General features: G+C 56.0%; 38 protein-coding genes and 1 pseudogene (2 of these 39 cut by a window edge). 22 read left to right on the forward strand and 17 right to left on the reverse strand.

All coding sequences use genetic code 11. The annotated features are described in order from the left end of the window. Window positions 1-18: the start of a dicarboxylate/amino acid:cation symporter gene (locus tag HDF10_RS08035; RefSeq protein WP_183812264.1), read on the reverse strand. The gene continues 1,353 nt to the left of window position 1, outside the view; 18 of the gene's 1,371 nt are visible here — the first part of the coding sequence; the start codon lies at window positions 16-18; its stop codon lies beyond the left edge, outside the window. Between the two features lie 69 nt (window positions 19-87). Beyond that, window positions 88-3,426 carry a TonB-dependent receptor gene (locus HDF10_RS08040; RefSeq protein WP_183812266.1) on the reverse strand — a complete coding sequence of 1,113 codons (3,339 nt, stop codon included), beginning with the start codon at window positions 3,424-3,426 and terminating at the stop codon, window positions 88-90. A gap of 159 nt (window positions 3,427-3,585) precedes the next feature. Between HDF10_RS08040 and HDF10_RS08045 the strand changes: the two genes are divergently transcribed. Further along, window positions 3,586-5,502, forward strand: coding sequence for a tetratricopeptide repeat protein (locus HDF10_RS08045; RefSeq protein WP_183812267.1), 1,917 nt, complete (start codon window positions 3,586-3,588; stop codon window positions 5,500-5,502). A gap of 436 nt (window positions 5,503-5,938) precedes the next feature. Here the strand turns inward: HDF10_RS08045 and HDF10_RS08050 are convergent, their stop codons facing one another. Next, window positions 5,939-6,304: a rhodanese-like domain-containing protein gene (locus tag HDF10_RS08050; protein WP_311732697.1), complete on the reverse strand. Its 366-nt coding sequence runs from the start codon at window positions 6,302-6,304 to the stop codon at window positions 5,939-5,941. Window positions 6,305-6,424: 120 nt separating this feature from the next. Here HDF10_RS08050 and HDF10_RS08055 point away from each other — a divergent pair, with 120 nt between their 5' ends. After that, complete coding sequence (locus tag HDF10_RS08055) at window positions 6,425-6,772, forward strand: PadR family transcriptional regulator (RefSeq protein WP_183812271.1); 348 nt, start codon at window positions 6,425-6,427, stop codon at window positions 6,770-6,772. Beyond that, window positions 6,709-9,492 carry an ABC transporter permease gene (locus tag HDF10_RS08060; protein WP_260177719.1) on the forward strand — a complete coding sequence of 928 codons (2,784 nt, stop codon included), beginning with the start codon at window positions 6,709-6,711 and terminating at the stop codon, window positions 9,490-9,492. Before HDF10_RS08055 ends, HDF10_RS08060 begins: the two co-directional genes overlap by 64 nt. A 564-nt stretch (window positions 9,493-10,056) precedes the next feature. Here the strand turns inward: HDF10_RS08060 and HDF10_RS08065 are convergent. From HDF10_RS08065 to HDF10_RS08075, 3 genes are all read right to left on the reverse strand, one after another. Further along, the gene (locus tag HDF10_RS08065; RefSeq protein ID WP_183812273.1) at window positions 10,057-13,488 is read right to left on the reverse strand and encodes a TonB-dependent receptor; all 3,432 of its coding nucleotides are present in this window, start codon (window positions 13,486-13,488) and stop codon (window positions 10,057-10,059) included. An 807-nt stretch (window positions 13,489-14,295) separates the two neighbouring features. After that, a complete protein-coding gene (locus HDF10_RS08070; protein ID WP_183812274.1) occupies window positions 14,296-15,888 on the reverse strand; it encodes a FecR family protein in 1,593 nt (530 codons plus the stop codon). 190 nt (window positions 15,889-16,078) lie between these two features. Further along, entirely contained in the window at window positions 16,079-18,295 is a 2,217-nt protein-coding gene (locus HDF10_RS08075) for a winged helix-turn-helix domain-containing protein (RefSeq protein WP_183812276.1), read from the reverse strand. A 138-nt stretch (window positions 18,296-18,433) separates the two neighbouring features. Between HDF10_RS08075 and HDF10_RS08080 the strand changes: the two genes are divergently transcribed. The 6 genes from HDF10_RS08080 to HDF10_RS08105 all read left to right on the forward strand — a co-directional run bounded on the left by HDF10_RS08080 (window position 18,434) and on the right by HDF10_RS08105 (window position 29,696). Next, entirely contained in the window at window positions 18,434-22,024 is a 3,591-nt protein-coding gene (locus tag HDF10_RS08080) for a TonB-dependent receptor (RefSeq protein WP_183812277.1), read from the forward strand. Between the two features lie 107 nt (window positions 22,025-22,131). Next, the gene (locus HDF10_RS08085) at window positions 22,132-23,949 is read left to right on the forward strand and encodes an alpha-amylase family glycosyl hydrolase (protein WP_183812278.1); all 1,818 of its coding nucleotides are present in this window, start codon (window positions 22,132-22,134) and stop codon (window positions 23,947-23,949) included. A gap of 132 nt (window positions 23,950-24,081) precedes the next feature. Next, window positions 24,082-25,953 carry an alpha-amylase family glycosyl hydrolase gene (locus HDF10_RS08090; RefSeq protein ID WP_406706004.1) on the forward strand — a complete coding sequence of 624 codons (1,872 nt, stop codon included), beginning with the start codon at window positions 24,082-24,084 and terminating at the stop codon, window positions 25,951-25,953. A gap of 390 nt (window positions 25,954-26,343) precedes the next feature. Further along, window positions 26,344-27,129, forward strand: a complete 786-nt coding sequence (locus HDF10_RS08095; protein ID WP_183812280.1) for a succinate dehydrogenase — start codon at window positions 26,344-26,346, stop codon at window positions 27,127-27,129. Then, window positions 27,130-28,944 (forward strand): fumarate reductase/succinate dehydrogenase flavoprotein subunit, encoded by a 1,815-nt coding sequence (locus HDF10_RS08100; protein WP_183812281.1) that lies wholly within the window; start codon window positions 27,130-27,132, stop codon window positions 28,942-28,944. A 14-nt stretch (window positions 28,945-28,958) separates the two neighbouring features. Beyond that, window positions 28,959-29,696 carry a succinate dehydrogenase/fumarate reductase iron-sulfur subunit gene (locus tag HDF10_RS08105; protein ID WP_183812282.1) on the forward strand — a complete coding sequence of 246 codons (738 nt, stop codon included), beginning with the start codon at window positions 28,959-28,961 and terminating at the stop codon, window positions 29,694-29,696. 35 nt (window positions 29,697-29,731) lie between these two features. Here the strand turns inward: HDF10_RS08105 and HDF10_RS08110 are convergent, their stop codons facing one another. After that, window positions 29,732-30,247: a hypothetical protein gene (locus HDF10_RS08110; protein ID WP_183812284.1), complete on the reverse strand. Its 516-nt coding sequence runs from the start codon at window positions 30,245-30,247 to the stop codon at window positions 29,732-29,734. A gap of 815 nt (window positions 30,248-31,062) precedes the next feature. Between HDF10_RS08110 and HDF10_RS08115 the strand changes: the two genes are divergently transcribed. The 3 genes and pseudogenes from HDF10_RS08115 to HDF10_RS20885 all read left to right on the forward strand — a co-directional run bounded on the left by HDF10_RS08115 (window position 31,063) and on the right by HDF10_RS20885 (window position 32,846). Continuing rightward, window positions 31,063-31,935, forward strand: coding sequence for a hypothetical protein (locus HDF10_RS08115; RefSeq protein ID WP_183812286.1), 873 nt, complete (start codon window positions 31,063-31,065; stop codon window positions 31,933-31,935). Between the two features lie 364 nt (window positions 31,936-32,299). After that, a pseudogene (locus tag HDF10_RS08120) lies at window positions 32,300-32,743 on the forward strand (hypothetical protein). Continuing rightward, on the forward strand, window positions 32,658-32,846 hold the full coding sequence (locus HDF10_RS20885) for a hypothetical protein (RefSeq protein ID WP_406706006.1): 189 nt from the start codon (window positions 32,658-32,660) through the stop codon (window positions 32,844-32,846). The pseudogene HDF10_RS08120 and the gene HDF10_RS20885 overlap by 86 nt, the downstream one beginning before the upstream one ends. Before the next feature lie 128 nt (window positions 32,847-32,974). Here HDF10_RS20885 and HDF10_RS20555 read toward each other — a convergent pair whose 3' ends face one another. After that, a complete protein-coding gene (locus tag HDF10_RS20555; protein ID WP_221271542.1) occupies window positions 32,975-33,808 on the reverse strand; it encodes a Fic family protein in 834 nt (277 codons plus the stop codon). A 1,184-nt stretch (window positions 33,809-34,992) separates the two neighbouring features. Here HDF10_RS20555 and HDF10_RS08130 point away from each other — a divergent pair. The 8 genes from HDF10_RS08130 (at window position 34,993) to HDF10_RS08165 (ending at window position 46,520) form a co-directional block, all read left to right on the forward strand. After that, window positions 34,993-35,283, forward strand: coding sequence for a TetR/AcrR family transcriptional regulator (locus tag HDF10_RS08130; RefSeq protein WP_183812291.1), 291 nt, complete (start codon window positions 34,993-34,995; stop codon window positions 35,281-35,283). 446 nt (window positions 35,284-35,729) lie between these two features. Then, on the forward strand, window positions 35,730-36,827 hold the full coding sequence (locus HDF10_RS08135) for a GntR family transcriptional regulator (RefSeq protein WP_183812293.1): 1,098 nt from the start codon (window positions 35,730-35,732) through the stop codon (window positions 36,825-36,827). Between the two features lie 333 nt (window positions 36,828-37,160). Beyond that, window positions 37,161-40,727: a TonB-dependent receptor gene (locus HDF10_RS08140; protein WP_183812295.1), complete on the forward strand. Its 3,567-nt coding sequence runs from the start codon at window positions 37,161-37,163 to the stop codon at window positions 40,725-40,727. Window positions 40,728-41,036: 309 nt separating this feature from the next. After that, window positions 41,037-41,906, forward strand: coding sequence for an alpha/beta hydrolase (locus tag HDF10_RS08145; RefSeq protein WP_260177722.1), 870 nt, complete (start codon window positions 41,037-41,039; stop codon window positions 41,904-41,906). A 239-nt stretch (window positions 41,907-42,145) separates the two neighbouring features. Beyond that, window positions 42,146-43,372, forward strand: coding sequence for an SGNH/GDSL hydrolase family protein (locus tag HDF10_RS08150; protein WP_183812299.1), 1,227 nt, complete (start codon window positions 42,146-42,148; stop codon window positions 43,370-43,372). 185 nt (window positions 43,373-43,557) lie between these two features. After that, window positions 43,558-44,601, forward strand: coding sequence for an alpha/beta hydrolase-fold protein (locus HDF10_RS08155; RefSeq protein ID WP_183812300.1), 1,044 nt, complete (start codon window positions 43,558-43,560; stop codon window positions 44,599-44,601). Continuing rightward, window positions 44,598-45,530: a carbohydrate kinase family protein gene (locus tag HDF10_RS08160; protein WP_183812302.1), complete on the forward strand. Its 933-nt coding sequence runs from the start codon at window positions 44,598-44,600 to the stop codon at window positions 45,528-45,530. The genes HDF10_RS08155 and HDF10_RS08160 overlap by 4 nt, the downstream gene beginning before the upstream one ends. Before the next feature lie 105 nt (window positions 45,531-45,635). Continuing rightward, window positions 45,636-46,520 carry a sugar phosphate isomerase/epimerase family protein gene (locus HDF10_RS08165; RefSeq protein WP_183812304.1) on the forward strand — a complete coding sequence of 295 codons (885 nt, stop codon included), beginning with the start codon at window positions 45,636-45,638 and terminating at the stop codon, window positions 46,518-46,520. A 160-nt stretch (window positions 46,521-46,680) separates the two neighbouring features. Here the strand turns inward: HDF10_RS08165 and HDF10_RS08170 are convergent, their stop codons facing one another. The 8 genes from HDF10_RS08170 to HDF10_RS08205 form a co-directional block, all read right to left on the reverse strand. Beyond that, window positions 46,681-47,067 carry a DMT family transporter gene (locus tag HDF10_RS08170; protein WP_260177724.1) on the reverse strand — a complete coding sequence of 129 codons (387 nt, stop codon included), beginning with the start codon at window positions 47,065-47,067 and terminating at the stop codon, window positions 46,681-46,683. Between the two features lie 17 nt (window positions 47,068-47,084). Continuing rightward, on the reverse strand, window positions 47,085-47,471 hold the full coding sequence (locus HDF10_RS08175; RefSeq protein ID WP_311732699.1) for an ArsB/NhaD family transporter: 387 nt from the start codon (window positions 47,469-47,471) through the stop codon (window positions 47,085-47,087). A 204-nt stretch (window positions 47,472-47,675) separates the two neighbouring features. Continuing rightward, window positions 47,676-48,275 (reverse strand): FtsX-like permease family protein, encoded by a 600-nt coding sequence (locus HDF10_RS08180; protein WP_183812306.1) that lies wholly within the window; start codon window positions 48,273-48,275, stop codon window positions 47,676-47,678. Window positions 48,276-48,313: 38 nt separating this feature from the next. Continuing rightward, window positions 48,314-48,643 (reverse strand): ABC transporter permease, encoded by a 330-nt coding sequence (locus HDF10_RS08185; RefSeq protein ID WP_406705943.1) that lies wholly within the window; start codon window positions 48,641-48,643, stop codon window positions 48,314-48,316. 45 nt (window positions 48,644-48,688) lie between these two features. Then, window positions 48,689-49,021 (reverse strand): hypothetical protein, encoded by a 333-nt coding sequence (locus tag HDF10_RS08190; RefSeq protein WP_183812309.1) that lies wholly within the window; start codon window positions 49,019-49,021, stop codon window positions 48,689-48,691. 32 nt (window positions 49,022-49,053) lie between these two features. After that, the gene (locus HDF10_RS08195; RefSeq protein ID WP_311732712.1) at window positions 49,054-49,752 is read right to left on the reverse strand and encodes an ABC transporter permease; all 699 of its coding nucleotides are present in this window, start codon (window positions 49,750-49,752) and stop codon (window positions 49,054-49,056) included. A gap of 50 nt (window positions 49,753-49,802) precedes the next feature. Beyond that, on the reverse strand, window positions 49,803-50,870 hold the full coding sequence (locus tag HDF10_RS08200; protein ID WP_183812311.1) for a PstS family phosphate ABC transporter substrate-binding protein: 1,068 nt from the start codon (window positions 50,868-50,870) through the stop codon (window positions 49,803-49,805). Between the two features lie 49 nt (window positions 50,871-50,919). Next, complete coding sequence (locus tag HDF10_RS08205; protein WP_183812312.1) at window positions 50,920-54,135, reverse strand: TonB-dependent receptor; 3,216 nt, start codon at window positions 54,133-54,135, stop codon at window positions 50,920-50,922. 277 nt (window positions 54,136-54,412) lie between these two features. On the opposite strand from HDF10_RS08205, the gene HDF10_RS08210 reads away from it, so the two are divergent. Both HDF10_RS08210 and HDF10_RS08215 read left to right on the forward strand, forming a co-directional pair. Continuing rightward, entirely contained in the window at window positions 54,413-55,447 is a 1,035-nt protein-coding gene (locus tag HDF10_RS08210) for a PstS family phosphate ABC transporter substrate-binding protein (RefSeq protein WP_183812313.1), read from the forward strand. Next, window positions 55,444-56,508 carry a PstS family phosphate ABC transporter substrate-binding protein gene (locus HDF10_RS08215; RefSeq protein ID WP_183812315.1) on the forward strand — a complete coding sequence of 355 codons (1,065 nt, stop codon included), beginning with the start codon at window positions 55,444-55,446 and terminating at the stop codon, window positions 56,506-56,508. The genes HDF10_RS08210 and HDF10_RS08215 overlap by 4 nt, the downstream gene beginning before the upstream one ends. A gap of 142 nt (window positions 56,509-56,650) precedes the next feature. Here the strand turns inward: HDF10_RS08215 and HDF10_RS08220 are convergent, their stop codons facing one another. Beyond that, a protein-coding gene (locus HDF10_RS08220; protein WP_183812316.1) for an aldehyde dehydrogenase family protein crosses the window boundary here: on the reverse strand, window positions 56,651-57,671 show its 3' portion. 374 nt of this gene lie beyond the right edge of the window; 1,021 of the gene's 1,395 nt are visible here — the last part of the coding sequence; the start codon falls outside the window, past its right edge; it ends in the stop codon at window positions 56,651-56,653.

Consider the following 57,671-nt stretch of genomic DNA (forward strand, 5'->3'; position numbering starts at 1 on the left):
AGCGATCTCTGTTCTCATGGTCAGTTCCTTGGGGCCATGTTCCAGGCCTGTGTGCTGCTCGGGATGCAGGCGAGAGGTTTGGACAGATCAAAAGGTCAGCTTGACCGCTAACTGGATTTGCCTGGAGGTAAGGGTTGTCTGGTCGATGAGACCGGCGGAGGGAACGCCGTTTCCTGACCCATCGTAGATTTGGAAGTGGTCGGTGGGCGCTGCGAAGTCGGCGTGGTTCATGAGGTTGAAGATCTCGGCGCGAAGCTGGAGGTTGGCGCCTTTGCCGAACCTCTCGATGGGCGTGTTCTTGTAGAGAGAGAAGTCGAAGTTGATGCTTCTGGGGCCGGTAAGCTCGTTTCTTCCGGCGTTCCCCATGCGATTGACGGGGTCGGGGAAGGCAAAGCATTTGAGATTGATGAACCCGTTTGGATCTCCAGTGGTGAGACTTTTGCCGCAGCCTTTGATTCGGTCGGGAAAGTCGAAGGGGATGGCGGCGTTGGTTCCGAGGGGATCTCCGCCGATGGTGACGCTGAAGGGAGCTCCGCTGGCTGCGCTGAAGATGCCGCCGGTCTGCCAGCCGTTAATGGCCCATCCGGCGATGCCATGCCGCGATTGGTCTCCGGGGAGGTTCCAGATCGCGTTGATGGTGAGGTTCTGGCCGACGTTTGTGTCGCAGGGGCCGCGATGGGTGGCGGGCGCGATGTATAGGTCGACATTGAGTGAGTTTCTGTACTGATCGGAGGCAGCCGAGCCGGAGCTGGTATCGATGCAGCGGGACCAGGTATAGGAGAGCTGGCCCTGGAGGCCATGCCAGGGAGACTGAGTGATCTGGGTCTCCAGCCCGTGGAAGGAGGAGCTACCGTTCCAGCGTGCATCGAGGGTTTGGCCTACGAGAGGATCGACGACGATTCCGCTGCCGATGGGAGTAGGCCAGTAAAAGCTCTTTCCGTCCGGAGTGGTGGGGAGGACGATGTTGGCGTCGTCGGTCTGGTACCAGTTATGGACACCGCGGGAGCCGACGTAGCCGACGAGCAAGGTGGTGTCTTTGGCGATGGCGCGCTGGACGTTGAGATTCCACATCATAATGTAGTTGCGCGGCGGATTGTACTGAAGGACATAGAAGTTGCGGTTCGCGGGGTTGTTGGCGACGATCTGGTAGGCGGTGGTGGGAAATGCTCCAGCGGGAAGGACGCCGGTGCTGGCGTCCTGGGCAAAGGGGTAGGCCGCGTCAACGCCGCTGCCCATTTCGACGATGTAAGGAAGCACGTCGTAGATGCCGAAGGCTCCGCGGATAGAGGTGTTGCCATCGTGGAAGGGATCCCAGGCGAAGCCTACCTTGGGCTGAAAGTTTTTGAAGGTTGGGTTCTTGATGTAGGGGTTGCCGAGGTAGGGAGTGTCGCCTTGCAGGATGCGAAGGTTGGAGAGCTTGCCATTGATCTCGTAGGGGACAGAGGCAGTCTCATAGCGGAGGCCAAGATTGAGGGTGAGGTTTGGGGTCAGACGGAGGTCGTCCTGTACGTAGGCGCCGAAGATGGTCTGCCGCAAATTGCGCGGAGTGAGGGTAGAGGGCAGTGTGGTGATAAAAGACTGTGGCTGATTGGTGATGAAGTCATCGAGAGAGGGGAAGGAGAAGTTGCCTCCGGGAGCATCGGAGCTTTCCTGATTGTCCTGGATGCGCTCAATGCTGACGCCGAAGGTGACGTTATTCTTGCCGGCGGTGTGGGAGACGTCGTCATAGCCCTGGAAGGAGTTCCATCGGAAGAGCAGCGGGCTGGCGGCGCTGACGCCTCCGGTGAAGGTAGTGAGGCCGGGGACCTGGACGATTCCAGCGCTGTCTCCGGGTTGAAAGCCGAACTGCGGATCGGCCGCGGCGGGCTTGATGGCGGAAGCGGCGTAAGGGGAACCGGCGTTGTCACGGCTGAAGCCAGCGTGGAAGGTGTTTACTGTGGTGGAGGAGAGGATGTGGGTCTCGAGGATGGAGACCGCCTGGCGAACGGTTTTACTGAGGGTGAGGACGTTGTTGAAGGCATCCGGCTGCTGGCTTGGTGAGTTGTCATACATGTAGACGACGGCGGCGCTGTCCTTCTGAGAAAAGGTGCGGTCGACTTTGATAGTGAAGTAGTTCTCGCTGGTGACCTGATAGGCAGGGAAGGTGTAGGTACCGGTGTCTCCCTGGGTAGTCCCGGTGTTCGGTAAGGGGATAAAGGCGTTCAAGAAGGTGACGATGGCGGGGTCGGGGGTTACCTGCATGGTGGAGGCGCAGGGGTTTGAGCCGTCGGCTGAGGGGACGCAGAGGGTTCCGACGCGAGCAGCTGGAGAGGGGACGGTGTCGATGTAGGAGACGCCCAGATTCTGGCGGACGCCTTCATAGTCGCCGAAGATGAAGGTCTTCTCCTTTTGAATGGGTCCACCGAAGGAGGCTCCGAACTGGTTGCGGCTGAAGTCCGGCTTCTGGACGGGATCGAAGTAGTTGCGGGCGTCGAGGGCGGCGTTGCGGGCGAACTCGTAGGCGCTTCCATGGAAAGCGTTAGCTCCCGAGCGAGTGACGGCGCTGATGACTCCAGCCGCAGTACGGCCATACTGCGCCGTGGGATTCGTAGTGACGACGGTGAACTCCTGCAGTGCGTCCACTCCGATGTTCCCTCCGAGCACACTTCCGGGACCGGCGTTGGAGTAGTCGTTGATGTTGATTCCGTCAAGGAGGTAGCTGTTCTGCTGGGGACGCCCGCCGGCGATGCTGAGTTGACCGCCGAGTCCTCGCTTCATGCGGTCGGGCGCGCTGACGGGAGGCTGGGTCTGGATGACGGTCACGCCCGGTGAGAGGGAGGCAAGGTCGGTCCAAGAGCGGCCATTGAGGGGAAGCTCACGCATCTCGTGGCCGCTGACGGCGTTGCTAAGCTGCGAGCTGGTTACGTCAACCGAGGCTGGGCTCTCTGTTACGACAACCTCCTGTGTGATACTGCCGACCTTGAGCGCGAAGTTGATGAGGGAGGCTTCCCCGACAGTCAGAACGACACCCTTGCGTGTTTCTCCGGCGAATCCCGGGGCGGAGACTTTGATGATGTAGTTGCCGGGAGTCAGAGCGGGCGCGTTGTAGTTGCCGTCATCGTTGGCGGTGATGGTTCGGCTGATTCGGGTGTCGACGTTGGTGATGACGACCTGAGCTTTGGGAATCTTGGCTCCGGTGGCGTCCTCGACAGTTCCGGAGAGGTTTGCGCGGCTGGTCTGTGCGTAGGAAGTGCCGACCGCGAACGCGAGAAGCAGAGCCAACAGGAAGAACGCTCCAGAGCGCGTGGCGAGTCTACGGATTACCGGTCTCTTCAGCAGGCGTGGAAGCAGTCCGTAAATCAACTCGGGGACATCAATGGCGACTGGGACTTGGTTGAAGGGGCTGATCTTCACCGGCTCGTTGGGGCGATGGGCTGCGTCATGCATGGCCGCTCCTCTTTTACGTCTCGACTTGCGTAGTTCGCTGTGCCTATAATCTCGGGCCTACGAAGAACTCCCGTGATGAGGTACCTGTCACCGTAGATTGAGAGCCGATGAAAGTCTTTTGAGAAGTGCGAAAAAAAGATAAAGGAATTATTAAGCTCGATGTCCCATACGGTCAGCCACTTATACGAATTTGGAAACTTCAGCCTGGACCCGGTTCAGAGGCTCCTTCTTCGCCAGGGCAGACCTGTTTCTGTAACTCCGAAGGCGTTTGACCTGCTTGTGCTGATGGTGGAGAACAATGGTCAGCTGCTGGTGAAAGAAAAACTGATGGACGCTCTGTGGCCGAGAGTGTCGGTCGAGGAGGGTAATCTGGCGGTCACAGTCTCGCATCTGAGGAAGATTCTGGGCGACGATCGCGGGAAGCATGTCTATATTGAGACCGTCTCGAAGCAGGGGTATCGGTTTGTGGCCCAGGTGGTGGAGGGGCCCGAGGCTCCGCTGGAATCCATCCACTTGCACCCAAAACACATGGAGGAGGAGCCGGTGGTGATTGCGCCGGTTGAATATACGGCTTTGGCAAGGCTGGGGGCTGGGTGGAAGTGGATGGCCGGTCCGGCCATCGCGCTCGCCGGTCTATTGGCTATCGCCGGCTGGTGGCTGGCAAGCAGGCATGTGGCTACCGCTTCGGCAAATGGCCGTCCGATCAAGTCACTGGCGGTACTGCCCTTTGCGACGATGGGGAGCGCGGGTTCTGATGAGTATCTGGGTCTGGGAACGGCCGACGCGCTGATCACGAGACTGTCGAATACAGGGAAGATTCTGGTCCGGCCAACAAGTGCGATCGAGAAGTACAGGAACAGCTCGATCAGCGTGCAGGGCGCAGGAAAGGAGCAGCAGGTAGACGCGATCATCAATGGGAGGATTCAGCGCGAGGGGAATCGCGTGCGTATGACGGTCCAGATGGTGAGGGTAGCAGATGGAGCGCAGTTGTGGGCACAGGCGTTCGATGAGGAGTTCACCAATATCTTCAGCCTGGAGGATGAGGTGTCGGAGCGAGTCGCACATTCCATTCGTCTGCAGCTGAACAACAAGGAAGAGAAGAGGTTTACGAAGAGGCCCACGGAGAACCAGGAGGCTTACAGCGCGTTCGTTAAGGGCAGGTACTACTGGAACAAGCGGACGAATGAAGGGATGATGAAAGGGCTGGAGTTCTTCCGCGAGGCGATACGGATGGATCCGAACTTCGCTGAAGCGTATGAAGGAGTGGCCGACTCTTATGCCGCGCTGGGACTGTATGCGGCGATTCCTCCTCAAGAGGCGTTTCCGGCGGCACGGGATGCAGCGAACAAGGCTCTCCAGATGAATGAAGACCTGGCCGACGCGCATGCGACTCTAGGATTGATTGACTTCTATTTCGACTGGAATGGCCCCGCAGCGCAGAACGAGTTTCAGCGCGCCTTCGATGTAAATCCCAACTATGCGATGGCGCACTCGTGGAATGCTGAAAACCTGGCGGCGATGGGGCGCTTTCCGGAGGCGCTGGAGGAGGCACGGCGCGCGGTGGAGGAGGACCCCCTGTCGTTGAGTGTGAACAGCAACGCGGGATGGACGTTCTGCCTGGCCGGTCATTATGAAGAGGCTATCCAGACCCTGAACAAGGCGATCGACATCGACCCGAGCTTTCCGCGTACTCACTTTCGCCTCGGCGATGTTTACGAAACAAGGGGTTTGTACGACCAGGCAATCACAGAGTTCACCCATGCCGTGCAACTCTCGGGAGGTGACGTCTACTACACCGCAGGCCTGGGGCATGCCTACGCGATGGCCGGTAGGACTAGCGATGCGCACCAGATTCTCGTCTCTCTACTGAATAAATCCGCTCACCAATACGTTCCCGCGTTTGCGGTGGCGATGGTCTACGCCGGACTGAAGGAGGATGGTCAGGCTCTGAATTGGCTGGAAAAGACCTCCGCTGACCATTCCACGTCCATGGCATACGTGAAGGTGGACCCTACGTTAAATGGGCTGCGTTCCGACCCGAGATTTGACGAGCTCTTGCAGCGCGTGAAGTTTTAGACCTGGCAGTTGCTTGGACCGAGGACATTGCGTTGGTACGTCTCGGCGAGTTCCTTCGTAACCCGCCGCGAACTCGAGCTGATTTGTTGATTCATCAACACGGCGGGAACTCCGGCTGAAGCAGAAGGACGTAGCAAATGGTCTATTCGATCTGGATTTTTGTGGTGCTGGCACTTTATCCCTGTATGCATGGTTTAGCGGTCTTAAGGATCGGCACTGCAGTTGGTAGCAAGCTTACCTATAGGCACTTCGACGAGTGCAAAGGCTAACTACATATCGCATAGTACGTATTTTACTTCTTCCGATCGGATACCTGCTTGTTCCAATGAAAATTCTTGATCTACGCCGAGATCGCTAAGTTGACCTGGCTATTCGTGTCAGTGGCCATGCGAACAAAGTTCAGAAACTGAGCATGCCGCTCATTGGCAGGACCGGCCTAGGAAGCGTTGCTTGGCGGCACAATCGGCAGACTCGTTGCGTGCCATGCATGAAATCCACCAACCATGTCCGTCGCGCGCCAGAGTCCTAGATCCTGCAGAGCGGCAGCCGCGAGGCTTGAGGTGTAGCCTTCGGAACAGAACACGATCACCTGAATGTCATGATCGGTCGCGACCGGCAGCCGCGCGCCGGAGGCCGGGTCGAATCGCCACTCGAGCACGTTACGTTCGACAACTAACGCGCCCGCAATACTGCCCTCGATCGCGCGCTGACCCTCGGGACGAATATCGACGAGTGTCGCCTCAGTTGTGGCCACCGCATCGTATGCCTGCGGGTTGCTGTTTTCCGCCTCGGCATGCGCCACTCCGGCGGTTTCCCGACAGCTCTTCTGGATTTGTCGTCGAATAGAAGCCCAAAATGTCCTGTTGCTTTCCAAAAGGAAGTGTGGCATTATTCCTTTTGGAAACCTAAAGGTCAACTCACCATGAAGGAAAAGCCCGACGTCTTGCAAGGTACGCTCGCGCTGATGGTCCTCAAGACACTCGATGTCCTGGGACCGCAGCACGGCTGGGGAATTGCCCGGCGCATCGAGCAGATAAGCGGAGACCTTCTGGCTGTCAACCAGGGCACGCTTTATCCCTTGCTGCTCAAGCTCGAGCATGAAGGCTCGATTGCGTCCGAGTGGGGCGCATCGGAAAACAACCGCCGCGCGCGCTTCTATCGGCTTACCGGGACCGGCCGCAAGCAACTCCAGGCGGAGACCCGCGAATGGGAGCAAACCGCGGCGATCATCGCGCGCTTTTTCAAAGTCAAGGCGGAGGATTTAACTTGACATTCCTGCGACGCTTCTTCATACGCCTTTCGCATCTCGCCACAGGGTGGAGTGCCGACCAACGCCTGCAGGATGAAATCGCCGAACATCTAGCGTTCCAGACAGAGGAGAATCTGCGCGCCGGAATGTCGCCCGCCGAGGCGCGGCGGCAGGCCACGCTCAAGCTCGGCGCGGCTCAGGCGATTCGCGAACACCACCACGCCGAGCACAGCATTCCGCTTATCGAGAATCTGCTCTTCGACCTGCGGTATGCGGTTCGCATGCTTCTGAGATCTCCTGGATTCTCTTTCATTGCGATCGCCACAATGGCGCTGGGCATCGGAGCCACCACCGCGATCTATAGCGTCATCGACGCCACGCTGCTGCACCCTTTGCCGTACCCAAGCCCCGCCCAGTTGGTGCGCGTTGTGGACGACCTTCCCGGCGTAGGCGCGCAGGGCGTCGGCATCTCCGTCCCTGAGTGGAGAGACCTCGAGAGTTCCGGAATATTCCAGTCCGCGGCGATAACAGGCACTGGCGCAAACGTGAACCTCACCGGCAGTGCGCAGCCCCTGCGTCTCAGCTTCAAGCAAGTTACGCCGAATTACTTCGCGGTGCTCGGTGTAGCCGCGCAGTTGGGCCGCACATTCGATCCGCACGATGCCACTCCCGGCTACAACCTGGAGGTCGTGATCAGCGACGGGCTGTGGAGGAGGGAGTTCGGAGCCGACGCGCACATTCTCGGCAAAGCTCTGCGCCTCGACAACGACCTGTATCACGTCGTGGGCGTTATGCCGCGCGGTTTTCGCGATCAGGGCTCAACCAGCGACGAGCAGAATGTGGAACTGTGGCTGGGAGCCGGCTTTGCCGGTGTGCCGTTTCCGCCCCCGCAGCGCGATTCGCGTCTGCGGAGTCGAGCGGTCCTCGCGCGCCTGAGGCCCGGTCTCTCGGTTGCGGCCGCGCAGGGGCGCCTCGATGCGCTGGTTGCATCGCTGAAAAAGCAATATCCTGCGGAGTATCCGGCACAGACCGCATGGACCGTGCGCCTGATTCCGCTCAGCGAAAGCGTGGTCGGCAGCGTTCGTCAATCTCTCATTCTGCTGTTCGGTGCGGTAGGATTGGTCCTCCTGATCAGTTGCGTCAACGTCGCCAATCTCCTGCTCGCCAGGGCTAGTTTGCGAGGTCGTGAGATCGCGGTCCGTCAGGCTCTGGGAGCGCAGAGAACGCGCCTCATCCGCCAGTTCCTCGCCGAAAGTCTGCTGCTCTTCCTGCTTGGCGGAATCGCTGGTATCGGCATTCTCTTCGGCACCGGGCATTTCCTGCTGCGGCTTATTCCGGAGAGCCTCCCGCACCTGAACGACATATCGATCAACTGGGGCGTGCTGGCGTTCGCTCTCGCCGTCTCTGTCGCAGCCGGAACCGTCTTTGGGCTTGCTCCCGCGTGGCTCATGAGCCGCTTTGATTTGATCGGTACTCTTCGGCAGGAAGGACGCGGCTCCAGCGGCTCACGGGAACGCTCGCGCGCCCGCCAGATACTGGTCACCAGTGAATTGGCGCTCTCGCTCGTGCTCATGGTCGCCTCAGGCCTTCTGCTGCGCAGTTTTTGGGACTTGTTCCAGGTGCAGCCCGGTTTCAATCCTGACCGCGTCATGGCCATTCAAACCTGGCTGCCTGGGCCCAACGATCCCACGATGGACCCCTATCGAACCGCCACGCAGGAAGCGGTCTTGCTGCGCGAGATTCTTCGCCGCAGCCGAACTCTGCCGGGCGTAGAAGAAGCGGCCATCGGCGACGAGGCCGCTCTTCCCCTGGGCCACAGCCAGCCCACCAGGCTGCCATTGATCCGCGAAGGCATCGAGACGATGGACAATCAGGCTCCTGTGATCGATAGTCCCATCGTTTCGCCCGAATACTTCCACCTGTTGGGCATGCCGCTGTTGCGCGGACGCCTTTTCCACGACCAGGACCTTGAGGATACGCCTCAGGTTGCGGTCATCAATCAGGCCGCGGCTCGCACCTACTGGCCAAACCAGGACCCGCTTGGCAAACGCGTCCGTTTGCACTTGGATACCCGCGGGCTGGTGAGCTCTGCCAAGCCAGCCTGGACCACGATCGTCGGCGTGATTGCGGATGCCCGTACGGAATCGTTGGCGGACGCAGTAATTCCGCAGATCTACCGCAGCTTATACCAGCGCCCTTCCAAAGACCTGGCCATTTTCCTTCGTGGACAACTCGATCCCGGCGCCATCTCCGCACAAGTGCGTGAGCAGATCCAATCCGTCGACCCGGGACTTCCCGTCTTCCATGCAGAGACCCTGGATGAAGTCCTCTCGGACTCGCTTTCCGTTAGGCGATTCTCGATGGAAATTGTCGCGTTCTTCGCGGCCACTGCCTTGCTGTTGGCCGGGCTTGGAATCTACGGGACTATTTCCTATGTTGTGAATGAACAAAGACGTGAGATCGCCGTTCGCCTCGCGCTGGGGGCTCAAAGAGGCAATATCCTCAAGATGGTCCTGCGCAGGGGCGTCGGTCTGGCCGCCGCTGGCGCCGGGCTGGGTGTGGCCGGTGCGCTCATCGTCTCTCATCTCATGGCCGGTCTGCTCTACGGCGTGTCGCCTACCGATCTGACCACGTTCGCTGGCGTCACCCTTGTACTTACCACTCTCGCGCTTGCCGCCAGCTATATCCCGGCGCTGCGCGCCATGCGCCTCGATCCAATCACGACTCTCCACTCCGAATGACTTCTTGGCACTGCTCGAAACTTGTCTTCGCAAGTTGTGGCCATCCCAATCACCCCCCTCGGGATGCTGATGAATTCATCCCACTCCGGGTTCCAGAGGATATGTCCCAAAAACGCCGTTCACTCCACTGTGCGAGTTCCAATAATTCCGATCCGTTTGAGACCGCGAGTTTCGATGGCCCGGCTACTTCCGCGATCATATCAACGACGGGAAGCGGGGATATGGCCTTGAAGTCGTCGATACAGTAATGCGGCTCGGTAATTGGCTGACGGCAGATCAGGGTAAAAAGCTCCTAACCGTCCCTTCCACGAAACCGTCCGGGACAAACGGGATTACGCGATTCTGTCGCTTCTCCTCGGCTGTGGCCTTCGCAGAGCAGACCCAAACCTTGTGCTGCGATGTCTGTGAGTCGGATGCTATGCGCCGGCACTGGATCTCGTGATTTAAACGATATGGCGAAATGTTGAACACTTCTGACCGTGAAAACCTTACCAGACGACCTCATGTATCAGCATCGTCACTGACAATCTGAATTCGTCACCAGTGTCGTTGTTGGGTTTGGGCCTAGAAGAGGATCTTCAAGGCGAATTCAACATTGAGAGGCTCGCCCGGCCCGATGGTGGGGTTGCCGAGATAGGGTCCAAGCGTGGAGCCGATTGCCCCGACCTGACCAGTCGATGGAAAACCTACCGGTGCCAGATTTGTGGTGTTGAACAGATTGTAGATATTTGCCTTGAACTGAGCTCTTACTCTTTCGGTGATCGCTGTCGTCTTGATGACAGAGAGGTCGACCGCCTTATAGCCGGGATTGTAGTTCTGTCCGCGGCGTGTTGGGGAGTAGGTTGCGGGCGCGGGGTCAACAAAGGCATCGGGATTGAACCATTGAACCGAGCCGTCGACGATGGCGTGGGAGACGCCGGCGGTGGGATTAGCAATCACCTGTACCGCCCGGTCCGCAAACTCCCCGTTTCCGCTGACATTCGAACTAGCAGTGACGGTGTAAGGTGTGCCGCCGTGGAAGGAGAATCCGGAGTTCAACTCCCAGCCGTGAGTAAGCCGCTCTGGCCCGCGGAAGGTTGGGATTGCGTAGTTGAAGTACCCTGTGAAGGTGTTGCGAACGTCGAAGTCGGAGTTTCCGTACTCTCCTTTTTCATTGGTGGGGTCTTGCGGGACATAAGGCAGAGCGCCTGTCTCATAGTCGAGCGAATGCGACCAGGTGTAGGCCAACTGCGCGGTTAGACCGTGCCATCCCTGGAGGCGCAGGCTTGACTGAAGCGAGTGATAGATGGAGCCAAGGTTGCTGCGAGCTTCGTCGATCACGCCGAATGCTGGAAACTGGACATTGTAGGGGCGGGTAAGTTGCTGGGGATTGACACTGCAAGAACCTCCGGGAAGGACATCGGGGGGTGGGCAAGGGTTATAGGCACTTCCCAGAGCGGCGGCGTTGATGTCGAACAAGCCCATAAGATGAGTTCCCTTTGAGCCAACGTAACCTATCTGTGCAATGACTGAGTTTGTGAGGCTGCGCTGAATATTCAGATCAAATATCTGCACATTGGCGGGCTTGAAGTTCTTGTCAAAGGTGGAGATGCTGATGCTACCCGGCGCAGCATCGGCAAGGATGCTTGAGGGATTGAAAGCAGGAAAGATGTCAACTCCTGACTGAACCACCTGGTTGAGACCCTGTGCGTTCACGACTTGATCACTGCCTGCTGGATTCTGGCCTGGCCCGAAGACGGCGATGTTCTGCGCGCCGTTATTCTGCAAGATCGATTTCATATAGACGGAGTCGTAGTAAAAGCCGTAGCCACCGTGAAGAACGGTTCTGCCGGTGCTATCCAGTTGATAGGCAAACCCGAGTCGCGGGCTTAAACCGCTCCAGAATTTGGGATAGACGTTTGCCACGTCCTGCCCTGCGACGGAAAGACCGGTTGCGCTCGATGGGTCGAAGATCGAGAGGTTGGGGTAGTCAGAGTGCACAGGACCTTCATAGTCGTAGCGCAAACCGTAGTTGAAGTTGAAGCGTTTTGTGATTTGCCAGGCATCCTGACCGTAGAGGGCAAACGTGTTCACGAAAACCTGACGCTTCGGATTGCCCTGAACGATGCTCGAAGACGTTGGATTCAAGCATCCCGCCAGAAAGTCTGCAAGGAAAAGGACGTTGGATGACGTGTTCAGATTATCTCCGGGAGCTACTCCAAGGTTCGTTGTAGCTAATGCAGAGCACGGTGTCTGCGCCACTCCCTCGACAAAGTTTGTCGCGTAGTTCCATGGGCCCTGAGAGCCGTCGAAGTAGATGGTTCCGCGCTGCCCGGTCTGATAGAAGTCGTCAACCTGAGCTTGGCGGATCTCACCGCCGAAATGGAGCTGATGCGCCCCTTTGGTCCAGGTTAAATCGTCGTCAAGGTGGCCGGTGATGTCATTCCTTCCCGAAGGCGCAGTGACACCGGTCGGATCGAATCCGGTGTTGCCAGCGGAAAGGCCATTACTGCTGCTGGTAGGACCGATGACCAGGTGGGGGGAGCCCGGCAGAGCCGGATCGGTGACACCTGTGTTGAGGCCGAGGCCGATAGGATCGAACCCTGTATCGGCATCGCCAAACACCTGGTTGAAATAGCTGACTCCCGCAGAGAGCTGATTGGCCATCGAAGTGGTAATAATGCGGTTGTAGATCAAAGAGTAGTTTTGAACGTGGATGGGTGCGTTCTCGAAGTACGGTGTCAGGTCGGAGGAGGTTGGCGCGGTCTGCGTGCCTTGACCCACGTACCACCTGGCGGAGAGATGATCTTTGTCGGAGAGCTTGTAATCCAACTTGATTACGCCGTTGAAACTATGCCCGGTAAGATTGCCTGAGGCCTGGTAGTTTTCCGGATTGGCAGGTCCGGTGAGTGCAGCGGCTGGCCAGAGACCCCGGAGTGTGCCGCTTCCATTCAGCAAATTTGCCGACACGGTGTTGTGGGGTACGCCGTAATAATCGAGGAGCGCATAGGCAGCGCTCTGATAGGCAGCTGATGGTTCGGTGGCGTGATTTTCAGCGCCGATCAAAAAGTTCTGATGTTCACCGGACAGGAAGAAGAAGAACTTGTCCCTGAGAATCGGGCCGCCAACTGAGAAGCCGTAGTTTTGATTCCGCGATGCAGCCTTGTTGGTTAAGAAGGGATTCTGCCGCTCAAAGAACTCGTTATGGTTGAAGTAGTAGGCCGTGCCATGAAGCTGGTTGGTGCCGGATTTGATGGTGAGGTTTGCTGTTCCGCCCGGATTGCGCCCAAGCTCGGTCGCTCCCGTGGTGACAAAGGAGAAGTTTTCAATGGCATCGATGGGGAAGATCACGCCCGCTATCGCAGAGACTCCGCCCTGGTTGACTGCGGGAATGTTCCACCAAAGATCATTGTTGTCCGTGCCTTCGATCTGCCAATTTACCGCGTTGGACCTGGTTCCGTTCACACTGGCATAAAGCGCGCCGCCGCCAGTGGACAGTCCAGCAAATCCTGTGGTTTGAGCGAGCATTTGCGTGAAGTCGCGCCCGCTATTGGGCAGATTCTGCACAACCGTTTCCGGAAGAACTGTAGCCTGCACATCCGTCTCAGTATCGAGCGCCAATGCGGCAGCTGTCACCTCCACCGTCTGGCCAGTTGTAGAGAGGGTCAGCTTCGCGGAGAGGGTGTAACTCGGGCCGGCAACGACCTGCACCTTGTCGTACTTCGTGGTCGCGAAACCGGCAGAACTGATGGTGACGGTGTAGCTGCCCAAAGGCAGATTCGAAAAGTTGAATTCGCCCGAGCTTGAGGACACGGTGTTGTAGGTAAGACTCGTAGCTGTGTCTACGGCAGACACAGCTGCACCGACGACGGCCGCGTCGGTGGTGTCGGTGACGGTGCCGCTAATGCCACCGCGGTAGATCTGGGCGTTGAGCGAAGGCAGGGATGTGATGGTGAGGGAGATGAGGGCGAGGCTGTAGAGAACAGCCTGCAGGAGACGCGTTCCTAGTCGTTTCATATGACCTCCAAAGGAAAGCAAAGGATTCGCTGGTCGTCTTGAAGGCTTCTTATACTGAACGAAAAGATGCCAGCTTCGTGGCGGTAGGCTGCGGTGCTTCAATGTATTCCAAAAACCGAACGGCTAGTAGAAGTGTTGCGCATCAAAGTAAAAGAAGGACAAACGATAAACGTCCTCTACAAACAATGCAACATTATTCTGGAAGTACCTCGGAGGGGTTGAGATATCAGGTTGGCATACACGTCCCACGCAGACGTACCAAGGCCAATCACGAACATCAACAGCATCGATAGACCCCAGCGCATTTTGGCGTGCTCTTGCAGATAGAGCACGCCCCTTATTCTCGCTGAATCATGGGCAAACCGGAACTAATCCCGACCGTTGCCAACAGGGCAATGCACTCATCGAACTTAGGTTAGAAGCCGATATGCAGATCAGTCCTCCTAAACGCCCCCGCGTCACTTGACCGAATAGTCGGCATTTCGGACAATAGCCGGTTTTGCGTTCACTTGCCGGAGACATAGATCCATTTGCATGGCTCGACGAGCGCATTGGCCTGAAGTCGTTAGTTGTGGATTGAAAAAAAGACTTTGGTGAATGCAGCGAAAGTGTTTCTCATAGCAAATAGGCCGCAGATTCCATATAGCGGGCTCCCCGCCTCGTCATGAGCGAATATCCAGGTCCTGCCAGGAACAACCCGTATTACAAAATAGCTGCCAGAAAGCGCCCTGCTTGATTGATAACAAAATTTGTTACAAGTACAGGTACACGCACTCCTGCATGCGATAGGGGATGGACAATAGGATTCTACTTCGGACTAGATCCGCCGTGGCCGCCGCCACCCGAAGAACCGCCGCTCACCGATGGAGCGGCCACGCTATGAGAAGCGACCGAAGACGTCGAAGATCCCCCATAAGATCCGGTTCGCAATGCCGAAGCATTCGATGTATTCGGATTCTGAATCGGAGTTCCCGCCCGCAATATAACCGGTCCGCTGTTCCCACTGTGACCCGACGCCATAAACCCTGTGGAGGGCGGGGCGACATAGACCTGCATATTTGCCGATCCATGCTGCTCCACATGTGTCGAAATCTTGTTCAGGCTTCCCAGCGACCCCCTCGGTACGCCTAACCCCGCCGAGTTCTTCTGAAATACAAAGTTCCCCGGCTTATCTTCCTTTGAGAAGACCATCGGCGTATTGTTCGCAAGCACCAGCGAACCCGCCCCACCGGTTGGCGCCCGCGGTGAGGTAGCCCGCAGCGGTGAGTGCACCGAACTTACACCCGATGGTGTACCCGGCCCGCCCACGCTCGCAACATTATTCAACCCGTTCCAGGTGCCACCCGGCTGCCAGCCCCATCCATATCCCGGGAAGAACGACCACGTGCCCGAGTGATACGGAAGCCATCCCCACGGATACGGCGACACCCACGAGTAGCCCGCGCCCGGATACAGCGCCCACACGCCATTGCAGTACGGATTCCATCCTGTGCCCACCAGATACGGCTGCCAGAAAGATCCAAACGCTCCGCCGTTGACGAAGTTCCCGTAGTAGTTCAAATCGCTCAAGCCATACGTAGAGCCCCCAGCCACCATCGCATTCGCCTGCGAGTAGCGCGCATGGTAATCGTTCGCTTCCTTATCCCACGCGTCGTAGGGCTCCTCTTCAATCTTTTTCGTTACAGCCACCTGCTCACCACCCAGCGTCAGCGACTCCTTCTTTGTTACCAGCGTCGTATTCGCACCGTTCTTCACCTCCGCGCTTCCGCTGAAGACCGAGACCACCGTCTTTCCGACCTCCACCGTCATCCGCATATGCGTCGAAGGAGAAACCGTCATTGTCTGATCTCCCGCTCGCAGCACGAACTCGTTGCCCTTCGTGCTCTGCAAGTTCACATACACCATGCCCCTCACCACATGTATGGTCGAGGCCTTCGCTCCAGAGCTACGCAGGGCCAGCAGCGGAAACTCCACCAGTGAGTTTGGCGCAACGCGTAGTGTACTGTTGTCCTCAAATTCCACCTCAGCGTACCCTTCGGCGGTACGAAGCTTCTCGCCTTCGATGATCGGCATGTTCGGCATCGTCGCTTCAAAGCCGTTACCCGTCTTACGATCCAGTGAAAGCGTGCCCTTTACATCACTTAGCCGCACAATCCTCACGTGTGAATCGCCCGGCCGCGCCCCATTGTCGACGGGAACGCTGGCCGCCGCCGGAGTACCGGCCACCGGGCCATTAGCCGCTTGCACGTCAGCCGTCGCCACATGAGCGGCCGATGCAGAATCCAGATCTAAAGGGTTACTTTGCTCCCCGGCCGCTCCACTCTGTGCTCCCGCAGCCGCAACTCCCGCCACCGAAAACGCCATCGCCAGAAACACTCCGTATCCGAATCGGATCTTCATCACCGGCCTCCCAAAACCAAAAGCAGTTGCAACCTCGGGGTGCCCGCCAGTATACGTCCGCCGCTATTGCAATGGCTCATCAAAACCCAAATAGTCTGACCTTTTTAATCTCGATGCTTAAAAGGGAATCGGCAGGGTACTCCTGGCTACAGGCGAACACAGCGTCTCTTGGTCCCACAGAGACCAAATGCTATTGGCTGTCGAGATTGACCGTGTAGAGATTTCCTGTTCCGGTTCTTGATCGCACAATAGGGACGTTGTCGATCGTGAGGCCACAGAAAAAGTAGTCTTCCGTGTCACCTCCGCTGAAGTCGGAAAGATTCGCAATTTGTTCAAGCCGGCCATCAGAGATTGAGGCTCGGTAGATGGGCTGCATGTCCGCGGAAGAGGCATGAAAGAAGATGGCCTTGCTGTCCGAGGCCCATACCGGGTCGGCAACGGTAGTGTCTGCTAACGTGCGCCAACTACGTGTTGCTACGTCGAAGAGCAGGAGCCTGCGCTGGTCCAGTGAGATCGCGGCGATATATCGTCCATCGGGAGACCATCGCGGACTGAAGAGCCCTTCAGAGTTTGGAAGTTGTGTTTGTTTGTGAGTTCGAAGATCAAGGATCTGCAAAGCTCTGGGACCGTCTTCCTTGCCCATGATGTCGGGTATCCGCCCAAAAACGATCGACTGCCCATCGTCGGACCACGATGGGTCGGCGGCGTTCCGGTTCTCGTGAAGAGGTTGCTCTAGAGTTCCACCATCTGCAGCGACCGTGTAGATCTGCCACGCCTTACCGGGTTCGCGCGCCATCAAAGCGAGTTTTTTTCCGTCGGGCGACCAGTGTGCATGGAACACCTGCAGCGAGTCCGGTGTGACCTGGATGAGCTCAGTGCCGTCGGACTTCGCCCTCCACTGGCGTCCTTGAAGGTCAGTCCAGGTAACCCATTGGCGATCACGTGAGTATTCGATCCTGTTGGCGTCGGACAAGAAGCCGGGGGCGGGCACGAACTCTCGCCGTCCCGCATCATAACGCTGCAGCAAAGACTGCGTTTCAACGCCTTGAAAATAGATCTGGTGCCCAATGCGCGACGTGACAGGACCAGCAAAACTCAACGGACCATTCGTCACGCGCACAGGATTCACGATCTTACTTCCGTCAAGCCGCCACAGATCACTGCTGCCCCCTCTATCAGATTGGAAGACGAAGTATTTACCGTCGCCGGTCCAGATCCCACAGCATTCAGAAGAGGGCTTTGTCCAATTACTCAGGATAGGCCGCAATGACCGGCCGTCCCTACTGGTCTCCCACAGACCAAGTGTGTGGTCCACCGGATCCATTAGGGTAAATCGGAGGATATTTCCATCGGGTGACCAGCGCAGCCAGAAGGCTCGACCTGGGAGTGTGGCAAAAGGTGTAGACGTCCCATCCTCCAGTCTGCTGATGAACAATCGATTCCCCGCCGCATACAGAACTCTTTTACCGTCGGGCATCCAGGTTGCATCGTGCGCTATGACATTGGCCAGTCGCAGCGCGGTGCCCCCACCCGTCGAAAATGTCCATAGCGGTTGCTCAGATTCAGGAGACAGGTGGTTGCGTAGGAGCAGCGTTGAGCCATCGGGCGACAGGTCCCCAAGAGTAGGGGAAGAGATCTCGCTTGGCAGCGGGAGCTTTTGAACCACACCCGTACGTACGTCTACCTGTGCCAGGACTGATCTGCCGCCGGAGATTACGGGGATAAATATTCTTAGTCCATCCGTGGCTGATGCTGGCAAACTCTCAGTTGCCGGAGTACCCGGAGCAATCCAGTCAGTCCGCGTAAGCCGTTCGATCCGTGGCAGCGGGCCGGGGCGCCTGGAGCTAGCATAAAAAAACCCGATACTTGCCAGAAGAGCCGCCAGGCAGGCCGCTGCCACCCAGACTCCACTCTTCGGCGAAGGCAGAGCCGCACCCTGAACTGGCAAGTCTTGATGCGTAGAAGTTGATTCCGCGTCGGCAGTCGTGGGCACTCCCGGAACAGCATGCGTATCGGCAGAATCCGACACGTAGCCTTCGCCAGAGGTGCTTGTTTCAAGTACTGCAGTCCGAATTGCGACTGGCGCAATAAATCTATACCCGCGTTTGGCCAGTGTCTCCACAAACCGGGGATTGTCCGCTGTGTCGCCCAGTGCGTCCCTGATCTTATTGATAGCTGTGCCGATGGAATGATCGAAATCGACGACGGTGTCGGGGCCCCACACTCGTTGCTGAAGTTCGTCCCGGCTGACGACCTCACCCGCCCGTTCGATAAGACAGGTAAGTACTCGAAATGGCTGGCTTTGCAGCTTGACCCTGCGACCTGCCTTCCAAAGCTCTCCCGTTTGCAGATCGGCCTCAAATACCCCAAAACTGACCTTCGAGACTGTATCGCTGTGAGACGGCATCAACGTGACCCTGAAGCCCAAGTCTAGCATGTAGCGCAGATGAGGTCTGTTTTGGCTGTTGACCGCACGAATTCAATCGCCTAAGAATCAATAACTTACCAGTTGACGAAAAGATGGCTCATAAAAGACGTCCGGGCGATGGCATTGATCGATAGCGAACCGACAATGTTCTACCCGCAACGTGAACAGTTCGAAGAGCTATTGCAGTTGAGTTGTCTTTCAGGAGGCTTCACCGTGAATACACATCCCTCTCGTCACCCGTCTCTCGTCAAAAATCTGTTGGTATCTATAGTCTGCTTACTCCTGGTCTCAGGCTTGAGCTTACGAGCGCAGACCGACACCGGCCGCGTCACCGGGATCGTGACGGATCCAACCGGCGCCGTGGTGCCTGACACCACCGTGAAGCTCACCAACACAGACACCGGAGCGACTCAGACTCTTACGGCCGGCAGCGACGGCAACTTCACCTTTTCCGCAGTGCTTCGAGGCAACTACAAAGTGGAAGCCAGCCATGCCGGCTTTCAGAGTGTGAATCAGTCCTTCGTGCTTCAGGTCTCTCAGGTCCAGACGGTCGAGTTCAAGATGCCCGTTGGCGCCTCGAGCGAGACAGTCGAGGTCAATGACGCGGCACCGGTGGTAGACCTCTCGACTTCTTCCACCGGCTCGGTCATCGAAGGCAAGCAGGTTACTGACCTGCCGCTCAATGGCCGCAACTTCACAACACTCGCGAACCTCATCCCCGGCGTCACCCGTGGAGCGTTCAACTCAGACGCGAGCGGCCGAAATGGCAACGTCGAAACGTTCCGTTACTCCGACTCAGGCGGCGGTGCGCTTGCGGTGAACGGACTTCGTCAGCAGTCCAACAACTTCATCCTCGATGGCGTCGATAACAATGAATCCCTCGTCAACTCCATCGTATTCTTCACGCCTCCCGAGGCGATTCAAGAGTTCCGCGTTACGACCTCGGTCGCTCCTGCCGAATTTGGCCGCGCCGGCGGAGCCATACTGCAAAACTCCGTAAAGTCAGGAACCAATAGCATCCACGGTTCGGCGTTTGGATACTTCCGCGACCAAATCTTCGATGCCAACTCTCTTTATTTCAATCCTGGCAACCCTGCTCCCGCATTCCAGCGGAAACAGTTCGGCGGCGCGGTCGGTGGTCCGCTTTGGAAAGACAAGATCTTTCTCTTCGGTGACTACCAGGCACTGCGTCAGAAGCAGCCAAAGGACACCGGCTTTTACACCGTGCCGACTCCGCTTATGCGTCAAGGGAACTTCTCCGAGCTTCTTGGTCAGAACGTGACCAGCAATCCCGGATCTTTCACATCGGCTACCGGCTGCCCAGCGCTTCCCGCGGGTACCGTACCTGTCGTTGGGGCGATCTATGATCCGACCACGTGCCAGCCATTCGCCGGCAACATTATTCCTACGGATCGCCTCAATTCAGCAGGAGTTAACTATCTGAATGCCTTTGATACACCCACCCGAGCGGGCGTCCTGAACAACTACTTTGCTGTGAGGAAGGCCATCACGAACTTTAACGACTTCGACGTCCGTCTTGACTACCGTGTCACACAAAAGGACTCGGTCTTCGTACGCTACAGCTACGGTCAGGACAACCTGGACGTCAATAGTCTCTTTACGAAGCTGCCGGCAGGATTTGCCTCGGGTGGAAACGTAAATCACCCACGAGGCGGAGCGGCGGGTTACACCCGCATCTTCACGTCCAACCTCGTCAACGAGTTCCGCTTCGGCTATATCCGCCCTGAGTTCGCGTATGTAAACCCCGACCAGGGCACACCGATCTCTGCCAATCTGGGCATCGTCAATGCCAATCGCAACTCGCTCCTGGGAGGCGGCGCTCTGATCGGCGGAAGCAACAACCAGATCGAGTACACCGGCGACGGCGGGCCGTACTCTGTCCCTGAAAAGACATTTCAGTTCCTTGACAGCGTTAGCTACACTCACGGAAAACACACCATGAAAGCTGGCGCGAATATCATTCGTCGTGAAGTCGACTTCTTCCAGGGAAATGATTCAAAGGGCTACTTTGTCCTTGGCGGCGTTAACTATCCTTCGACCGGGCGCTTCACCGGCTACGAGACTTCAGAGATACTTGCGGGCTTCTCAGACTACGAGATTGGAGCGTCAAGCACCTTCTTCAAGACGTTCAACTATGAGACGGGCTACTTCGTACAGGACGACTGGAAAGTAACTCGCCGCCTGACTCTCAACCTTGGTATCCGCTACGATCTCTACACCTATCCCTACGAGCAGAACAACAATCAGGCGAACTACGACTTCTCGACCGGTACCTTCCGGGTCGCCGGGGTCAATGGAAACTCGCGCGCGCTTATCAACACCGACAAGAACAACTTCGCGCCTCGCATCGGCTTCGCCTATGACCTCTACGGAAATGGAAAGACTTCACTCCGCGGCGGCTATGGCATCTTCTACTTCCTCGACCGGGGAGGCGTGGGCAACCAGCTGTCCAACCAGCCAGGTTTTAACGGTGTCAACCAATACACCGCCATCAATGGCTACCGCATTACGTTCACTGGCCAAAGCCCCACCATCCCGAACAATGCCGCCACCGCCACCGCTGCTCTTCCCATACCTGCATTTGGTCCCGGGGCGATCAACTCCATCAACCTCGCTAACGCGACTGTCATCTCTGTGCCAGTGAACAATCAGAATGGCGCAGTCACGCAGTACAACCTGCAGGTTCAACAACAACTCGACCACGCAACTTCGTTGAATATCGCCTATGTTGGCAATAAGTCGGATCACCTGATGACCTGGTTCAATGCCAACTCCCCTGTTCTCGACGGCACGACCCACGGCCTCTATCCAAACCGCGGAACGATCACGGAGGGTCTCGCGGGCGGCTCCTCCAAGTATGACGGCCTGCAGATCTATCTCAACCGCAGTGTCGGGTCGAGCCTGCTCGCGACCGTCGCGTACACCTGGTCGCATTCGCGCGACAATTCAAACGGAGCCTTCAGCTCAGGAAATGGCGCAAGTTCAAGCGGACGTCTCTTCATTACCCCGGCCGGTCCCGACTTGAGGGCCAACTACGGCAACTCCGATCAGGACCAGCGAAATGTCTTTGTCGCCAGCGCCGTCTACTCGCTTCCCGTCGGCCGCGGCAAAATGTTTGGTGCAAACATGAATCATGGCCTGGACGAGGTTCTCGGAGGATGGCAGCTCAACACCATCGTCACACTCGACAGCGGCACACCGATCGACTTCAGCACCACAGGAAGTCCCGGAACGATCGACAACCGGCCGGACCTCATCAGCTTCAGCAAAGTGAAGCGTCAGCTCGTGGGCGGGTCAAACAACTCCAATAACCGCACGTTCTTTACCGGCGTCTTTGGCCTTCCTCCCATCAACTCCTCCGGAATCTTCACGCGTCCGGGGACTCTGCAACGCAATGCCTTCTCCGGCCCAGGCTACAAAACGGTGGACCTTGGAATCTTCAAGGGATTCCACATTACCGAACGGGTCAACGCTGAGTTCCGCGCTCAAGCCTACAACCTGTTCAACACACCGCAGTTCGGAAACCCGGACACCAACCTCCACGACGGGGCCAACATCCCCGGATCGAACACCATCTTTACCACCGGTGCTAACGTCAGTGGAGCAGACAACGGGTTTGGGAGCATTAACAGCATTCGCCTCAACACCGAACGCCAGTTAGAGCTCGCGGCCCACATCAACTTCTAACCTGCTTCCATCGAAAGCGGCACCACTGAGCGCGTCTCTTTCGTGCCGCTTCTCTTCATCAAATTCAATCTTCGCGTCGTCGCGTTTTTTTTGAGGATCTGTTCCCAATGCGCCGCCTTCTTCTCGTCTTCGCGTGCTCCATCTCCGCGTTCGCGCAGTCTCCTCGAATCGACAAAGTAGATCCTCCGAACTGGTGGGCTGCGATGCCTGCCCCCATGCTCCTCGCAAAAGGGGAGAACCTGAACGACGCACGTTTCACCTTGAGCGATGCTGCCTTACACATTAGAAAAACGGTCATCTCCTACAACGGCCACTACGCTCAACTCTGGCTGACGGCGTCGCCTGCTCGAACGGAAACCATCCGACTCACAGCGCGAACATCAAAGGGCGAAACCACAGTCGCCTATACATTCGCACGCCGCCGAAACCCCTCCGACGGCTTCGCCGGGTTCTCCTCCAAAGACGTGATGTATCTCGTCATGATCGATCGATTCGCTGACGGCGACCCATCCAATGATGGACCTGATCACAGCGCCCAACTCGCCAATCCCCGCGGTTGGCATGGCGGAGATCTTCGCGGCATCACTCAGCATCTCGACTACCTTCAGCAGCTCGGTATCACCACCATCTGGATCACGCCCGTCTATCAAAATCACGGCAGCCAGAGCTATCACGGCTATGGAGCAACCGACATGTACGCCGTGGACGAACACTTCGGCAACCTTACCGATCTGAGAGATCTCTCAGCGGCGCTTCATGCTCGTCATATGAAGCTTGTCCTCGACACAGTTCCAAACCACGTCGGCCCGAACCACCCATGGGTCCGCGACAGTCCTGATCCTACGTGGTTCCACGGCACGCTTGAAAATCACACGATCGCGCAGGGAGACTTTGCTCCGCTCACCGATCCCCACGCCCCCTGGCGCGACCAAATCAATGTGACTCAAGGGTGGTTCGCCAATACTCTTCCCGACCTCAACCAGGAGGATCCCGCGGTCTCCCGCTACTTGACTCAAAACGCCGTCTGGTGGACGGAACAGGCTGATCTCGACGGTCTGCGCATCGATACTTTCCCTTATGTCGGTCGCGCCTTCTGGCAAAGCTTCCATGCCCAGCTTCACTCGCTCTACCCGCACTTCACCACTGTGGGAGAGGTATTCAACAGCGATGCAACTATAACCTCTACCTTTGCTGCTGGAGTCACTCGCACTGGAGTAGACACAGGTCTCGACACCCCCTTCGACTTTCCCACCTACTTTGCTCTCCGCGATGTCTTCCTGAAAGATGCGCCGATGACCAGGCTCGCTGACGTCCTGCGGCTCGACAATCTGTATCCCCATCCTGAGCGCCTCGTTCCTTTCCTTGGAAATCACGACACCACCCGTTTTCTCGACGGCGCCGCTTCACTGAACACTCTCGAGCTGGCATTCACTGTTCTCACCACGATGCGAGGTTTGCCACAGGTCTATTCTGGTGACGAAATCGCCATGCGAGGAGGAGCGGACCCAGATAACCGCCACGATTTTCCTGGAGGCTTTGGTTCCACGCAAGACGATGCCTTCAACTCAGCAGGACGCTCTCCCGATCAACAAAGAGCATTCTCGTCGCTTCAAACGCTTCTTGCTCTTCGCAGCTCTTACCCAGCCCTTCAGACCGGAACCGAACAAGTGCTCCACGCAGACAAAAACACCCTCGTGTATCTCCGCACCCTTGCCATCTCAACGCAGGGAACCAAGCGAATTCTAATTGCCGTAAACAAAGGTAGCGAAGCGACAAATGTGGTTATCAAGACCGATGAGACAGAGATTCAAAATGCGCAACGAAGTACGGTCCTTTTAGGCTCGACCGACTCAATCTCCGTGAAGCCCGGCACGCTTACAGTTCATCTCCCCGCCAATGCCGCAGTAATTTCAGACCTCGACTAGGCAGTCCGACTCTCAAGCTCGAAACAGATATCGCCATCTCATGGAGGAGATCGTTCGATGAATTGTTCACGTCAGACCGCAAACACAACCGACGATTCATTGACTAGAAGAGAACTCTTTCCATCGAATCACATGCTCTCACTCGCACTCGTCTTTCTACTTTGTGTCGCGGGACCGTTCGCGTTTGCCCAAGCGCCCATCCTATCAAAAATAGATCCTCCCAATTGGTGGACAGAGTTGCCAGACCCAGTATTGCTGGTCCAGGGAGAACATCTGGATGGGACAAAGTTTTCCATCAAAAATTCAGACACAACCATCGACCTGGTACGTACTTCTTCCAATGGTCATTGGGCGTTTCTAAAGCTTGGTATAAAGTCGGCAAAACCGGGCTCGCTCCTCCTCGAAGCTCGAAACTCCGCGGGAGCCTCGTCAATCTCCTACGCCCTCTCTGCTCGCACGAAGCCCGCCGCAAACCCACAGGGATTTTCATCTCAAGACACGATGTACCTCATCATGACGGACCGTTTTGCTGACGGCGATCCAAGCAATAATCGTCAACCAGGCATGACATACGACCGCAATGATCCGCATGCATGGCATGGCGGCGATCTTCGTGGGATTCGACAACACCTCGACTACCTTCAGGATCTGGGTGTAAACACCATCTGGATCACCCCGGTCGATCAGAATCGCGAGCGAGACAGCTATCACGGTTACGGCACGACCGATATGTATAAAGTCGACGAACACTTTGGTACACTCTCCGACCTCACCGCGCTTGCCAACGACCTGCACGCTCAAGGGATGAAGCTGGTTTTGGATATTGTTCCGAACCACGTCGGTCCGGCGCATCCGTGGGTGGAGGATTCGCCCACTCCCGATTGGTTCCACGGAACGAAAGCGCAACATCGACTAGCTCAAGGCAACTTCCGCGCTCTCATGGATCCTTATGCTTCCGCGCGCGATCGAAAAGACGTTCTCGATGGATGGTTCGTCGATCTCCTGCCGGATATGAACCAGGAGAATCCCCTCGTGGCTCAGTATCTGATACAAAACACAATCTGGTGGGTCGAGGAGACCTCTGCTGACGGCCTCAGATTGGATACTTTCCCGTACGTCGGACGTCAATTCTGGCATGATTTTCACGCCCAACTTAGCGAGATCTTCCCCCACCTGACAACGGTCGGCGAGGTATTCAACGGAACATTCGCCATGCCTCCCATGCTCAACTCCTTCTTTGCTGGAGGCGTTGTCCGCAGCGGTGGCACAACCGACATCGACACAGGTCTCTACACTCCATTTGACTACCCATTTTTTTCAGCCATACGAGATGTCACTGTTCGGAACACGCCAATGACAGATCTGGCGAATTTGTTCCGACAGGACAGTGTGTACCCTCATCCCGACCGGTTAGTAACACTCCTCGGCAGCCATGACACGAAACGGTTCATGAGCGAACCAGGAGCCACACCCGAAAGACTACTGTTGGCGTTCGGCATTCTTCTTACCGCCCGTGGCATCCCCGTCATATATTCGGGAGACGAGATTGGCATGGCCGGTGGCGAAGACCCCGATAACCGGAGGGACTTCCCCGGTGGTTTTGAACCGCAAAAGTCCTCGGCAAACGCGTTCCTTTCCACTCGAAGGAGTACTGACGAAGCAGGCATGCACGACGCCATCAAGCGGCTTTTAGCGTTGCGAAATAGCGTCAAGGAGTTGCAGGAAGGAAAGCAGCAAGTGGTCCAGTCCGATGAGGACACAATTGCTTATGTGCGCGGATTAAATCTGGAACACGGATGTGTCGCAGGCCAGGACAGAGTTCTCGTCCTTGCCAACAAGTCCGATATCGCCAGAAAGCTAAATATAGATATGAACGAAACTGCAATGGAAGGCTGCACTAGAAGTGAGATGTTGCTCGGCGACAAGCACTCGGTCCATGTATCTTCGCATTCAATTAGCGCTAACGTCACTCCACTAGGCCTGATGGTTGTGCAACTTCGCTAAACTTCGGAGATACTTGCGACTCGCTTGGTGATAGAAACAGCTCTCAAACTCTTTTTACTTGTCCCCGACGCTGTGGATTTTCAAGTGGTGCTAACAGCCCGAGTCACTCATTGAGCCCTGAGCAGGAAGGCTTGGGGGTGTTATGGATGATTGGTCGGCAACACGTAAGTTGGATCGCCACGTTAGCGGTTAGTTCCGGTTTGCCAGTCGACCGGGAGGAATTAGGTAGCTGGAGGGCCGAACCGGGGATCACTTACGCATGGCTGGCGGTCCGGATCCCGCCTGACTCACATAGCATGTAGCTGACGGTAGAGTACTTGCTATACAATCCGATGCCATTGGGGTGGGAAGGGCGCAGTCTGCGAATGCCCCTCCGCCGTGGAGGGACTTGTGTCAGCTCCCGACATAATCTGGAAAGACGGCAAGTTTGGCCAAACATCGCGGCGTGACGCCTGGTGGCTTTCTCCGACGGCAGTCCTCTTGGGTTTCAGCGCGTTTCTCGTCTATGCAAACTGGGCGGCGTTCCAGAACAGCCATTACACCTTTGGTCCGTATATCTCACCGTTTTATTCACCCGAGCTTTTCGGCAGCTCCCCACATGCCTTGTTTGGCCCGAAACCGAGATGGTATCCGAACTTTCTGCCCTTTTCTCCAGCGTTGTTCATTCTCTGGATTCCAGGCCTTTTCCGTGTGACCTGCTACTACTACCGCGGTGCGTATTACAAATCGTTCTGGGCCGATCCTCCGGCATGTGCGGTGAGTGAGCCCCGGAAAAGTTATTTAGGAGAAAGAAGCTTTCCGCTCATTATGCAGAATTTTCATCGCTATTTTCTGAGGCTCTCGTACGTTGTCTGGGGCTTTCTGGTCTACGACGCGCTGAGGTCTTTCTTTTTTCCGGAGGGATTTGGGATCGGAATTGGGAGTCTCGTTTTAGTCGTGAATGTCGTGCTCCTCGCCGGATACGTATTCGGGTGTCATGCGTTCCGACACCTGATCGGCGGAACATTTGACCAGATCTCGGATCACCCCGTTCGGCACAATATCTACAACTTCGTGAGCCGACTGAACGCGGGGCATAAGAAGTGGGCATGGGCGAGCCTTCTTTGGGTTGCTTTTTCTGATATTTACATCCGTCTCTGTTCGATGGGCATCTGGCATGACTGGAGAATTCTCTAGATGCCGGAATTCCAGCGGTTCTCCTACGACGTACTCGTGATTGGAGCTGGCGGAGCTGGCCTGCGCGCTGCCATCGAAGCTGGAGCTGCAGGTGCGAAGGTGGGTGTGGTCTGCAAATCGCTACTCGGCAAAGCGCATACCGTAATGGCCGAAGGAGGCATCGCGGCGGCACTGGCCAATGTCGACGATCGCGATAACTGGCAGGTTCATTTCGCCGATACGATGCGTGGCGGCCAGTACCTGAACAACTGGCGCATGGCCGAACTCCACGCTAAAGAAGCTCCGGAATGCGTCCGCGAACTCGAGGCATGGGGCGCGCTCTTCGATCGCACGACGGACGGCAAGATTCTTCAACGAAACTTCGGCGGACACCGATACCCGCGGCTGGCCCACGTTGGCGACCGCACCGGGTTGGAGATGATACGCACGCTCCAGGACCACGGCATCCATACTGGGATGGAACTCCACATGGAGTGCACGGTACTCAGCCTGCTACTCGACGGGAATCGCATTGCAGGAGCTTGCGGATACGACCGCGAGAAGGGCCGCTTCCAGTTGTGGGAGGCGAAGGCCGTGGTGCTGGCCACCGGCGGAATCGGGCGTGCCTTCAAGGTGACCAGCAACAGTTGGGAATATACAGGCGACGGCCTTGCATTGGCGTATCGCGCCGGAGCCGAACTCCAGGACATGGAATTCGTTCAGTTTCACCCCACCGGCATGGTCTGGCCGATCAGCGTGAGCGGCATTCTCGTAACCGAAGGTGTCCGCGGCGAAGGCGGCGTCTTGCGCAACAGTGAAGGCCGCAGATTCATGTTCGACGACATCCCGGACCTGTATAAGGAGCAGACTGCGGACTCTGAAGAAGAAGGCTGGCGGTATACGCAAGGCGATAAGAATGCGCGCCGCCCGCCTGAGCTACTCACCAGGGATCATGTTGCGCGGTGCATCAATCGCGAAGTCAAGGCAGGTCGGGGCTCGCCGCACGGCGGTGTCTTCCTCGATATTTCTTGGATCAAGGAGCGCATGCCGAAATCAGAGGAGCACATCAAACGCAAGCTCCCCAGCATGTACCACCAATTCAAGCAGCTTGCCGATCTTGACATCACGAAAGAGCCGATGGAAGTCGGTCCGACGACTCACTACATGATGGGCGGAATTCGCGTCGATGGCGATTCGCAGATGTCCAATGTGCCCGGGCTTTTCGCCGCGGGGGAGGCGGCAGCGGGTTTGCATGGCGCGAATCGGCTGGGCGGAAATTCCCTGTCTGATCTGGTTGTATTCGGACGGCGTGCGGGGCGCTTCGCCGCAGAATTCGCCAATGCCAACGGTTCGGTAACGATCGATGAGGTGGAGCTTCAAACCACCGCAAACGCTGCCCTCGCTCCCTTTGATCGCGGCCATGCCGGTGAGAACCCGTACCAGATTCAATACGATCTGCAGGAGACCATGCAAAACCTTGTCGGGATCGTGCGAGTCGAGAGTGAAATGCAACAGGCGCTCGACGCGATCGGGCAATTGCGCGCGCGAGCAGAGCGAACAGGCATAGCAGGCAATCGCGAGTACAACAACGGCTGGCACACGACGATCGATATCGGAAACATGATGATCGTGTCTCAAGCAATTACCCGTGCTGCGCTGCTGCGAAAAGAAAGCCGTGGCGCGCAGTTCCGCGAAGACTTCCCCAACAAGGACTCGGAGTGGGGAAAGTACAACATCGTCATCAGTCGAAGCGCAGACGGTGAGATGCAAGTCGAGAAGCGCGCACTTACGCCGATGCCGAATGAGTTGAAGAAAGTGATTGAAGAGATGAAGTAGCGGAGACGAAAGAGATGGCCACACAAGTGACATTTCGCATCTGGCGCGGAGACCGCGCGGGCGGCGCATTCCAGGATTACACAACACCCGTTGAGGAGGGCATGGTTGTTCTGGACGCGATTCACCGCATCCAGGCGCAGCAAGCACCCGACATGGCGGTGCGATGGAACTGCAAAGCCGGCAAGTGTGGATCGTGCTCTGCCGAAATCAACGGCATGCCCAGCCTCATGTGTATGACCCGGCTAAGTGCCATCGACCTGAGTGTGCCGGTCATCGTGGAGCCAATGCACGCGTTCCCGGTCATACGGGATCTCGTCACCGATGTTTCATGGAATTTTCAGGCCAAGAAGACGATCAAGCAATTCAAGCCCCGCCCACCCGACGCGGCCGATGGAACATGGCGCATTCAGCAGGCCGACGTCGAGCGCGTGCAGGAGTTTCGCAAGTGCATTGAGTGTTTTCTCTGCCAGGACGTGTGCCACGTTCTGAGGGAACACAACAAGCACGACGAATTTATCGGTCCGCGTCTGCTCGTCTATGCTGCCGCACTCGAAATGCATCCGCTTGACACCGAAGACCGGGTCAGCGATTTGAGGCACAAGCACAATATCGGTTACTGCAACATCACGACTTGTTGCCGGCAGGTCTGCCCCGAGTCGATCACGATTACAGAGAACGCGATTATCCCGCTCAAAGAGCGCGTCGTGGACCGTTACTTCGATCCCCTGAAGCGGCTCTTCCGCATCCTCTAACTGAAACTCATTTCTCCCAATACCGGGGGGATTTGCTATCTAGGCCGGGCATCCTGGACATCAAAGGGAACCAATTCCTGTTCCAATTCTCCCCATTCATAGGCTGGATTTTGAAGCAGCCGCACGCAGCGATTCCAGCGAAGGATGGCATCGTCGTTTCCTGCCGGGCGGATTTTCTCTGCTTCGGCAAAATGGTGCAGAGCATGGTCGAAAAGCGCAACCAGTGAGCGAGGTAGTTGGCCGGCGTTGAGCTGGGCTTTTGCGCGTCGCTCATGCAGAATCCCAGTGTAGTAGAGGCGTTCGTACGGATCTTTGAGTTGCCGGAAGATCTCTTCGGCTTCCCGGTAACGATCAGACCCATCGCCGGTGAACTGATCTGTAAGGGCGAGACCAAGTAAACGTAATGCGAGCTGATGCTCCGGTTCGATGGTCAAGATATCGCGACAGATCGACTCTGCCTCTTCGGGTTCGTTCAGCGAGCGATAGAGTTCAGCCTTCGAGACGGCCTCAGCAATCCCAGCTGTCGAAATGCGCTTAACCTTATATTCCATGGCTCTTTCCCTCCACGTTCAAATTTCTCTGGCGCCGTGAATGTTGCGAACCGAGCCCTATTTCCCGTCCGGCAATTCCAGCAACAGCCAGATTGGAAGTCAGCTGCGCCTGATCCAACCCGCGCCTCAAACGCAACCACGCTGAGCACCAGCGGTACACGAAGTCGGCTGCCGCTTATCGTCCTGAAAGCCTTCAACGTCGCGCCTGCGAACGAGCCTTTGGTCAGTGATCAGCATCCCTGATGGCTCCAATATCCTCCGCGAAGAATTGATTCAGATCTTCCTCCATCTAAAGGATACGGTTTTCAACAGGGTCATCGCGCCTGCCTTCTTGACCACGACATTATGCTTCTTTCCCTAAGCGTAGTCCAGACTTGATTAGAGCCTCGCCAACGGCCTTTGCAGCTCGACATCTCAGTGATCAGCCCTGGTAAACACCGTTCTCATCCCTAACTCCTGAATGGTCGGCAAACCAGAAGTTGGCACTTGGACGAATAGTCGGCATCTCGTACAGTTGTGAGCTCACGAACAATGTGGCGAGCACTCGTCCGGGTAGCCGGCTATGCGTCCGCAATCTGAGCCCATCGACAGCAGATAGTGTTAACCGCTCGACCCACGTGGCCGAGCGAGCAATCGGTCTTCCGAGATAGCGACAGCCCGCTGGTCGCACTTGGGCGAACTTGGCGCGAATACGGGCACACGCGGAATCTTCGGCCGGTTGCCAAATGACCCGACCTTTCAGGAGGTAGACTGGCATCGCATAGGGAAGGGTCAATTCGGAATGCCGACGACGAAGGTAAAGACGAGAAAAGCAAATGACTGCAATTGAACCATTCCTGAACAGATTGATAGATTACGCTGGGCTCTTTCCTCCCGCAGGTCTCGATATGCTAACGTCGACCCGGAACTATGCCAGTTACCGCTCTGGTAAATATGCAAGGGCTCTGGGACGCTTGATTGTCCCAGTTGCGAGGCTGACAGAATTCAGCGCGGCATTGATGGAGGTTGGATGCGACGAGCAGCTGACCCCATGGCTCCTGGGCGCACTCAGCACGGGAGATGCGCAGCAAGATGCTCGCCTGATATCTGGGCTCGATAAGAGGGTCGCAGTTGTTGACGCCCTCGAGTGCAAGGCTGTAAATCTGGCTGAGGTGCATGAGTTGCTCTCCGCCGCACCCCCGAAGACAACTCTCTATGTCGAGTTTCCACTGAAGAGTTGCAGGCAAATGATTCCTGCACTGAAGGAAGGGAACGCGCGCGCAAAGATTCGGACCGGAGGAGTTACTGCCGATGCCATCCCCAGCGTCGAGCAGGTCGCGGAATTTCTCGCGGCCTGCGCCGAAGCAAAGGTTCCCTTCAAGGCAACGGCTGGACTGCATCATCCTTTGCGTTCCGTTCAACAGCTCACGTATGAACCGGGAAGCGCATCTGCTCTGATGAACGGTTTCATCAATGTCTTCGTCGCGGCTATCATCGCCTATTACGGAGCAACAGAAGAAAAGGTTTTAGCAGTGTTGAATGAACACGATTCCACCGCCTTTCGCTGGAGTATGCACGCTCTTGCATGGCGTGATCAGGAACTATCCGCGGAACAAATCAGAGAGGCGCGAGAGAACTTCGCTATCGGCTTCGGCTCCTGTTCGTTTACTGAACCTATCGCCGACCTTTTGGACCTCGGATGGCTCTGAAGAAACAAAATGAGCCGAGTTGAATCAGCTAACAACCGCTTTATCGGTTTGGCCATATGTCAGTTCAGACAACGGAGTGTTACCCAGGGTGCAAGCAGCGGATTCATAGTGCCGTGAATGATCGAATTGGGCCTCGAGGCAATCGAAGACTGCGGTTGTGGATAGCCGACCTCTCCAAGTTCCCAGCGAACCTATGGTCCTGCGATAACCGGCCACTCTGTTTGGTCATTCGCCTCCGGGTCGTCGGCAAACCGGAACTTTTCCATTTGGCCGAATAGTCGGCTTCTCGGACAAGTGGTTCCCGTAGTTCCTTGAAAACGGGATTTTCGGAAAGTTCGCGACCAGGAACCGGAATTTTCCGCAAATGTGGCCAGTCACGTCTCTTGATGACCTGAAGCTCGCGCCCTTCCATCTTCTGGCAAGCGAAGGGGCAATACATACAGATAAGCCCCACACTTGACACATGGAAATTTTAGCTAAACTCTGTGCTGCTGATGAGCAGCTTTTCCTCGCAACGCCATTCAGAGTTGTCGACCTGAACGATGCCGTCAGTTGCGATGTGGCAGTTGCGTGGTGGACTGGGATGACCTCACACCGTCGCGAAGGTATGGTCGTCAAGCCGCTCGATTTCGTCGCGGCAGGAAAACGCGGCGTCACGCAACCTGCAATCAAATTGCCGAGGCCCGGAATATCTTCGCATCATCTATGGCCCAGAGTATCTTCTGCCAGAGAATCTCGAACGATTGCGTGCGAGAGCCGTGGGAGCCAAACGTTCTCTTGCCAGCCGCGAGCTTGCATTAGGCGTTGAGGGTCTGGAGCGCTTCGTTCGGAAAGAGCCTCTGCGGCTCATCCACGGGTGCGTCTTCGGTGTCCTCGCGCTAGAGAGCGAGCCCATTGATCCGCGGTTATGAACTGATTACGGGCTTGGCAATGGTGCAACAGCCTGCTGCACAATTGCCAAGCGCACTCGCAAGATGGCATTTAGAAGTTGTCATAGCTTGGAGCTTCAAAAAGGCCTTTCATTGGCCGGTGCTTGAAATTAGCCTAAAATTCCTCCCTGAAAATCCTCGAATGCATCGCGCACGATTGCCTCGAGAGCGGCTACCTCTTCGTCCGTCAACGCAGCAAATTCATTCTCGCGTCGCTTCTTTCCAAGTGTTCCATTGTTCTTGCGAATGAATGTGAGGAGGTTCTCCGCGAGTCTGTCCGGCATCTCCACGGTATCCATGATGCGGCGCATCGCCTCATCATGGCGGCGCAAATACTCGATCTCCTGAGGCAAGTCGTGATCGATCGTCTGTTCGACGCAACCGTAGAGAAACTCCGCGTTATCCGTGCAATCGAAGTAACGGTATAAGTCAGCTGTGTCGTTCTCTACTTCGACGTTTCTCTCAGGTGTGGGACGCCATTCGATACAGCTCATCAGCGGTCCTGAATGCGCTCGTAAAGTATCCCGGTAGGTTTCGATGCGCGCCAGCATGACCGAAGACACCGGAAAAACCATTCCAGGAGGAGTGAAGCGTCTTTCGGCAAGAACATGGTGGATCAGGCAACGATGCAATCTACCGTTGCCGTCTTGAAACGGATGAATATAGACGAAGCCGAATGCAGTGGCAGCAGCTTGGAGTACCGGATCGATTGCATTCTCCTTCATCCTGTTGTTTGCTTCGAGCATTGCCGCCATCAGATATGCGAGATCCTGCGCGCGCGCGCCGATGAATTCAGGCAGAGGATCTCCCTGGTCGTCGCGTTCGCCGAGAAAAACTCCGTCGGGGCGAAATCCAGCACGAACAAAACGTCTGTCCTCGATGAGCACACCATGGAGACGGAGGATCTCATCGAGAGTCAATGAAGCTTTACCAGCCTGAAGCACCGCACGCGCCCATCGCTCCAGCCTTCTGCGGGGAGGCCGCTCTCCTTCGATCGCAAAACTCGCTCGACTGTCAGCCAGGAGCAGGAAGCTGGCGGCGCGCGTCACGACATTCGCACCCGTCCGGCCGATAATCTCGCTTGCCTTAGCCCCGAGCTGTCGCGCAACAACGTCTGCTAATGGCTTTGTCCGCCGGATGATCGGACAGAAACGGGATGTTCCGAGCAGATTGTCCCGCACCTTGTGACGGCGTGACAGTCGTGGCTTGCCTGTGAAGTAGGCTTTCTCATCCAGGAGATTGATTGCTGTCACAGATGGCAGATCCTCGATATCGAGAGTCCTGCCGGTCAGAAATTCGTACCAGAACCATCCACGCCGGCTCGCTGTCCCGGTTGGGGCACTGCGCACGAATTGTTCAACAACATCCTGCGGGACCGCCTCAAACAGTCGCTTCAAAATGAGCGGATCGACATTCTCGTGCCGAAGAGCAAATTCCAGATGACTGCCAAAATCTTCCCCGGGCCAATACCGCTTGTCGAAGATGATCCAATCCCGATCTTCTCTCCGGCTGCCACTGACGTGCTGCTCCGAGACCACGCACGGTTGCCGAACGGGGGCCTTTACGCCGAAGAAATGAACCAATGCAGACCAACCAACGAGGCGAGCATCTGCCGGTATGGTCTTCTCTTGAAAGGTTCGGGTTGGGCCCAGATTGAGCTGCACCGTCGAAAAACCTCTCAAGCAAGTCGACAATCGCTTCAAATATCATCTTCCTGTCGAAATTCATTCTATACGCTCAGCTGTCAAAATTGCATTAGTTGCGTCGAAAAACAAGTTATTTAGGAGATCCTCATCGAAAATTGGCTAGAATCAGCTCCAATTCTCGACGTTGATTCACTCTTCAAAAAAGTGGGCCCCATCCGTTCGCCAATCTTTTGCGCGGCCTAATACTTTCACTCTGGTATGCCGCCATTGATATCAATTGCGATTTGACCTCTGCGGAGTAATCCTAACCTGTATCTGCCGGGGATCTGATAAGGAGACCGGTCTTCGGTTTACGTGAGGTCAAGAACTTTCGACCTTTTCGGTCCAGATGTGTATCAAATAGAAGGTATGAATAAGCGAAGCGCCAATTCAGCGATGGGCCGCCCGAGAGGATTCGATACGACAGTTGCGTTGGATGCGCTATGCAGGTCTTCTGGGAGAAGGGATACGAAGGGGCGACGCTCAACGATTTGACAGACGCGATGCGCATCAACCGCTCCAGTATGTGGGCGGCTTTCGGCAATAAGGAAGAACTGTTCAAGAAGGCGTTTGAGCGATACGTCAACACGTATCAAGGATTCATCCCCGTCGCGTTCGACAAGCCTACGTTCCGGGAGACCATAGAATCTGCGCTACGTGGCACCGTAGACTTTCTATCAACACCGGGAAATCCGAAAGGGCTGCCTATCGCTGAATGCAGCGCTTGCGGTTGAGCGTGACTTCAGCCTCGCTGCTGCCGAGCGTATAGATCTTCTTCTCGTGACCTTTGCCGGACAGCACGACTGCGGTGCCTTCGGCGAGATCGCGTCGGCTGGCAAAAGCGGCAAGCCCATCGCCTGCGGGTATTCACGCTAAGATGCCCATGAGGTCCGGTAGATTGCGGTTATGAAGTCTGGAACGATGTCACATCCAGACCCGAGGATCATTTTCAACGGTTCTTCCCGCAGTTGATTGAGCAAGTGCAATGACCAGGATCTTGCATGCCCGCGCGTAACCCACCTAAAGATCGTTCCCGCATCGGCGTCCACAAAGGTCGCTTAGTCTTATATTGAAAAGCTATCTGCTTTAAGTTGTCTAGGGTAATATCATCGACAGTCGCCGCGGAGCTAAATGCAAGCCTTTATGACTCGTGTAGGGATCGAAAGGGAACAAAACCGCAATGCCAAATCACAAGTATAGGGACATACTCGAGAAGATCCAGGACGATATCAATTTGGGGCGCTACAAGCCTGGGCAACGATTGCCCAGCGAAACCGAGTTGGTCAGGCGGTATGGTGCTTCGAGAATGACTGTCTTCCGGGCGATGCATGAGCTGCAAACTATGGGAGTCGTTGTGCGGCGCGTTGGATCTGGAACATTCGTTGCCCAAAGTTCCAACGCCAAGAGTCATGTCTTCGGATTACTAATTCCTGAACTCGGACAGACGGAGATATTTGAGGCGATTTGCAAGGGAATGATGGATTCCCAAGACGCAGCCCGACACTCACTGCTTTGGGGTAACTCCTCGTCCAAAGAGAATGAAAAGGAAGAAGTGGCTGAGCAACTCTGCCAGCACTACATCTCTCAAAAAGTGTCGGGGGTCTTCTTCGCACCGGTGGAATTCTCTAGTGGACGGTTTCGAGCAAACCATAAGATCGTGGAGACGCTAGATAAAGCCGGGATTCCCGTAGTGCTTCTCGATAGATGCCTTGAGCCGTATCCACGTCGAAGCAAATATGACTTAGTCGGAATCGACAATCGCCGAACGGCATTCCAAGCCACAGAACATCTGATCCAGGCTGGCGCAAAACGGATTGTCTTCGTCGCAAGGCCGAACTCGGCGCCTACTGTCGACGCACGTATTGCGGGATTTCGTGACGCCATTGAGGCTCTTGCGCAAACACCAAATCGCGGTGTGGTGAACCTCGGCGACGCATCGGATCAAAAGTTTGTGAAAGCCGTCATGAAAAAAGACCGTCCCGACGCGTTTTTATGCGCCAATGACTTCACGGCAGGCAAGCTAATGCATACCCTTATGTCGATAGGAGTACGGATCCCTGAAGATATCAAGATCGTTGGGATCGACGATGTTAAGTACGCTGGCCTCCTTCCTGTTCCGCTAAGCACACAACGTCAACCCTGCCGAGATATTGGCAGAATCGCTCTCGCGATTATGCTCGATCGAATCAGCAATCCCGACCTTCCTGCGAGAGATGTACTCCTCGGATGTGAGATGGTCGTACGGCAATCCTGTGGAACGAATCTTAGCCGCAGTTGAGTGTCGCCGTCGCACTCGGACGAACAATCGCGGTGGACTGACGACAGTGAAGCAAATCGATTCGGATCGCTGTGCCCGTGCCGACTCCTCGAATGGGCCCTCAAATCTAGCTCCACATCGATCGATCGAGAACCTGGTCTTCGCAAGTTCCCTAGGGCACTTTTATCGAATACCCTGCATAATTTGTTGACAACTACATCCTGAGACACATACAAGTGCCATTGGGAATTGAAGAGCGTTTCTAACCTCTACGATTCCAATCGGCTCCCGCTTTCTCTGCGCATGACGAGGCAGGATAGCGCGAGCCATGACCGAAAACTTCCAGGAGGCAGTATGTACACGATTGTTTGTTCAACGGAGAGTCAGAAGACGGTACGACCAAGGAAATCAGCTTGGAATAAAACCGTGTCGACCTGCGTTTGGATTGCGCTCCTTGTTATCAGCGGCATGATGAATCCAGATTTTCTAAAGGCACAAACGAGCTACGGGAGTGTTGTCGGTACCGTTACGGATTCTGCGGGTGCCTTAGTTGCAGGGACGCAAGTTCGTTTGACTAACAAACAAACGAACGCGGAGCAGACAGCCGTGACCAGTTCCGCAGGCACGTATACCTTCATCAATTTGAACCCAGGCTCCTATAGCGTCAGTGCGTCACACCCGGGGTTTAAGGCTTCAACGACCGATCAGGTGGACGTCCAGATTGGCGGAACAACTCGGGCCGATCTGGCCCTGCAGGTGGGAGCGGTGACCGAGTCCGTAACCGTAACTGGTGCCACAGTTGGTATCCAAGGTGATAACCCGTCATTGGGTGGAGTCATTGAAGGCAGGCAGGTACAAGAGGCGCCTCTAAACGGTCGGAATGTGAATAACCTCCTCGATTTCGTGCCGGGTGTGGTGCCTGGGGGCGGCACCTCGGGAAGCACCGTGGCGAACGGTGGGACGGGTCAAGTGAGTCCGAATACGCAGGCGATTTCATACGGAAATTATCAGATCGGGGGGGCGTTCAGCGGACAAAGCCTTTTCTTCATCGACGGCGTCGGGTCCAACATCTCGGAAAACAATGTGAACACGCTCGTGCCAACGCAAGATGTGGTCCAAGAGTTCCGAGTATCAACAAATAACGTCAGTGCGGAATTTGGTGGATACGGCGGCGGCGTAGTCGAGATTTCCACCAAGAGCGGTACGAATCAGTTTCATGGAACTGCATACGAATATTTTCGCAATGATGCGTTAGATGCAAACGACTGGTTCTCCAACAACGCTGGCTTGGGCAAGGTGCCGCTCCATCAAAATCAGTACGGTGCCAACCTGGGAGGGCCCATTTTGAAGAACAAGCTCTTCTTCTTCTTTAGCTGGGAGCATGAATCCTTAAGTTCCGCTACTCCGACTAGTTATGTCATGCCGACGACAGCGGAATTGAACGGCGATTTTTCTCAAGACCCACAGACAATCTATGATCCCACTACCGGGCTGCCGTTCCCGCATAACAGCATCGCCGGCAGGATCGATCCAGCCGCTTTGAAGATTCTTCAGCTAGAGACGCCGAACCAAGCGAGGGTCAATCAGACGCCTTTCGTCAACAACACGTTTGTCTCCGTAGGTGCGGTCGGTGTCCAAACGCAATACAACGCCCGAATCGACGCTACGCTTAGCAAGGATACAGTGTTCGCACGTTACAGCTTTTGGAACCCGCACAACGAATCAGTGGACCCCTTCGGCAATAAAACGGGCGCAGGTCCTACCGGCAACGATACTCAAGAAGCAGTTCTCGGAGACAATCACGTGTTTTCTCCGAAATCGATCGCTGAAGTCCGCTTCTCATATTTGGAGAACTATAACTTCCAAGATCCGTTGAGCAACGGGTTCGACATGTCGACTATCAACGGTAATTGGGGCGCAATCCCAAGCGTCTCCGGGCTTAGCGACTACTCTCTTCCCGCACTTGCGATTCAAGGATATGGTGTAGGCCCGAACCTTTCACAATTGCATTGGAACAATAATGTCTGGGCTGTCAGCGGCAGTTTTACGAAGATTTTGGGAAAACATAGCATCAAGTCTGGCGGCAACTGGCGGCAAGTCCTCTGGGAGGCCTATCCAGGCAGCGGGGGAGTTACGGTAACCTCGCTGCCCGGCTTCACCGCGAGCCCAAACGTACCCGGGTCTGGAAATGCTCTTGCTTCGTTCCTGCTTGGAATTCCTTCGCAGACAAGCGTCACAGTGACGACTACCACTCACGCCTTTTTGCACAACTATGGCCTCTTCGTCGAGGACACTTATCAGACCACACCCAAATTAACGGTCACTGCTGGACTTCGCTGGGAACAGCCAGGCGCATTTTCGGAAGAGCACGATATCGATGCGGTCTTCCTTCCCAGGGCGCCCCTTACCATCGGAGGCATTAGTTCCTATACCAATCCGCTTGGCACTTCTGTACCTCTTCTGGGCTCGGCGGCATTGGTAAATTCACAACTCTATCCTTCTCGCAGGGAAGAATCGCTGCACTGGAAGACGTTCTCTCCGCGTGTGGGATTCGCATATCGCTTTGACTCAAACAGTGTCATTCGTGCGGGCTACGGCATTTCCTTCTTCCCGGCGGTTCTAGATCAAGACGGCCCCCAGTTGAGTTCGCTGACCCGGTCGGCAACCAACAACGTAAACTCGATTGGCGGAACAGTTGGAGCCAGTGTTGGTAATCCATTTCCAACCGGGATCACGCCTGCGCTCGGTCATTCTCAACAAGCCGTGGACAACCTTCTTGGAAGTGGGGTATGGGCACGAGTCCCGGATCAGCCGCTCGGCTATTCACAACAATGGAACTTGGCGGTCGAGCGCGCATTCGGCAGCAGCACCGTGGCAAGTCTCGCCTATGCGGGATCTAAAGGAACACATCTGATCATTGCCTCGCCCTATACGGGTTCTGGTCTGCAACTCAACCAGATTCCTGATCAGTACCTGTCGATGGGTAGTGATCTGCTGACTCCGGTTGCGAACCCGTTCTATGGAGCTCTTCCCGCAGGATCTGCGTCTGGCGGTCCAACTATCCTCAAGGGCAGACTCCTGATGCCGTATCCTCAGTATCCGCTCGGCGTCCTGCAGCAGGACGCACGAATCGCAGCTTCCAACTACAACTCGCTCCAGGCATATCTAACAAAGCGGTTCAGCCACGGCGGCATCGTTCAAGCCGCATACACGTGGGCGAAGCTGCTTAGCGATACCGATAACACGAGCGCATTCCTCGATGGTCAAGGAGGTACAGGGCTCGTTCAGGATCTTTATAACCTTAAGGCTGAAAAATCCGTGAGCCAGCAGGACACAAGACATAACTTTGTTGTCAATTACGGACTCGATCTCCCCTTCGGACATGAGCAGATGTACCTCTCGCACATCAATGCCGTGACAAACGCCGTCATTGGCGGTTGGCGCGTCAACGGAATCACAACTCTCCGGAGCGGAGTTCCGATTGCCCTCACCGCGAATCCCAATACGCTTGCGCAAGACTTTGGAGGCGGTACTCCGGGTTTCGGGGTAGGTAGTGGAATTATTCGCCCAGACTACACTCCAGGGTGCAACAAAAGCATCTCCGGCGATCGCTCTATCCGAGCTAAGCAGTGGTTCAACACAAGCTGCTTCACGGAGCCTGGACCCTTTGCCTATGGCAATGAACCCAGGGTTGACTCACACCTAAGAGCTGCCGGCGTGGTTAACTTCGATTTCTCGGCAAACAAGTCCTTCAACATAACTGAGAGAGCTCGGCTGAAGTTCAGCGCTGAAATCTTCGACCTCTTCAATCACCCTCAATTCGCCGAGCCGGGAGTGGGTCTAGGTCCCAGTTTCGGTGTTGTGAACCATCAAGCAAGTCTTCCTCGCACAGTTCAGCTCGCGTTGCGCTTCACATACTAGAATGATCCACCCGTCGTAGGGTCAACGATGCGACGCACCGCATAACCGGGTGCGTCGCCACAAAACGGGTTCGTCCCTGGAAACAATTGAGAGAATCTGATGACTTTTCGAAGAACTTTTGCTCTCGCCCTCATGTTCCCTTGCGTCTTTGCAGTCGGTACAAAGCTCTCAGCACAAGCTGCGTCTCAGCCGGCGTCAAACGTCATCATTGACTCAGACGGTGCCGTGCAAATTCACAGCTACACTGTGCCCCTTTCGAGTTTTCTCAGTCCCGAAGCTAAAACTTACGTCACCGATCATATGAGAGATATGCAGAATCCCGAGCTTCTGACGCAGGATCAGGGAGTGCCTCGTTTCATGAAACGCTATATTGAGCGAGATGAGGCGATCTTTGCCGTCGACCGCAAGGAAGCTTTTCTCGGAGGCGTGCATACCTACACATACGCGCCCCGTTCTGGCATCTCTGAAAGAAACAAAGCACGTGTCCTGATTAACCTCCACGGAGGTGGGTTTACCGGTTGCTGGCCCGGCTGTGCTGAACTCGAGTCGATACCGATCTCTGCGCTCATGAAGATCAAAGTTATTACGGTGGATTACCGCGAGGGTCCGGATAACAAGTTTCCCGCCGCCAGCGAAGATGTGGCAAGCGTCTACCGCGAGTTGCTGAAGATTTACAAGCCGCAAGACGTCGGCATCTACGGCTGCTCGGCAGGTGGCATGTTGACCGCCATGTCTCTGGCGTGGTTTCAAACGCATGGCCTGCCGACCCCGGGAGCGGTCGGAATCTACTGTGCGTCCGCAGGTGCATTCGGCGGAGACGCTACCTATATAGCATTTCCTTTCGGAGAGGGACGGATGCCTCCAGCTCACCCTCCCGCTCAATCGCAGCTTGGATATTTCAGCGGGACGGACAGGAATGATCCTCTCGTCTCGCCAATGAATTCTCCCGAGACGATCGCAAAGTTTCCGCCTACTTTGTTGATTACAGGCACTAGAGACTTCGCGATGAGCGGAACGATCCACACTGACACTGAATTATCAAAGCGCGGTGTAAAAACGGAGCTTCACGTTTGGGATGGCCTCTTTCACGGTTTTTTCTATAACGCCGAGGTGCCTGAGTCACGGGATGCTTTTCAGGTAATGATCAACTTCTTCGACCGAAATCTTGGGACGAAGTAGTTCTGACCTGTGCCACCGAAGATCACCGGCGAGGTTGCGCGATTCTAAGTCCCACACAAAGGAGACGTGCGATGCGAATAGCGCGATGTGCCTGTCGGTCTCAGAATCATCCCTGAAGACCAACCTGACCGACGTCTAATACGATCCCAGTGAATCTCAGCCTAGAAAGTGACAAAGCAAAGATGCGATCTCACACATCGAGAATAGTCCTTATCGTTTGCGCCGCGGCAGCCCTCGTGATGAACCTGAGAGCTGAGAAACAGAAGTCTAAGGAGCAATGGATCACTAGTTGGAGCACAGCAGTTCATACGCCCTTGACATTTCCCGGACTGCCTCCGACTCCGATCTTCTACAACCAGACCATCAGAATGATCGTGCGACCGACGATCGGTGGGCAGCGTCTTCGCGTCCGGTTCTCGAACGCTTATGGAACGTCTGCATTGACGATTGGTGCTGCAAGTATCGCACTAACGGACCACGGCTCCATGATTTCGCCAGACTCGAATCATCCGCTAACTTTTGGTGGAGCAACTTCAATCAAAGTTCCAGCTGGGGCGCCCATGCTGAGCGATCCAGTCGATCTGAAAGTGACGCCTTTCGCGGAACTATCCATCAGCATCTACGTTCCTGACCATACCCCGGCTACAACAACCCACTTCTGGGCGCAACACGATACTTACATCGCGGGGCCTGGCGACGCCACCGAAAAGAGCGAATTGGAGAATGCTACTGCGGCAACATCGTGGTACTGGCTTAGCGATCTCGAGGTCGCCAGTCCAGATAGAGCTGCAGCTCTTGTAACCTTCGGAGACTCGATTACCGACGGGGTTGGCGCGAAGCATGGGGAGTACGGCGATTGGCCCGATCAACTAGCGAGACGCCTGGCTGATACCAAAGAATCGCAAAACCTGGCGATCCTCAACGAAGGGATTGGTGGAAATCGTATCTGGCATGACGGAGCTGGAGTGAGTGCGTTGGCTCGCTTCGATCGTGACGTACTCGCACTACCTGGCGTCACCGAAGTGCTGATTCTTGAAGGGATCAACGACATCGGATGGCCTCATATGAAACCGCGCGCCTTGAAAGACGGCGTCGCCCCGCCCTCCAATCCATTTGCTTTTGAAACGGTAAGCTCAAAAGAACTCATTCTTGGGTATGAGCAACTGATTGAACGTGCACATCAGCATGGAATTAGGGTATTTGGGGCGACGCTGACCCCTTATGAAGGGGCAGACTACTTCAGCCAGGACGGAGAAGTTGTTCGCCAAGAAGTGAACGAATGGATTCGCCGCAGTGGAGCCTTTGACGGCGTTGTTGATTTCGATTTGGCAGTTCGCGATCCAGCCCATCCATCCCGGTTTCGAGAAGAATACCAGTCTGGAGATCAACTACATCCGAGCACGGCAGGTTATAAGGCGATGGCTGCCTCAGTTGACCTCGCGACATTGCGAGGCGGATCACGCTAGCTCATCGCGTCACACATCATCTTCGGAACAAGAACACGACAGGAGCGCGGAGCATGAGCTTGGGAAAGGCCCTACTTACCATAATTCTTGGCTGCAGCACATGTTACGGTCAAGCAGACAATTCATCTCCTGCACCGACTAATATCCCTGGGGCGGACTATCCGAGAATAAACGCGGATCGCAGTGTGACGTTCCGTGTACACGCCGATCAAGCTCAGAGAGTCCAACTGTTACTTGAACTCGGCCACCCGACCTATGCAATGACCAGGAAGACAGGTGGTATCTGGGAGGTCACGACCAAACCGCTGCTGCCAGGTTTTCACTACTACGCTTTCTCCGTCGACAGCTTCGAATCGAACGATCCAGGCAGTAGAGTTTTCTTCGCGGCCAGGAAAGAAGTGAGTGGCCTGGAGGTGCCGGCGCCGGAGTCAGAGTTTTTCGCGCTGAGAAACGTACCCCACGGAACGGTGCGAATTGAATGGTATTTCTCGGAACTGACAGGGCAACTTAGACGCATATACGTATATACTCCCCCAGGATATGACCAGTCCCAGTCGCGCTATCCGGTGTTGTATCTGCAACAAGGTTTTGGAGAAGACGAGGCTGGCTGGAGCGACCAAGGCCATGAAAACTTCATCTTGGATAACTTGATAGCGGAACACCAAGCCAAGCCGATGATCATCGTCAATGAAAATGGGATGACGGGTGTCCACTACGAGATTCCCACGCCACAGCCGGGCCTTAAATCGACTCCGCCGCCCACGCAACAAGTGGCACGCTTCTTTACGGATGAAAAATACTCGTTGTTCGACGGTATCGTCTCGACGGAACTCATACCTTTCATCGATGCCAACTTTCGCACGATCCCGGATCGTGAACATCGTGCCCTCGCAGGGCTCTCCATGGGTGGCGCACAAGCGATACGAATCGGTCTGCATCATTTGGATGAGTTTGCGTACATTGGCGCCTTTAGTCCAGCGGTTTCGCTTACCAACGTCACTAAGGACTACGGTGGCGTTTTAGCTGACGAGACAAAAGTAAATCAACAGCTCAGGTTGCTGTGGCTTGGAATCGGCACCGATGACTTCCTCTTCGACCCGGTCGAACATACTCATGAGACTTTGGAACGGGCCGGTATCGCCCACGTATGGGTGAAGAGTGAGGGATCTCACGTCTGGACTGTATGGCGGAAATATTTAGCGGATTTCGCGCCGAGGCTCTTTCAATGAAAGAGCCCATCGTCATGGTCGGATTGGGTGAGCTTTTATGGGATTTCTTGCCGTCCAAACGAGCCCTCGGAGGAGCGCCGACAAATTTTGCGTATATGGCAAACGTGCTTGGCGATCAGGGTATCGTGGCGAGCCGCGTCGGAAAAGACATTCTTGGTGAAGAGGCGTGCGACGTCATAGACAGTCTCGGACTTACAACCAGCTATGTCCAGCACGATGGGGAACACGAGACCGGCAGTGCAGGGGTTCTACTCGATCCTTCAGGTCTCCCAACGTTTACCATCAAAGAATCGGTTGCGTGGGATTTTCTCGAGTGGACGTCGGCTTGGGACGAACTGTCACGTAGAGCAGACGTAGTTTGCTATGGCTCACTTGCTCAGCGCTCCCCTAGCAGCGCAAATACGATTGACCGCTTTCTAAGCAACACCCAAAAGGGAGCGTTGAAAATCTTCGACATCAATTTGAGACAGTCTTTCTACACCAAGGGTGTTCTCCAAAAGCTTTTTCTCCAAGCAGACATCGTCAAACTTACCGACGAGGAAATGTGGCGAGTAGGTTCCATGTTTTTGTCTGACGGCCGTCATGATGAAGAAAGACTCGCCAAGAGGCTGCAAAGCGAATTTGATTTGCAATTAGTTTGTGTCACGCGCGGTGACCAAGGCAGCTTGTTGGTTTCCAAAAGTAAGGTAGTGGAACACCCTGGGCTGACTGTGAAGGTAATGGACACAGTTGGCGCAGGTGATGCGTTCACAGCATGCTTGGCACATGAGTTTGTAAGAGGTCGTTCCCTGACCGATATTAGCGAATCAGCGAATCGCTTCGCAGCATGGGTAGTGACTCAAGTGGGAGCTATGCCAAAAATGGAATCGAAAGAACTGCGCCAACTCCTTGCTGGTCCAGATCGTCCATCGAAGCAAAAACAAGTTTAGCGATGCCGCCCGCAGGCGGTTGCAATCGAGATTTAATAAAATTATTCGTTTCAGACGACCATATTTCGAGCCTATCGCGCTTCACCTAATTATTAGGAGACAGAAATGAAATTGGGAATTAGCATCTTTGCCTGGACATCTACAGTGTCTAACTCGCACATAGATCTCATATCCCAGATTCGCGATCTCGGCTTTTCAGTGTGCGAGGTTCCCATGTTGGCACCGACGATGCTTCCTTCCCGATCTTTGCGCAATGCATTTGAGGAGAGCGGTATTGAATGCACCGTCTGTTCCATTCTTCCGCAGAATGTGAACCCCATAAGTCCAGATGCGGCGGAACGCAAAAAATCTATCCATCATCTGCACAAGTGTGTCGAAGTTGCAGCTGAGATGGGGGCGCGACTTATCGGAGGTCCCTTATTTGCTCCTATTGGCTACCTTCCCGGTCACCGGCCTACCGAAGACGAAGTGACGTGGGCTACGGAATGTTTTCAGTCCATAAGTGGGCTGCTCGACCAGTATCAGATGACCTTAGCTCTTGAACCGGTAAACCGTTCAGAGAGTCTGTTTTTAAGAACCGTTTCGGATGCGCGCAAGCTCTGCCGAGCGATAAATCATCCTCGTGTCGGAATCGCAATCGACACTTTCCACGCCAACATTGAAGAAAAAAGTATCCCCGAAGCGATCATCTCCGCAGGAGCCGATCTCAGACATGTTCATATGAGCGAGAATGATCGCGGAGTGTTGGGAAGTGGCAACATAGACTTCCCAAACGTCATAGACTCCTTGACCAAGATCAACTATGAGGGTGTTTTGATTGTTGAGGGTTTTGGCTATTCTCCATCAGAACCCAATGCCCCGGGATATCTACTGGCGGATAAGACCACCTCTCCGATCGATCTAGCAAAAGGAAGTCTGAACTATCTCCGGAATATCCTCACTCAGCACGAGCTCGAAAACCAAATGATTAAGCAAACGTCAGCCGGATGAGGCAACATCCCCACCAACACCACTTTTACCTCAATGGGTCAGACATCGTGACTAGCTTTTGTTTTAGCGACCATTGTTCTCCGTCAATAGCATCCTCAGAATTTCGCGACGAGACTGATACCAGCAACCAGTAGGAAAGCGCCTACGATGCGGGCCGTGTTCAGTGGTGAGATTGCATTCTGAACCAGCCGAAATGATCGATCAGCAGCGAGGTAATCAGCGCAGCGGTCACAGTAAGTCCAACAAACGTCCCCGCACCCACTTTGTTCACTAGCGTGAGGCCAGCATAGACCTGTACTGCTCCTACCAAGCCACCGACGACTGCCCACCAGGGCAATTCCGCTAAGGCCCTCTGAGTAGGCAGCGGGTGCGGATGGATCAACGATGCATTAGCGAAAAAGAACGTTATAAGCGCAAATGATATGGCCGAAGCAAGCCACGGGTTCACGACATGCTTGTTGAGCTGACCGTTCATGGCCGCTCCGCAACTCTGTAGCGCACCTCCGATCATGATGAATGGGATGAACCATCCCGCATTGGCATTCATAAGACTCTCCTCTGTGTTTATTGTTGTCCGACTAGCATGCTCATCAAGATCGCTCCGCTGAGTGCGGCAAAGAGCGCCACAGGCACTGCGACTGCACCTACTCTCAAGAATTTCCAGAAACTCGCGTCGAGTTTTTCCCCGCCGGCGTCTTCGCCTGAGTCCTTGCGAAGTGCAAGCAGCCACAGAATCGTAGCCAGCGAACCGATGACGGAGAGATTTGGTCCGAGGTCCACACCGATCAGAACGGCATTCGCCATCAGGCCCTTCGTATGGGCGGCTTGAATTGTGCCGCCCGCTATCAAACCCAAGGGAAGATTGTTCACGATGTTGTTCGCCACGCCTACGACGAACCCGACAACAAGCGCACCAACGTTCTGGCCCAGATGTGATGCCCAGCGAGCCACTGTTGTGTCAGGTTCAAAGCCCCCCGACTCTCAACAGCATCGACCATGACAACCAGGCCAGCCGCAAGCAGAAGCGTCGACCAACTAATCTCGCGAGCAAGCTTGGGGAGTGATCGTCTGTCGGTGAGTGCATTGGCGATTTTGCGTCAACTGACAAATACTTGCTCAAACTTCAGGTTTACCGGCAACTGCCTACAATTCAGGCTACTCCGCGCGTAGGGCCTCCACAGGATCAACCGAAGCAGCGCGTCGCGCGGGGAGGTAGCTTGCAAGCAGCGCAGAAACCGCGAGCACTCCGGCCACTCCTGCAAGTACGCCTGCATCCCATGGTTGCGTGCCGAACAGGAGCTTGCGCATCAGGCTCGCCGTCGCGACTGAACAGATGAGGCCTGCAAGAATGCCCATCCCTGTCAGCCTTCTCGCCTCTTTTAGAATCAGTTGGTAGACAGAGCTGCGCTGCGCGCCGAGTGCCAAGCGCACACCAATCTCCCGTGTTCGCCGGCTCACTGAGTACGCAATCACGCCATACAGGCCAACCACTCCCAGCAGCAGAGCCATCGCCGCGAATCCACCTACAAGCCATGCGGAGGAGCGATGGAGGTATGACGACTGTGAGCGATTGATCCGGTCCTCCATCGTCTCCGCGTTGAAGGTCAGAATATCGGGATCGATCCCATGGACTGTCCCCTCCAGTGACTTCAACAGCTCCTGCGGGGCCTGGGCCGTCCTGACAATCACGAAAAATGAATTATCAGGTTCCTGGGTGAAAGGCGTATACAGTACCGGCTGGACCTCTGCATCCAACGGCCCTTCTTTGATGTCGTCTACGACGCCTACTATCTCTATCGCTGGTTGCGTGGCGTCATACCGTATCTGTTTGCCATCGGATCTTCTCCGGAAAAATACTTTCGCGCGAACGACTGGTTGACGATCATGACACGAGGCTTCGAGGCATCGTCTGTCTCACTGAAGTATCGTCCCCGCGACAGCCGCGCGTACATCGTACTGAAGTAGCCTCCGCTCACCCGGCGGCTGCTCGATTCGTTGCTGCTCCCATGTTGAGGCCTCCCGATAATCTCGAATATCGTATTTCCCTCGGCGACGTTGGCTACGGAAATTTGATGCGCCACAGCCACTGATTGCACTCCCGGCAGACGGCCGCTCTCCTCCATGACACGTCGTGCCAGCGCAACGAGGAGTTCGTCCTTTGCGTAGCCTTAGTGGGGCGCCGCTAATCTCATCATCGCCAAATGTTCCGGCTGAAGACCGATATCGGTGTGCAGCAGTCGATAGAAGCTCTTGCCCAGCAACCCCGCCCCCACCAGCAACACCATTGCGGTACATAATTCGAGCATCACAAGATTCGCTCCAAGATGCCTCCACACTGCCCTGACACTGGAGCGACCGCCTTCCGTCAGTCCTTCACGAAGATCGGTCCGAGACAGGCGAAGAACAGGCGTGATCGAAAACAGAATCGCCATCGCTAGACCGACGACCGCCGCAAAACCTATCACATGCAGGCTCAGCCCCAGTCCTCTTAGGTAAGGCATATCCATCTGCATATTTACGGGCACAAGAAGAGTCAACCGCTGGATCGCCCATAAGCGGCACACACCCCGATAGAACTCCCTGCCGCGGCAAGCATGACTCCTTCCGTCACAAACTGCCGGATCAGTCGCATGCGCGACGCACCAAGGGCTCCGCGAACAGCGATCTCATGCCGTCGATTTTCTGAACGAACCAGCATGAGGCCGGAGACGTTCACGCATGCGATCAGCAACAACAGCAGAGCCCCGCTCAACAACAGCAACAGGATCGGACGCAGGCTCCCCACAATCACTTCGGTCAGCGGCAAGACTGTCGCCCCCCGTCCCTGATCGGAGTCCGGATACTGTTTCGCCAACTGCTGCGCGATCGAGCTCATCTCAGAGGATGCCATCTCCAGCGTGACCCGATCGTTCAGCCGTGCGATAGACGAAAGTCCGTGGCTTCCACGATTGTTGGGATCGGAGGACTCACAAAGAGGCGTCCAAAACTCCGCCGAACCCGCGGGCGCGAAGTGAAAATCCGGAGGAAGCACACCGATAATGACGTTCGACACACCGTCAAGCGTGACGACCTGACCCAACACATCGTGCCGTTTACCGTACCTGTTCTGCCATGTGGCATAGCTCAGAATGACAGTGCGCGGCGCGCTCGGAGTATCCTCACCAGCACGAAAATCACGGCCAACAATGGGAGCCACTCCCAGGGCTTGCGCGCTTGAATTCGATCTTGAAATTTAGTGCGTGTATCTCTTGATGGCTTGACAGACTCCGACAGATAATTGCCTCATTCCAATGCAGCCCGTTGTTTTGCTAATTCAGCAGGTGCAAGCGGGAGGTATTCCCCCTGGTTCGCGACTGCCTCCTGGCCCTCGCGGCTGAGAATGTAGAGCAGAAACTCTTTGAGACGTGGCTCAATCGCCGTATGCGGTGGCCGGTTCAACTGGATGAAGATGCTGCGCGTCAGAGGGTAGGTACGGCTGCGCACGGTCTGCTCGTTGCACAACAAAAATGGACCGGCAGCAGAGATCGCGAGAGCAACCGCCTTCACGCCAGGTATTCCCTTTGCATGGGCAAGACCAGCCCACGCAATGCCATAGCGGTCGCGAGACAGGTCCTCCATCATCTGGGCCGTTGTGCCGGCACGAAAGGTCGCTTGCTTGGCATCGGTTTCGACGTATTGTTTGAGATTCTCATTCCATGTGGTGCCGCCGTGGAAGACGGTGAGCTCGAAGAAGTTAGACATGCCGGTCGGTGCATAGCCGTACGTTTGGATGGGCTTGTCGGCCCAATCTCCGGCGAGGCCGAGCTGACCCCAGGTGCGAATGTTCTCGGATTTCGGGCGGGCGTTGGCGGAGACCCATTTATATCCGTCGTAGGTTCCAGTACGGCCCGCGCCGAAGATCTGGTCGAGCTGCTTCATGGTCAGTTGGGTGAGTGGGTTGTCCTTGTTGACGAAGATGACCTGAGCCCATGTGCGGCCGAGGGCCTCATAGGCTCCGGTGGCGACCGTCACCTGGAATGGTCCGTCGTTTTGGAAGACCTCCGCAAAGGAGAGGAACTCGGTGAGCACTGGTTCGCGGCCGTTAGGCGCAAGATCGGCTGCACCTGCTTCGAGCGAGCCGATCGCGGCATCGCCGCTGAGTAGTGAGTCATCAAATGTGATGTCGGGCTGAAGTTTCTTGAAGCCCGCTTCCCAGGCCGTCATGAGGCCAGCAAGGGCGCTGCCAGAGTTGCGGATGGTGCCAGACACCTGCTGTCGTGGCGAGTATGCTGGCAGACCATCCATCCCGCTGTTGGACGGTCTGCCCTGGCCGAGGAGCGATGGTGTAACCGCGAGGAGAATGCATGCCATGCAGCTTTTACTGTTCATGATCGCGGTACCCCTTTCAACGTATGAACGCTTAGAAGACTACTTTGACTGCTAGCTGGAGTTGACGGGAGGAGTTGGCCGTGGGGCTCGTGAGCACGCCTGCGGTCGATAGCGGAGCGATGGTGGTTGTGCCTGTCGCTAAGGGTACCGCGGGGGCGCTGTAGATCTGTTGATCGTTGTTATTCGGTGGGGTAAAGTTCGTGTGGTTGAGCACGTTGAAATACTCCACCCGGAACTGGACATTGAACTCGTCCGATATCTTTCTGATGGCGTTGTTCTTGAACAGAGAGACGTCAAGATTGGCAAAGCCCGGCCCGGTGATGATGTTGCGGCTCGCGTTTCCACGCAGATAGGGGTTCGGTGTTCCCTGGCCGCCGGGGAAAGGGAAACAGGCCACATTCACGTAGTTGAGGCCCGAGGTCTTGAAGCTATGATTGACCGGATCACAGCCCGGAGTCCGGTCGGGATAGTCCCATGGATCGGTGCCCAACTTGCCCAGTGGATCGCCGCCGATGAGCGGTGTAAAGGGAGTTCCGGAGCTCTGTTTGTAGATACCGCCAAGCTGCCATCCGTTGCGTGCGATCGCGGTCAGTCCCTGCACATTCTTGTCTTCGGGTAGGTTGAAGATGGCGCTCAGAGCGAAGATTTTGCCGATGTCGAAATCCGACCGGCCATAGCTCAGCGAAGGTGCGAACCAGTCCAGCGAGGGCACAGAGTTGCCAAATGCGTCGCCTGCGATCGTTGCGGAGTTATTGTCAAGGCTCTTGCCGTACGTGAAGGAGGCTTTAAGTTGGAGGTTCTGTTTCACCCGAGCGGTGATGTCGGTAGCGAGCGCGTTGTAGGAGGATTTGGCGAACCACCAGAGCGCACGAATGTCCCCCGCGTTGGGATTGACTTGCGTGCCGGAAGGCTTGCCTCCCGCCGAAGGCCACAGATAGCCACCCTGCGCAGTGCGTGTCGGCAGAACGACGTTGGCATCCTCCACACGGAAGGGCTGATGCACGCCCCGCGAGCCGACGTAGCTGGCGGAGAAGGTGATGTCTCGCGCGATCTCATGCTGTAAGCCGAAGTTCCATTCCATGACATAGTTGCGCGCGGGGTGCGGATCGATATAGGCCTGACCGAGCCCCGAAGGAGTTGTCGTCAGTTGTTGTTGCACGAAGTTGGGGTCGGCACCAATCTTTACCGCGGGATTGGTAGTAGTGCCAGCCTCGAAGTAGGGCGCTGTGAGCACGGACAAGATCTCGAACTGGTAGAGCAGCGGCAGCACATCATAGAGACCGAATCCGGCGCGCACAGAGGTCTTATGGTCCTTGAAGGGATCGTAGACGAAGCCCGCACGCGGCTCGAAGTTCTTATAGGTCGGGTTAGAAAAGTAGGGATTGCCGAGATGTGGAGTTGCATCTGTAACCTGCTGTAGCGCGGACAGCTTACCCGCGACCTCTGTAGGTACATTGATCATCTCGTACCGCAGCCCGAGGTTGAGTGTGAGCCTCTGGGTGAAATGCCAGTCGTCCTGAACGTACCCGCCTACAAGAAACTGTCGCAGGTTGCGCGGCGTAAGTGTACTCGCAATCCCCGCTGTTAGATTTTTGGGCGTGTTGCTGGTGAAGCCAGCCGTGCTGCCATACTTGAAGAGGCCGTTCGGATTGCTGAGCGCCAGAATGTTGTTCTGCAGCCGTTCAAACGCAGCACCAAACTTGATGGTGTGCTTGCCCAAAGTCAGGAAGGCGTCGTCATAACCCTGAAATGTGGTGAAGCGGAAGAGATAGGCTGGCGACGAACCGACACCACCGACGATACGATCGATCCCCGGAACATTGATGCCAGGAGCAGTGCGACCCGGAATAAGCCCGAGCGAAGTATCGGAGGCCAGAGGGTTAATCGCGGAGGCACCGATATTGTTCGCGATGTTTTGCCGGTTCAGGCCGAACCGAACTGTATTGATGAAGTTCGGACTGAAGATGTGGTTTTCCTCCAAGATGAGGTCCTGGCGGCGCGTCTTTGAAGAGACCGTCGTGATGTTCTGCGCATCTCCGATGGTGAAGGGTGTGTTATCGAACAGGTAGGTGCCGAAGATGCTGTCCTTCGTTGAGATCTTGTGGTCGATACGTGTAGTGAAGAAGTTCTCGGTGACAAGCTCCTGTTTGATGAAGGTGTAGGTCGCAAGATCTCCCGTCTGAGCAGTCGTCTGGTTCGAGACCGGCATCAGCGGGATGTATTTCAGCAACCCAGGATCTGTGATGCGTGCGCGTGCTGCGTTCGAAAGAACATGCACAGTCGCCGTGTTGGAAAGGGCTTGCTGGATGGCCTCGAAGTCACCGAAGAAAAAGGTGCGGTTCCGAAAGATGGGGCCACCCGCAGACCCGCCATATTGCTTCCGGCTGAATGGTGGGATTACCGCGCCATCAAAGTAGTTCCTGGCATCGAGTGCGCTATTGCGGAAAAAGCCGTAACCGTTGCCGTGAAGCTGGTTTGTGCCATTCTTGGTGACCGCATTGATCACGCCGCCGGAGGTCCTGCCGTATTCGGCCGAATAGTTGCTGGTGATGACGGAGAACTCGCCAATCGCGTCGACACCGAGGTTGGTGCCGATGACGGACCCTGGACCTGAGTTGGCATAGTCGTTGATGCTGATGCCATCGAGGCGGTAGTTATTCTGCGAGGGTCGTCCACCGGAGATGGAGATCTGCGCCCCGAAGCCACGATTGCCGCGGCCTGCACCCTGGTCGAAGCCGATCTGGGTCGAGACGGTTGCGACTCCAGGTTGCAGTGCTGCAAGATCGGTCCAACTCCGTCCGTTGAGTGGAAGGTCGCGGATAGCCGCTCCGGTGACGACCGCACTGAGAGCGGATGAGGAGAGTTCGACGGAGGGAGGGGTATCGATAATCTCAATCTTCTGATCGACGGTACCTACGTTGAGTGAAAGCGGAAGACTGATCTGATCTCCAACGGAGAGGGTAAAGTTCGTGCCCTTCGGAGCAAATCCAACGGCCGATACCTTGATCAGGTAGTTGCCAGGAAGCAGGTTCGGCACCGTATAGAAGCCCTCCTGATTGGCCACGACGATAGCGGTCACGTTGGTCGAGAGATTGGTGATCGAGACCTTGGCCTTGGGGATGAAGGCGCCAGCTTGGTCGGTGACGGAGCCGGCTATGGTCCCGCCTGCGACCTGCGCGCGGAGGGCGGGACTGAGTGCAAGACAGAGAGAAAGAATCAGGACAACGTGCAGCGACTTCATGTTCATAGGAATCTCCTCGTAGGGTGCGCTTGCATGGGGCGCGTCGCGTTGCAACGTACTGTGATGTCGTCGGAGGTCTGGCGACGCGAAAGTTTCGTATTTTGGAGCGCGCCTATCAGGAACCATCAGAGCGAAAGAAGTCTGAATTCCAGGTGAAAAAATGTTCATGGTTAAATGCTTGAACCTCGTTCGAGAAAGAAGATAGAGTACGCGGGGTGTATTGGGATCGATACAGCAACGATGCACAACAAAATCTCTGAGAGACTCACGAGGCGCACGACACATGAGGGGCAGAACTATAGCTCGAAAGAGCGTATGCAGGCAGGTACCTGCCCTGTTACTCGGTCTCAGCGCCTTCGCGCTTGGCCAGTCGCAGATATCGTCCGGCCCCGCAGAGTCCCGGGTCCTGCGCATATGGGGTGCCGGGGTTCACGGCGAGTCTCCCTTTCTTCCAGTACTCGTTTTGCTCGAGGCCAGCTATCAGCAGCAACATCCTGAGATCCGCTTTGAGCACCATCTTTATGGCGATGACTCCGCGCTCGGAGGACTCTACTCGGGTGCTGCTGATCTGGCGTTGATGGAGCGCGAACCGTCCTACATCGAACTCGACGGCTATCAACAGGTGCTCACGCGCGAGAAGCCCTTCATACGCACGGTTCTGCTCGGCGCGGGGCGCAGACCAGGACATAGCTCGCCTCTTGTCATCGTCGTTAACCGCAAGAACCCACTGCAGAAGCTTGCGCTGGATCAGATCGACGCGATCTTCAACGCGGAACGGTCATCGCTGCCAAAGTCGAGGCGCGGCCCCATTCTTCTGTGGAACGAACTCGGCCTGGAAGGCGCGTGGCATAAGCGTGCGCTGCATCCGTACGGTTTTCACGCACAGAGTCCGGAGTCGCAGACGCTGGTGGCCGAGGCGATGGACGGAGTAGTTCGGTGGTCGTGCGCTTTCGTCGCCGTTGGAACGCCAGCAGGAGGACAAGAGGCTGCCGCCCGCGTGGCCGAGAGAGTTGCTCAGGACCGCTATGGCGTGGGTGTCACGACTTTAGACGTAGTTACGTCCGCAGTGCGTGCTGTGCCGATCGTGGATACGGAGGGAACCCCGCAGTTGCCTGTCGAGAGCTCGTTGCTGAATGATCGCTACGCACTGCGGCGCGGAGTTACAGCGCTCTTCCGCGACCGCCCCGGAGTCGTAAATGAAGAGGTTCGCCGCTTTGTGGACTATATGGCGAGTGATGAGGCGGAGTCGGTCATCCGCGCGGACGGAAGCTACCTTCCCCTCCGGTCACATGCGCAGCAGGCGGGAGGGAAGCGATGAGGGCATATACCTTGCGGTGCTTAAGGACGGTTGCGTGTGCGGCGGCGATGATCATCTGCGGATCCGTGCTGGTCGGACAACAGCCAGCGCCGGGCGGCCAGCAGAGTTTGGACCTCTCGGCTTTGCCCACTTACGTGCCTACCACTATGGTGACCGGAACGATCCGTAACTATGGCAACAATTACATCCCGGCGCTAATGAAGGAGTGGGAGGATGGCTTCGGGAAGATGCAACCCGGAGTCACCTTCGAAACCAGCCTTCCTGGGAGCGAGGCGGCCATGGCAGGTCTTTACGGAGACATCGCCGATCTCGCCTTCATCGGGCGGGAAAGCTACCCCACTGAGGTGCATGCCTTTGAGGAAGTGAAGGGGTACGCACCACTCGGCATCGAGATTAGCTCCGGCAGCTTCATGACCCCGCACAAGACCTTCGCTCTCATGGTCTTCGTCAACAAGGAAAACCCTCTCGCGAAGACGAATCTGCCCGAACTGATGAGGATCTTCGGCTGTGGATCGAACGCCATCACCGAGTGGGGCCAACTGGGTTTGACGGGCGCCTGGGAACATCGGCCCATCCATGTCTATGGGTATGCGCCCACCACCGGGATGGCTCGATTCTTCTCCAGTGCGGTGCTCGGTGAGAACGGACGCTGGACCGCCTCCATGCATGACTTCGACAACGGGCATCGGCCGGACGGCGAGGTTATCAATGCCGGTGTCTATGTACTCCGGGCGCTCGCGGCCGATCCAGACGGCATCGCGTATGCAAACTTCCTCTATACGACCCCCGAAGTTCGGGCGCTGGCCCTTGCCTCCACCAGCGGCTCGGGAATCCAGTATCATGAGCCGACCCGCGACAATGTTTTTTCTAGGCTGTACCCGCTTACGCGGTTTACTACAGTCTTTTTGGATCGTAAGCCAGGAGAACCCGTGAAGCCCGCCCTCAAGGAGTTCCTGCGTTACATCTTAAGCCGCGACGGGATGCAGGCAGTCGTCAACGACGGTGCCTACGTTCCTTTGAATGCAATGCAACTCGAAAAAGAGAGACACAAGCTAGATTAGGGTTCTTCCGCACATTGTGTGAAGGTGATGTGATGCGGAGCAACTTGCGCTTCGCTAAAACTCCATCCAATTCCTTTTGTGTCAGTTCTATAGTTTCTCAACGAATGCAAAAGAGCCTCGGCATTCCACGCCAATGCAGGCGTCAATCATCTTCCATTGCGGGGAGCTTGAGGACGACAAGTTTGTCCTGCATCATGTCATGCATGGTGTAGGGAATGCCACCGATGCCGAAGCCCGATTGCCTGCGTCCCGCGAAGGGCATCCAATCGGTACGGAAGGCGGTGTGATCGTTGATCATCACGGCGGAGGCGTCCAGCAGACGTGCCGCCGCGAGCGCCGCGTCGATGTCGGTCGAGAAGACGGAGGCCTGGAAGGCGAACGGAAGGCTGTTGGCGCGGGTGATCGCATTTGAGAGCTCGCGGAAGCCATAGACGCACGCCACTGGGCCGAAGATCTCGCTGGTCGAGACGAGCGAGTTGGCGTGGGGTTCGACCAGAAGGGTGGGCTGGAAGTGGCGGGTGCCGATGCGCGTCCCGCCGACGGCGATCGTGGCGCCCTCTTGGACCGCCTTTGCGACCCAATGCTCGATGCGCGTGACCTCTTTTGGCGCGATGAGCGGTCCGACCTCGGTTTTGGGTAAAGTGGGATCGCCCACGCGAAGCTGCCGGATGCGTTCAGCGAGGCGTTCGACAAACTCCGTTTTCAGATCGTGATGCACGAAGATACGCTGGACCGAAACGCAGACCTGCCCAGCGTGATAGCAGGCCCCTTTCGTGAGGGGCTCGAGGATGATGTCGAGGTTCGCGGAACGGTCGACGATGACCGGCGCTGCGCCGCCGTGCTCCAGAGCAAATCGGGCACCGGGCGCAAGCTGCGAGCGCAGGTGCCAGCCCACCCGGGCCGATCCGATGAAGCTCAGGAAGGCAACTCGCGGGTCGGTGGCGAGACTCTCGGAGTGAGCGTTTTCGTCGATCAGGACCGCCTGGCACCAAGGTTCAGAGAGCCCAGCCTCTCGCACCAGTTGTATGAAGTGCAGGCAGGTGAGCGGCGTCATTGCGGAGGGCTTCACCAGTACCGGACAGCCCGTTGCAATGGCTGGGAGCACTTGGTGAACGATGAGATTCAGCGGATGGTTGAAAGCCGAGATCGCCACTACCGGTCCG

This window comes from Tunturiibacter empetritectus (assembly GCF_014201375.1).
GTDB lineage: Bacteria > Acidobacteriota > Terriglobia > Terriglobales > Acidobacteriaceae > Edaphobacter > Edaphobacter lichenicola_D.

What these genes read in the sequence shown, in the direction of transcription:
- HDF10_RS08040 (WP_183812266.1), bottom strand. Translation starts at nt 3,426, where the DNA reads ATGCATGACGCAGCCCATCGCCCCAACGAGCCGGTGAAGATCAGCCCC.
- HDF10_RS08045 (WP_183812267.1), top strand. Translation starts at nt 3,586, where the DNA reads ATGTCCCATACGGTCAGCCACTTATACGAATTTGGAAACTTCAGCCTG.
- HDF10_RS08055 (WP_183812271.1), top strand. Translation starts at nt 6,425, where the DNA reads ATGAAGGAAAAGCCCGACGTCTTGCAAGGTACGCTCGCGCTGATGGTC.
- HDF10_RS08060 (WP_260177719.1), top strand. Translation starts at nt 6,709, where the DNA reads ATGGGAGCAAACCGCGGCGATCATCGCGCGCTTTTTCAAAGTCAAGGC.
- HDF10_RS08065 (WP_183812273.1), bottom strand. Translation starts at nt 13,488, where the DNA reads ATGAAACGACTAGGAACGCGTCTCCTGCAGGCTGTTCTCTACAGCCTC.
- HDF10_RS08070 (WP_183812274.1), bottom strand. Translation starts at nt 15,888, where the DNA reads ATGAAGATCCGATTCGGATACGGAGTGTTTCTGGCGATGGCGTTTTCG.
- HDF10_RS08075 (WP_183812276.1), bottom strand. Translation starts at nt 18,295, where the DNA reads ATGCCGTCTCACAGCGATACAGTCTCGAAGGTCAGTTTTGGGGTATTT.
- HDF10_RS08080 (WP_183812277.1), top strand. Translation starts at nt 18,434, where the DNA reads ATGGCATTGATCGATAGCGAACCGACAATGTTCTACCCGCAACGTGAA.
- HDF10_RS08085 (WP_183812278.1), top strand. Translation starts at nt 22,132, where the DNA reads ATGCGCCGCCTTCTTCTCGTCTTCGCGTGCTCCATCTCCGCGTTCGCG.
- HDF10_RS08090 (WP_406706004.1), top strand. Translation starts at nt 24,082, where the DNA reads ATGCTCTCACTCGCACTCGTCTTTCTACTTTGTGTCGCGGGACCGTTC.
- HDF10_RS08100 (WP_183812281.1), top strand. Translation starts at nt 27,130, where the DNA reads ATGCCGGAATTCCAGCGGTTCTCCTACGACGTACTCGTGATTGGAGCT.
- HDF10_RS08105 (WP_183812282.1), top strand. Translation starts at nt 28,959, where the DNA reads ATGGCCACACAAGTGACATTTCGCATCTGGCGCGGAGACCGCGCGGGC.
- HDF10_RS08110 (WP_183812284.1), bottom strand. Translation starts at nt 30,247, where the DNA reads ATGGAATATAAGGTTAAGCGCATTTCGACAGCTGGGATTGCTGAGGCC.
- HDF10_RS08115 (WP_183812286.1), top strand. Translation starts at nt 31,063, where the DNA reads ATGACTGCAATTGAACCATTCCTGAACAGATTGATAGATTACGCTGGG.
- HDF10_RS08130 (WP_183812291.1), top strand. Translation starts at nt 34,993, where the DNA reads ATGCAGGTCTTCTGGGAGAAGGGATACGAAGGGGCGACGCTCAACGAT.
- HDF10_RS08135 (WP_183812293.1), top strand. Translation starts at nt 35,730, where the DNA reads ATGCCAAATCACAAGTATAGGGACATACTCGAGAAGATCCAGGACGAT.
- HDF10_RS08140 (WP_183812295.1), top strand. Translation starts at nt 37,161, where the DNA reads ATGTACACGATTGTTTGTTCAACGGAGAGTCAGAAGACGGTACGACCA.
- HDF10_RS08145 (WP_260177722.1), top strand. Translation starts at nt 41,037, where the DNA reads ATGCAGAATCCCGAGCTTCTGACGCAGGATCAGGGAGTGCCTCGTTTC.
- HDF10_RS08150 (WP_183812299.1), top strand. Translation starts at nt 42,146, where the DNA reads ATGAACCTGAGAGCTGAGAAACAGAAGTCTAAGGAGCAATGGATCACT.
- HDF10_RS08160 (WP_183812302.1), top strand. Translation starts at nt 44,598, where the DNA reads ATGAAAGAGCCCATCGTCATGGTCGGATTGGGTGAGCTTTTATGGGAT.
- HDF10_RS08165 (WP_183812304.1), top strand. Translation starts at nt 45,636, where the DNA reads ATGAAATTGGGAATTAGCATCTTTGCCTGGACATCTACAGTGTCTAAC.
- HDF10_RS08170 (WP_260177724.1), bottom strand. Translation starts at nt 47,067, where the DNA reads ATGAATGCCAATGCGGGATGGTTCATCCCATTCATCATGATCGGAGGT.
- HDF10_RS08185 (WP_406705943.1), bottom strand. Translation starts at nt 48,643, where the DNA reads ATGGAGGAGAGCGGCCGTCTGCCGGGAGTGCAATCAGTGGCTGTGGCG.
- HDF10_RS08190 (WP_183812309.1), bottom strand. Translation starts at nt 49,021, where the DNA reads ATGCCTTACCTAAGAGGACTGGGGCTGAGCCTGCATGTGATAGGTTTT.
- HDF10_RS08200 (WP_183812311.1), bottom strand. Translation starts at nt 50,870, where the DNA reads ATGGCATGCATTCTCCTCGCGGTTACACCATCGCTCCTCGGCCAGGGC.
- HDF10_RS08205 (WP_183812312.1), bottom strand. Translation starts at nt 54,135, where the DNA reads ATGAACATGAAGTCGCTGCACGTTGTCCTGATTCTTTCTCTCTGTCTT.
- HDF10_RS08210 (WP_183812313.1), top strand. Translation starts at nt 54,413, where the DNA reads ATGAGGGGCAGAACTATAGCTCGAAAGAGCGTATGCAGGCAGGTACCT.
- HDF10_RS08215 (WP_183812315.1), top strand. Translation starts at nt 55,444, where the DNA reads ATGAGGGCATATACCTTGCGGTGCTTAAGGACGGTTGCGTGTGCGGCG.